Here is a 55099-nt window from a genome sequence, read left to right on the forward strand (position 1 = left end):
CTGACCTTCGAGCAACCCACCCCGGTGCTCGAACAGGTCCTGCGGCTGCTGCGGGCCGGAGCCCGCACGCGGCCCCGGCTGTTCGTGCAGCCCACCCCGCCGCTGGAGGCGCCGCAGTACCTGTACGAGTTCTTCGACCGCATCGACTATCTGATCGGCACGCCCGGTGAGCTGGCCCAGCTCGTCGGCGCCGACCCCGCCGCGGCCGGATCGGAGACCGAGGAACAGGTGGTGCACCGGTTGCGCGCGCTCGGCGTCGACTGCGTGTGCGTGGTCGAAGGGTTGCACTGCCGGGTGCGTTCGGCCGCGCTCACCCTCGACGTGCCGCGCCCGGCCGCCGCGCACCTGGACGAATCCCCCGGCGCGCCTGCGGCTTTCGTCGCCGCGCTGGCGCGCCGGCTGGCCGGGCACGGCTGGAGCGCGGCCGAGCCCGCCGATTTCGCGTGGGCGACCGCGGCGATGGCGGCCACCCAGTCCTTCGGTGAGATCCCGCACGCCATGCCCGCGGCCGCGCAGATCGATCGGATCGCGGGCTTCACCACCCATGCCGCGGCCGGCGCCGAATACCTCACCGGCGGCACCGGCTGACCCCGCACGTCGCCCATTCCCTTTCGCGCATGCTTCGGAGGAGCATTGACCACAGTCGACCCCGGCACGGACACCGCGCATCGCCTGACCCGCAAGGGCGCCGAGCTGACCGTCCGGGTCCGGGAGTTACCCGCCGACCGCGACGGCGGCGCGGTGCTGGTGTTCGGCGAGATCGGCCAGGACTGCCTGGTGCGCATCCACTCGCGCTGCCTCTACGGTGACGCACTGCAGTCCGACGACTGCGATTGCGGCCCCGAACTCGAACGGTCCATGGACCTGATCCAGGCCGAGGGGCGCGGCGTGCTGGTGTATCTGGACCAGGAGGGCCGTGGCGCCGGGCTCGTCGCCAAGGCGCGTGGCCTGCGCGAGGCCGAGCGCACCGGCGCGGACACCTTCACCGCCTATACCCGCCTGGGCTATCCCGAGGACGCGCGGTCGTTCCGGCTCGCCGCCGCCGCGATCGCCGAGCTCGGCCTGCGCCGGGTGCGGCTGCTGACCAACAACCCCGACAAGGCCGCCGCGCTCACCGATCTGGGTGTCGCGGTGACCGTGGTGCCGTTGACCACCCGTCCGCGCAGTGTCCGGGCGCGGAAGTACCTGCAGGACAAGCGGGCACGGCGCAGGCATTGGCTGCCCGAGCCGTCGGCGCCGTGGGCGGCCGGGCTGGCCGGGCCCGAGAGCACGATGGTGCTGCCGGTGCTGCCCGACGACGCCGGCTGGGACGAGGACGGCGCGGGGGCGGTCGGCGGGACACGCCGCTCCCGGTGGGGGTGGCTGCGCGGCGAGGGGGCCGGCACCGCCGCGCGCCGGTCCTGACGGCGTCGATCCGGACGTAACGGGCAGCACCGCGGTCCGGATGTGGCTACCATGAGTGAGCTACGCCACTCGCCCGCACCTCGGGTGTGAGATAATGAGATATCGGCACCACCATTGTTTCAGGGTTTGCGCGGCCGCGGCCGGGTGACCCCGAGGCGCACGAGTCGGGTTCACGACGACATCGGGAACAGGGAATATGAGCACTTCAGAAATCGGTTTCGCGCACGAGTCAGGCAAGACGGTGTACACCGTTCCCGAGGCGTTCCAGGAGACCCTCACGCTGCGCCCCGACCAGGTCGCGCTGCGGACCGTCGGCGGCACCACCGAGATCACCTGGCGCGAATACGGTGAACGGGTGCGCGCCCTGGCCGCCGGACTGGCCGCCCTCGGCCTGACGCACGGCGACACGATGGGCATCATGCTCACCAACCGGCCGGAGTTCAACCTGATCGACACCGCCGCCCTGCACGTGGGCGCCACCCCGTTCTCGGTGTACAATACCAGCTCCGCCGAGCAGATCACGCACCTGTTCGGCAACGCGGGCAACAAGATCGTCGTCACCGAGCAGGCCTTTCTCGACGTCATCCGCGCCACCGGCGTCGCGCTCGACCACATCATCGTCGTCGACGGCCCCGCCACCGGCACCCTCACCCTGGCCGAGGTGGAAGCCAACCCGCTGGCCGACTTCGACTTCGACGCCGCCTGGCGCGCGGTGCGCAACGACGACCTGGCCACCCTGATCTACACCTCCGGCACCACCGGCCCGTCCAAGGGCGTGGAGATCACCCACGCCAACGTGCTCGCTCAGATCACCGCGCTGGTCAGCGGCCCGCTGCGGGTCGGCCTGGACGACCGCGCGGTGTCCTACCTACCCGCCGCACACGTCGCCGACCGCATCTCCGGGCACGCCATCAACCTGGTCACCGGCATCCAGATCACCACCGTGCCCGACCCGCGCGAGATCGCCGCCGCCCTGCCCGACGCCCGCCCCACCACCTTCTTCGGCGTGCCGCGGGTGTGGCAGAAGATCAAGGCCGGGGTGGAGGCCAAGCTCGCGAGCGAGCCGAGCCCGGTGAAGAAGAAGCTCGCCACCTGGGCGATCGAGACCGGTGTGGCGGCCGCGCGCGCCGACCTGGCCGGCAAGGGCCGCTCCCCCGTGCTGGCCGTGCAGCACCGGCTCGCCGAGAAACTGGTGCTGTCCAAGCTGCGCGCCGCGCTCGGCTTCGACGAGCTCGAGGTCGCCGCCTCGGGCGCCGCGCCCATCCCCGCCGAGATCCTCGAGTTCTACCTCGGTCTCGGCTTCACCGTCAGCGAGGTGTGGGGCATGTCGGAGACCACCGGCGTGGGCACCTACACCGAACTGGACAAACCCCGCCCCGGCTCGGTCGGGCGCCCCGTCGACGGGGTGGAGGTGCGCCTGGACGCCGACGGCGAGGTGCTCATCCGCGGCCCCATCGTCACCCGCGGCTACCGCAACATGCCCGACAAGACCGCCGAGGCGATCGACGCCGAGGGCTGGCTGCACACCGGCGATGTCGGCACCCTCGACGAGGACGGCTACCTGCGCATCATCGACCGCAAGAAGGAACTGATCATCAACGAGGCGGGCAAGAACATCGCCCCCAGCAACATCGAGAACGCCGTCAAGGCCGCGTCCTCGCTGGTCGGTCAGGTCGTCGCGATCGGTGACGCCAAGCCCTACATCACCGCCCTGATCGTGCTCGACCCCGACATCGTGGCCCTGCGTGCCAAAGACCTCGGCGCCACCGACGCCGACCTGCCCACCCTGGTGCGCCGCCGCGAGATCGTCGACGAGGTGCACGCCGCGGTGAAGGCGGGCAACACCAAGCTCTCGCGGGTGGAGCAGATCAAACGCTTCACCATCGTCGGCGCGGTGTGGGAGCCCGGCGGCGACGAGCTGACCCCGAAGATGTCGCTCAAGCGCAAGCCGATCGCCGAGAAGTACGCCACCACCCTCGCCGAGCTCTACGCCGACCCGGCGCCCGAGCACATCGTCAACGTCTGAGGACCGTGTCACCAGCCGCAAGTCGGGGTGAATGCCGAGCATACGAGCAGTATCGATCCGTCGTCTGCCGTAATTGTCCGGTGCTGGTGGTGATTTCGGTGTCGCTTGCGCGGCTGTGGCGCGTGAGGTGGACCAGGACGAACTGATCGATGCGTGGACGATCGAGGTGATGAGCCGAACCTGATCGGCGGCAAGCGGGGCGCTACACGGCTGGGGTTCGCGATTCTGCTCCGCTTTTACACCGAGCGGGGCCGGTTTCCACGCGGCCGCTCCGAGATCTCAGACGAGGCGATCGCCTACGTGGCCCGCCAGATCGGTGTGGATCGCACCGAAATCGCGTTCTACGACTGGTCTGGTCAGAAGGATCGAGTACCACCGTGCCCAGGTCAGTCAGGCGCTCGGGTTCCGCGAATGCAGTGTGGCCCGATGCCGATGCGTTGACGTGGTGGCTGGTCGAGGAGGTCACCCAGGTCGAGCGCAGCGGTGAGCGGGTGCGCGAACATTTGCTGGCCGAGCTGCGCCGCCGCAAGCTGGAGCCACCGACGACTGGCCGGATCGACCGGATCGTCGCGGCGGGGTTGAGCCGCGGGGAGGAGGTGCTATTCGACCGGGTGATGTCGCGGTTGTCGACCGAGGTGGTGGCCAGGCTGGTCGCGCTGGTCGCCCCGGCCGCTGACGAGGCGGGCGAGCTGGAAGGCGGGAGCGCGGTGCTGGCGTCGATCCGGTCAGATCCGGGTAACGTCAGTTCGAACACGATGCTCACCGAGATCGCCAAGCTCGAAGCGGTCCGCGAGATCGGCGTCCCGGTCGAGGTGTTCGCCGACATCGCGCCGAAGACCGCGAAGAACTGGCGGGCTCGCGCCGCGGTGGAGTCACCGAGCCATCTGCGTGGGCATCCGCTGCGAGTGAAGCTGACGTTGCTGGCGGCGCTGTTGCATTTCCGGCGCCGGGAGATCACCGACACCCTGGTCGAGTTGTTGAACTCGACGGTGCACCGGATCAACGCCCGCGCCGAGGTGCGGGTGACCAACGAGCTGATCAAGGAGTTCAAGAAGGTCACCGGCAAGGAGCACCTAACACCACGCACCGGCCGGTGCTCGACGCGCTGAAGCTGATCGGCCGCTATGCGGGCGCGAACCTGCGCTACTACCCGCGTGACCGGGACCGACCGAGGCTCGTACCCCGGTGCCGACGCTGAATACGGCTCGTGCGGGCCGGCCACCTCGAAGTGGCGGACGTGGACCCGGGCGGGCCCCGGCGGGGTCAGATCGATCGCGAGCTCACCTTGACATTCCTCGTAGTAGCTGGAGCCGAGATACGGGCGCCCCAGCTCGGTGAGGTAGCTGGCCTCCTCGACGAACTCGGCGTCGACGGGTTCCGGAGGGAACCCGCCCTCGCCGACGACCACGCTGACCCGGCCGAGGTTGCCGTGGCTGCGGTCGCGGCCGGTGGAGATCGCCAGCGCGCCGACGCCGGGCCGTAACCGGTGCGCGCCTTCCCATGAAATGGTCTTGGGTTGCGAATCGAGCGCACGATCGAGCAGGTAGATCAGTCCACCGTTGTCGTAGTCGACGATGTCGGTCAAGATCACCATCGGGTCCTCCAACTTCACAACGACGGGTCGGCGCGGACATAGAATCGGTCACCGTCCATGACCCGGTTCTCGTAGTAGAAGGTCGCGATCACATCCGCGTGCTTCTGGTTGGCGTCCACGGGTGTCTTCGGCACCATGAATACGCTGTACCCGTTGGCTCCGGTGTGCGACGGCTCCACCAATGATGGAAACTTGCAACTGGTGGAGCTTCTCGAGTCTTACCCACTCAGGAGCGATACCTACCGCCGGATCTCGCAGGATTGGCCCCACGGGCCGACAGGTAGCTGGTGGGTAATTTCCCAGGTGACGAAATGGTGCCATTCACACTCGATCTCGCCGGTAAGCCCGCCGACGCGGTCGAGGATGTCCTCCAGTTCGGCGGCAAAGGGATTGGCGTCGTCCACCTCGCCTTTCTTCCTGGCTGCGGATCATCCGCGTCGGGCGCTGTGTCAGCCGGGCTCGGTGACCGGGCTCCCGAGTAGCCCCGTGGCGAACAGCTCTTTGAACTGCTCGACGAGCTCGTCGGCCCACTGCTCGGGTGTGCGTATCGGCAGGGCGCCCAGTCGCGGAACGGCGCGGCGGAAGAATTCGTATCCTTCGGCGAAGTCGGCCTCGGTCGGCACGGAGAGCGCGATCTCGTGCTCGATGCCCGTGTCGCGGCATTGGTAGCGGATGTGCGCGGTCGACTCCGACAACCGGAACGCGATGAGCCGGAACTGGTGATGCACTGCGCCCTTGGCGCGCAGCACACTCAGCAGCGCGCGCGCTGCCGGTAGGATCGGTTCGGGTGCGGCGCCGGTAAGTTCCACCGGCCACAACAGGCTCGGGCAACGTTGCGTGGGAGCGACCACCTCCACCGGTGGCCGGCCCTCGCTGTCGGCGGCAAGCGCCCGGACCGTCACCGTCCCCGACCCGAACGAGACACCGGCGAAGTAAAAGTCGTCGGGAGCTGCGACGGGCTGGGCGTCGGCGTCGAGGAGCACGAGGTAGCGATGTAGCCGCTCCCACCGTCCCCCCGAGTTCCGCAGGACATAGCCGTGGTCGAACCATTCCCGGCCCAGCACGGCCGCCGCCCACGCCCCAGCCTCGCCCTCGGGTAGCACGACATCAGCCTCGCCGTCCGTCCCGCGCTCACGCGGATGTCCTGAGATCAGTACCTGGACGCCGAGCACCGAGGCGCCGTCTGGGAAGGACCCGAGGTCGGTCATCTCCCAGTAGTTCATCGTGGCGACGACATCGACATCGGCAACAGTGACGGCCGGGCCCTCGATCGGACGCTCGTCGCCGGGCAGCGAGTCCGCTGCGCCGAGCGCCCCGCTCGCCCTGCAGGCCAGCGCCGTGGTCCCGGCACGGACGTGGTCGATCTGGGCCGCATGGCGTTGCGTGATCTGGTACTCGGCGTCGTTGACGGACCCGGCCATCCTGTTACCTCCTCAACGCCCGAATTCGTTCGGGCTCATCCGCGACCGTTCTTGAGTGCCTTGTTGACCCAGTCCTCGCATTTGAGCCGGACGGGATCGCCGTAGTCGCAGTATACGGTGAGCAATCCGACCGGGTTTCCGGCTGGCATATCGTAGTATTCCTCGGAGTTCTTTTCCGAGGATGCTCCCACCACTCGCTGTTCCTTGGTGACCCGGCAGTCGCGACCTCCAGTGTTGCAGACCTTTTCGCGGCCGAAGGCGATGAAGTTCCAGCCCTCGGGGGTCTTGAACGAACTCGATGATTTGAGGACGAATTCCTGCGCGTTCAGCGAGGGGATATTGTGGCGGTTCCGGGCTTTGTCGTAGCCGAATCCAAATCCCCATTTCGCCTCTTCGGCAGGGTCTCCGGCCGCGGCGTCGGGAACGCAATAGAATCCGCGACGGATGGGGACGGTTCCGGCTCGGTTGGTGATGACGTTTCTGAGAATTTCCGAGCTGTCGTAGTCGGGGAATGGGGGATTTCGTTTCGAACAGTCGGTGGTCTGTGCCTGCGCGACCGCGGAGTCCATGACAAGGAAGCTCACTGCGACCATCACCGCCGACAGGACGATGCGAAGGAGGTTCATCGGGAATTCCTTTGTGGGAGCGGGAATGCTACTCAGCGGACGGGCTCGTAGGCGCCGACGTAGGCGACATTGTCGGCGGTGTATCCGATGGCTCCGTACTGGAACAGCTGGGCGATGACCAATCCATCGGACAGCCCGGTGGTTCGTGCGTTCTCCACGGGATAGCCCAGTGGCCCGCTCTCGAACCCTTCGCCTGCCCAGAGACTGATCATGTTGGCGGGAACGCGCCAAGCTCCGATGATCGGCAACCAGTAGATGGCGGTGCCGTTTTCGAAGTAGACGTAGTGGCCGATGCCGTCGGGTGCCACGAGCTCATCGGAGGTGGGATAGCCTAGTTCGCCGTCCTCACGCCCGACTTCTGCCCAGCGGTCACGCACCGCTCCGAACCCTGGCCGCCGCCGACGACGACCACGTAGGGCTGGCGGGTAACGGCAAACTGCGCAAACCCCTCGATCCGACCGAGTTCATCGACGCGATGTGCGAGGAGATGCGCACCGAGCTCGAAGCCCTGCACGCGGCGCTGCCGAAGGCGAGCTGGCTGGAGATCAAAGAGCGCAAACAGGGCGCGATCAAGCTGGCGCCGTTAGCGCCACTGGGCGAGCCGCGCAACCTGCGGAAGCTGTAATCGCACGTCCAGACCCGGTGGGGTGTGGTGCCGCTGATCGACATGGTCAAAGAAGCGGTACTACGCACCGGATGCCTGCGCGGGATCACGTCCGTCGCTGACCGTGGTTCGAACTGGCACTCGGCGGATGACTCGTCCGTTCCCCGGCAGGCGCCTGAGGCGTTGCCGCTTCGGCCCCTGAGGGACCAAGGTTCGGGCTACGCTGCGCAGAGCCCAAACCTTGGCCCGACAGTGGCTGATTCGGGCGATGGCCTGACGGCATATGCTCGCTGGTCAAGGAGGAACCAGCTACAGTAGCCGCAAGCGCACCGTCTCCACTTCCTCGGTCCTACTGAGGAAGTTCGACACCCGCAGGAAGGTCGTACTCTTTGAGTACGATCGCATCGCTATAGTCGAAATCGAAATCTTCGTCATCGCGAGAAACCCTGAATTGGATCTTCAAGTACAGCTCAGGGTTGTGAGACTTGAAAGGCTCGAGCGAGACCCGATGAGAGATGTCGAACGGGTCGGTCAGCGTACCTTCCCAGGAGCCACCGAATTCTTCGATATAGCTCCGTATGGTTCGGCCTGGACGGCCGATCCGCTCAACCGGATTCAGCGCGGTCGCTTCAGCGGTGATTCTGACGCGATTCGTCATTGATGGCAGCTCCCAAATACCTTGATGAAGGATTGCACTCTAAGCTTAAACCCTCGTATACACCAGCTCGCCGTTGCACCTCTCGACCAGGAACTTCCCATCCTGGGTGAGGCCCACCACCGCACAGCCGTCATCCGCGACGGCATTCGCAACGGCCGGGCTGATCACCGCCATACCAGCGATGGAACCGAATGTGAGTGCCGAGCCGGCGGCGACGGCAGCGACGATCTTCTTCAGCTTCATGATGCCCCTAACGGTTTTCGATTTCTTGGGTCCCTTCAGCGGCGCTGAAGGTGTAGGGGGTGCGAGCCGGATTTCGAGAGGCGGCGGGGTTCAGCGCCCCTCCTTGCCGAACTCGATGACAGGGTCGCAAAGTGAGCGTCAGCGTGACTGTCCTCATTTCGCCCCCCCCAAATCGCCCTAGCGATCCCTGTTAATAGGTTTGACGGCTCCCGAGCTCGACGAGCTGATCGCCTTCGTGCGCGAGGGCGACACCGTGTTCGTGCATTCGATGGACCGGCTCGCACACAACCTCGACGATCTACGCCGTCTGGTGCGGGTGTTGACAGGCAAGGGGGTGCGGGTCGAATTCGTCAAGGAATCATTGACGTTCACCGGTGAAGATTCACCGATGGCGACGTTGTTGCTCTCGGTCATGGGTGCCTTCGCCGAGTTCGAACGGTCATTGATCCTCGAACGTCAACGCGAGGGCATCGCGGCCGCCAAGGCTCAAGGCGTCTATACCGGTCTCGGGATCAATCGTGACACCGTGTACAGCTACCTTCGGGCTGGCACCGCTGCGGAGTGAATCAGGAAGGCACTACCAGAGGGCGATCGCGAATCGACCCGGCATTCCTGGAACTTGCCCAGGTCGGCGATCTCATCGTCTACGTCGACGGGCACGTAATGGTCGGGAGCAACCCGCCATTTGCGGCTGGTGCCACGATCCTTACCGGCACCCCTCAACGTCCTGACCCGGAAACACCGTCGGGGCCCCGAACCGCGAAGTCCGGGGCCCCGACGCGTGCGGGACTACTTCTGCTCGTAGGTGGCCACGATCGTGCCGCGGGCCAGGGTGTGGGAGAACAGGTTGAACCCGAGCACCGCGGGGGTGGTGTTCTTGTCCAGGCCCAGCCGCTCGGTGTCCACCGCGTGCACCACGATGAAGTAGCGGTGCGGGCCGTGCCCGGGCGGCGGGGCCGCGCCGACGTAACCGAAGGAGCCCGCGTCGTTGCGCAGGGTCAGCGAGCCGGTCGGCAGCCCGGCGTCGTTGTCGGCGGCGCCGCTGGGGATCGAGGTGACATCGGCGGGGATGTCACACACCGCCCAGTGCCAGAAGCCCGACGCCGTCGGGGCGTCCGGGTCGAACACCGTCACCGCGAAACTCTTGGTCTCCGGCGGGAAACCCGACCAGGACAGCTGCGGGGAGATGTCCTTGCCGCCCGCGCCCATCACACCGCTGACCTGCTCGCTGGCGAAGGGCTGACCATCGGTGACGTCCTGCGAGGTGACCGTGAAGGTGGGCACCTGCGGGAGTGCGTCGTAGGGGTTGTAAGCCATGGCTTCCTCTCTTGCGGTTCAGCTGTGCAACAAGAAGTGTTCCAGCACCCGGGTGCCGAATTCGAGCGCGTCCACCGGCACCCGCTCGTCCACCCCGTGGAACAGGGCGCTGAAATCCAGGTCCGGCGGCAGCCGCAGCGGCGCGAAACCGAAGCAGCGAATGCCCAGGCGCGCGAACGCCTTGGCATCGGTGCCGCCGGAGAGCATGTAGGGCACCGTGCGCCCCTCCGGATCGTGGGCCAGGATCGCCTCGTTCATCGCATCGACGAGGTGCCCGTCGAAGGTCGTCTCGTAGGAGTCGAGCTTGGTGATCCACTCCCGTTCGACATCCGGTCCGATCAGCTCGTCGACCTCCCGCTCGAAGGCCGCCTGCCGGCCCGGCACCACCCGGCAGTCGACCACCGCCTCGGCGGTCTGCGGGATCACGTTGGCCTTGTAACCGGCCTGCAGCATGGTCGGGTTGGCGGTGTCGCGCAGCGTGGCGCCGATGATGCGCGAGATCGTGCCGAGTTTGGCCAGCTGGCCTTCGATGTCGGGACCGGTCGGATCGAACGGCAACCCGGTCTCCTCGGCCACCACCGCCAGGAACTGCGCCACCGAATCCGACAGCACCAGCGGGAAGGTGTGTGTGCCCAGCCGCGCCACCGCCTGGGCCAGGATGGTCACCGCGTTGTCCTCGTGCAGGAACGAGCCGTGCCCGGCGCGCGCCTTGGCGCGCAACCGCATCCAGCCCAGCCCCTTCTCCGCGGTCTCCACCAGATACAGGCGCCGCTCACCGCCGTCGCGGCGCGGCACCGTCAGCGAGAACCCGCCGACCTCGCCGACGGCCTCGGTGACCCCGGCGAACAGGTCCGGCCGGTTGTCGACCAGCCACTGCGAACCCCAGCGCCCGCCGTTCTCCTCGTCGGCCAGGAACGCGAACACGATGTCGCGCGGCGGCACCGTGCCCTCGGCCTTGAACTGGCGCGCCACCGCCAGCATCATCCCGACCATGTCTTTCATGTCGATCGCGCCGCGACCCCACACATAACCGTCGCGCACCGCCCCCGAGAACGGGTGCACACTCCAGTCCGAGGCCTGGGCGGGCACCACGTCGAGGTGACCGTGCATCATCAGCGCGCCGCGGCCGGGATCGGCGCCGGGCAGCCGGGCGAAGATGTTGCCGCGGCCCGGCGCGCCCGACTCGACGTATTCGGTGGTGTAGCCGACCTCGCGCAGCTTCTCCCCCACCCACTCGGCACACTCCTGCTCGCCCTTGGTGGTGGCCAGATCGCCGGTGTTGGAGGTGTCGAAACGGATCAGCCTGCTGACCAGCTCCACCACCTCGGCGACGGCGCGCGAGTTGTTCGGACCGGTTACTTCGCCAGTTGCGGACACGCTCCTTTCCTACCACTTCCCTCCTGCCCGGGGCGGCGGTGGCGATCGGCGCGAGGCGAATGCCAAGCCGCCCAACCCAACCGGTGCATCCGGTTCAGCGGCGCTCGGGCAACCGCACCGCGTCCCAGGGCACCCAGTGCCGCAACGTGGTCTCGGTGAGCTTGTTGCGGGTGCGGTAGTCGACGGCCACCTCGGCATACCAGGCCACGTAATGGCCCAGATGCAGGCGCACCCACCCGAACTGGGTGGCGGGCACCCACGGTTCCTGGAACCGCGGGTCCAGGCTGTTCGACGAGACCCCCAAGCTCGGCCGCTGCCTGCCGGGCCGCTCCGGCAGCAACCACACCCGCTTGGGATCCACCAGCACCGGCCGTGGCCGCGCCAGTCGCCGGATCGCCGAGACACCGTCCTCGCTCATCGTCGATCACCCGGTCCCGGCGCGTGCCCGCCCACCGGCCGCACGACCCGCAACACACCCGCAATCGAACACATGTTCCCATCATGGCACGCCGACGGACCGGTCGGAATCCCCGCCCCGCATCGACGGGGTTGCGGATCCGGCCGGCCCCGTTACGCTGCGGGCGATGAGCATCGAGTTCGTGCTGACCACGCTCGTCGTCGTCGCGACCCCCGGCACCGGGGCGCTGTTCACCCTCGCCACCGCACTGTCCCGGGGTGCTCGCGCGGGCCTCGTCGCGGCACTGGGCTGCACCCTGGGCATCGTGCCGCACCTGCTCGCCGCCATCACCGGCCTGGCCGCTCTGCTGCACACCAGCGCGCTGGCCTTCCAGACCGTGAAGTACCTCGGGGTCGCCTACCTGCTGTACATGGCGTGGAGCGTCGTCCGCGACACCGGCTCGCCGGCGCTGCCCACCGGCGAGCCCGCGACCGGCACCCCCCGCTCCGCGGCGCGCGTGGTCGGCGCGGCGGTACTGCTGAACCTGCTCAACCCCAAGCTCACCGTCTTCTTCGTCGCGTTCCTCCCGCAGTTCGTGCCCACGGGCACACCGCGGGCCTCGCTGCGCATGCTCGAACTCGGCGCGGTCTTCATGCTCGCCACGTTCGTGGTGTTCGCCGCCTACGGCATCTGCGCGGCCACCCTGCGCGGGCGTGTCCTGCACCGCCCGGCCGTCCTCGCCTGGACCCGCCGCACCTTCGCCGTGTCCTTCCTCGCCATGGCCGGCCGCCTCGCCGTCCAGGACCGCTGACCGCGGCGCCCCCGCGGTCAGCGGCTCGAATCAGACGAGTTTCGCCTCGATCAGCTGCGCCCAGATGGTGGCCTGGTCGACGATCTCGACGCCGAGCTTCTCGGCCTTGGCCAGTTTCGATTCGCCGACGCCCGCGCCGGTGATCAGCAGATCGGTGTTGGCCGAGACCGACGACGCCGCCGTGGCCCCGGCCTTCTCGCAGAGCCGCTGGAACGTGGGGCGGGCGACCTTCTCGCCGGAGCGGGGGTCGCTGATGGCGCCGGTGACGACGACGGTCTTGCCCGCCAGCGGCGCGCCCGCGGCGACCACCGGCGGCAGGTCCTCCTCGCGGACGTCGAGGGAGACTCCACGCTCGCGCAGGCGCTCGAGTTCGGGACGCAGCCGGGTCAGGTGCTCGACGAGGGAGGCGGCGACCTTGGGGCCGATGTCCTCGACCGCGACCAGCCGCTCCTCGCCCGCGTCGGCGACCTCCTCCAGCGACGCGAAACCGGCCCGGGCCAGGCGCGCGGCGGTGCCCTCGGAGGCCATCGGGATGGCGAGCCCGATGAGCGCGCGACGCAACCCGACATCGCGGCTGCGGTCGATGGATTCGATCATCCGGGTCGCCGAGACCTCCCCGATCCGGTCGAACTCGAGCAGCCGTTCCTTGGTCAGGGTGTAGAAGTCGGAGGGGTTCTCCAGAATGCCCGCCTCGGCGAGGCGTTCGATCCACACCCCGCCGATGGCGTCGATGTCGGCGGCCGCGCGGGAGGCCCAGTGGATCAGCCTGCGCACCGTCTGCGCCGGGCAGGAAGCGTTGGTGCAGAACAGTTCCCGGCTGTTGCCCTGCTCGGTGACCGGCTGCCCGCACGACGGGCACTCGGTGGGCGGCACGATCTCGACCTCCGCGCCGGTGCGTTTCGAGGCGTCGAGCACCCCGGCCACGAACGGGATGACGTCACCGGCGCGGCGCACCAGCACCGTGTCGCCGACCTTGATGTCGCGGGCGCGGATGACCTGCTGGTTGGCCAGCGTCGCCTTGGTGACCGTGGTGCCGCCGACGAACACCGGCTCGAGCCGGGCGACCGGGACGATCTTGCCGGTCTTGCCGACATCCCAGGTGACCGCCTCGAGGACGGTGGTCTTCTCCTCGGCGGCGAACTTGAACGCCAGCGCGCCACGCGGGGAGTTGGATCGGGTGCCCGCGGCGGCGTAGGCGTCCCGGTCGGCCAGCCGCAGCACCGCGCCGTCGATGTCGTAGTCCAGGTCGTTGCGGCCCCGTTCGATGTCGGTGATCGCCGCTTGCGCCTGCTCGGCGTCGGCGCACATCCGCATCGCCGCGCCCGCGATGCCCAGGGCCCGCAGCCCCTCGCCCAGGTCGGCGGCGGCACCGCCCTCGGCGGTGTCCAGGTCGAAGCCGAAGAACCGGAGCCGGCGCTCGGCGACGGTGGCCGGGTCCTTCGCGCGCAGCGTGCCCGCCGCGGCATTGCGCGGGTTGATCAGCGGCTTGTCCGGGTGCGCGGCGTTGTAGGCCAGGAAGGTGGAGCGCAACATGACCGCCTCGCCGCGCACCTCGACCCGGCCCGGCACGTCGATCCGCTCCGGCACGCCGTCGACCAACGCCCGCACCAACATCGTCACGTCGTCGCCGGTGGTGCCATCGCCGCGGGTGACCGCGCGCACCAGCCTGCCGTCCTCGTAGACCAGCGCCAGCGACAGCCCGTCCAGCTTGGGCATGACCACGACCGGCTGACCGGGGAAGCGCTCGAAGAACGCCGCGACCTGTTCGGGGGTGGTCGCCTTCTCCAGCGACAACATCGGCCGCGAGTGCCGCACCGGGGCGTGCAGCACGGCGGGCGCGCCGACCTGGTCGAGCGGATTCGGGTCCGGGGCGAGCTCGGGGTGCGCGGCGATCAGCGCGCGCAGCTCGTCCTCGATCGCGTCGTACTCGGCGTCGGCGACCAGCGGCGCGCCCTCGTAGTAGGCCGTCCGCAACTCCACGATGCGATCGGCGAGCTCCCGGATCTGTTCCCCAGCGTCCACGAACCCAGACGGTACCCACCGCCACCGACAGCCGAGGGAGGTCGCCCCGGACACGCGGGCCCGCCGTGCCTCCGGCCGGGAGCGCGGCCCGGCGATCAGGCGGCCGGCTTGCGCCAGCGCAGGGAGTATCGCCAGTACAGGTGCCGCCGGTACCGCACGCCCGGCAGCAGGGCCCGGGCGGTGTCGCGGATCTCGGCGTAGGTGTGCGGCGGCGGCCAGACGATCGGCGAGGGATGTTCCCAATGGTGGTGCCCGGCCAGCCGGTGGTAGGTGAACGCGAGCACGGCCAGCGCCTCCACCGGCAGGTCGTGCGGCCACCGGGGACGGGCGAGGCCGACGATCGCCAGGGTGCCGCCGGGTTTCAGCAGCCGCGCCATCGTGGTGAGCGCGGCGTCCGGGTCCAGGTGGTGCAGGGTGGCGACGGAGACGATCGCGTCGAAGGAGGCGGGCTCGAACGGGTGGGTGAGGACGTCGGCGCACACGTAGTGCGGGCCGTCCGCGCCGGACTGCGCCCGCGCCAACGCGATGCTCTCGGCGTGGGTGTCGATGCCGACGATCGCGCGATCGTCACGGCGCAGCCTGCGGCACAGCATGCCCTCCCCGCAGCCGACATCGAGAATGCGCCCGGCGTGCGGAGCCACCGCCTCGACGAGCACGTCGTGATAGTGGATGTTGGTGTTCCAGCGGTCGGTATCCGGCGGCAGCTGCGTCACTCGCGCGATGCTACGTGCGCCGCGCGCGGCGATACCACTCGCGCGCGGGGCGCGAATCGGCGACCATGAGGCGTGATCTGCCCGCACTGCGCCAGGAACCTGCTGTACAAGGAACGCTCGGGTCGACGCTGCTCGAAATGCGCGCGCGAGTTCGCGCTGGAGCCGAAGTCCAGCCCGTTCCGCCTGCACGACCTGCGGATTCGTCGGCTGGCCGACAAGCTCGGCGACGGCCGCGGGCTGCGCTACACCCCCACCCAGCTGTGGTACGCGCTGGCCCGCAAGGACCTGCCCGGCATCCGGCGCGTCTACCACGCGTGGGTGGCCGTGACCGCGGTCGTGATCGTGGTGGCCGCGTTCGTCTCGATGGTCAGCGGGCTGGTGCCGGTCCTGGTCGCCCTGCCCGCGGCGGTGGGGCTGCTGGTCGCGGTGAATCTGGTGCTGCTGCTGGTGCGCCCGCTGCTCGTGCGGATGACCACCGTGCAGGTTCCGGTGCGGTACAGCACCTTCCGGTCCGAGGTGCTCGAGCCCTGGCGGAGGATCTACCGTGACCTGCCGCCCGGCATGGTGGACGAGGATCTCGCGCTGCCCGCGGTGGAGTGGCCGCGGCTGGCGCTGCTGTGCCCGGACCGCGGCGTGCTCGCCTGCCTGGCCGCCAACGACGCGCACCGGGCGTGGGGCATGGCGTTGTGCGAGCGCGTCGAGCAGCTGCCGCCCGCGGTCCCGGTGCTGCTGCTGCACGACGCGGGCGCGCCGGGTGTGGAGTTCGCCGCCCGCGTGCGGGCTGTGCTCGGCCCCCGCGTCGTGCCGATCGGGTTGTCCACCAGGGCGGCACGGACGGCACGTTCGGCGGTGCGGCTGCGGGAACGCCCGCTGCGCAGCGCGGCGTTGCCGCCCGAGCTGCCCACCGACGACCGGGAGTGGCTGCTCGACGGATGGTGGTCGCCGGTGGCCGCGCTGCCGCCCGCCCGGCTGCTCGGCCTGGTCCAGCGCGGCGTGGAACGGGTCGAGGAGGCGGCCGACCCGGACCGGCGCAGCGCCCGCGCGGTAGGTTTCCTCACGTGGCCGACCAGTTGACCCCGCGGGTGCTCGACCGGCTGCTGCCGCTCGCGGCCCGCCGCGCGAGCGCACCCGGCGGTCTCCGCGTCACCGAGGGGCAGCTTCAGCACGAGCTGTGCCGCCTGCTCGTCCCCGCGCACCGGCTGCCGCGCCGTGCCGCGTTCACCCTGCCGATCCCGGTGCCCGAGGACGCATTCCGCGCCGCGCTCGCCCGCCACCGCGAGCTGCCCGGTCTGCTGGCCCCCGCCGCGCCCCGCACGACCCCGCCCGGACAGCACACCGGCGAACCCGACCTGTTCGACTACGGCCTGCCCCGGCTGCTGGTCTGCGAATCCCAGGGGATCGCGGCGATGCTGCGCGCCAACGGGTTACCGATGGAATCGGCCTGCCCGGTGGTGAGCGCCGCCGAACTGCCCCTGCACCCGGGTGTGGTCGCCATGCTCGCCCGCGTCCGCGGAACCGTGTACGTGCTACACGGGGCGAGCGCGGCCGGACTCCCATTCCCGGCGCGGGTCCGCGAACTCGCCGGACTGGCCGCCGAGGTGCGGGTCGTGCCGCTGGGGTTGCGGCCACGGCAGGCGATGGGGCTGCACCTGTTCCACCGGCACGACCGTGACGACCTCGCACTGGACCGGGCCGCTCGCCCGGATCTTCGTGCCGCGCCCGGACTCCCCCACCTCGACCCGCGCGAACGCGACTGGCTGCGCCGCGGTCGCGCCGTCGACCTCGACGCCGTCCGCCCCGCGGCCCTGCTGCGCACCGTGCACCGGCTGGTGCGCGAGGTCCGTCCGCCCCGCACGCCGCTGGTCGATCTGCGCCGTGCCCGCGACGCCGGCTTCCTCACCTGGCCTGCCGCATGACCGGCGCCCCGCCCGCCTCGAAAGGAGCCCGCCGTGCCCGAGTACCGGCAGCTCGCCTACACCGATGAACTGCTCGCCGACGGCACCGTGCACCGCCGCTACGCCGACGGCAGGCAGGAATGGCGCAGCCGCGGCCCCGACGGCACGGTCGGCTGGCGCGACGACCGCGGCCACTCCGGCACCGACGAACCGTTGGGCAGCAAGCTCGTCAAGCGGGTGCACCGCGGCGGGACCGTCGTCTACGGCCGCGAATCCGGCTACGGGCGCACGCTGTGGAGCGACGGCGTGCTCACGGTGAACCGTTCCTCCTTCGGTGGGCGGCTCGGCGGCATCCTGGCCGCGGTCGCGGGCGGTGCGCTGCTCGGCGCGTTGATCATGCCGCCGACCTCGCTGACGCCCGAGGAAGAAGAGGAGCTGCGCGCCCAGGCCGCCCAGACCGGCACCGGCGGTGGTGACGCTGACGGTGGTGACGGCGGCTACGACGACTGGGACGACGGCTACGGCGACGACGACGATTTCGGGTGAGTGCGAATGTCTCGATGGTGTGCCTTCCTGACCGAGGACGACCCGGCCGCGCACGTGCGCGCCGTCGGCGCGGAACCGATCACCGCCGGGCCGATCACCGCTGGATCGATCACCGCCGGATCGATCACCGCGGCGGGCCCGCATGGGTTCGGGCTGCTCGACGGGCCCGGCGTCGCGGCGGGACCGTTCACCGCCGGTGCGCTGACCGCCGTCGGTGAGGTGACCCTGTTCAACGCCGACCGGCTGCGCGCCCGCCTCGGCGCCGACGCACCGCCACCGGGCCGCCCCGACGGCGAGGTGCTGCTGCACAGCTACGCCCGCTTCGGCCTGGACGGCATCGCCGCCGCCGAGGGCATGTTCGCCCTCGCCGTCGCCGACGGCCCCGACCTGGTGCTGCTGCGCGATCAGCTCGGCGCCCGCACCCTCTTCCACGCCCGCGCCCGCGCGGGCTGGGCCGCGTCCACCTCGCTGCGCGCACTGCGCCACTGGCCTGCCCTGCGCACCGGCCTGCACCTGCCCGCCGTGCGGTCCTTCCTCACCTTCGCCTACCTGCCCGGCCGCGAAAGCCTGCTGCGCGACGTGCACGAGGTGCTGCCCGGCCGCTGCCTTCGCCTGCACCCCGACGGCACCAGCACCGAACACACCTACTGGGAGCCGCGCGAGCACATCGACGAGCGTCCCGCGAGCGAACACGCGCTGCGGTTGCGTGCCCTGCTCGAGGACGCCGTCACCCGGCGGCTGCCCGCAGGCGAACCGGTCGGCGTGCTGCTCTCCGGCGGCATCGACAGCGGCCTGGTCACCGCCCTTGCCGCGAAACTGCACGACCAGGCGGTGCACACGTACTCGATCAGTTTCGGCGCCGACGCCCCCGACGAGCTCGGCTACTCCGGCCTGGTCGCCACGCACTGCCACACCCGCCACCGGGTGCTCACCGTCCCCGGGCAGACCGTCGCCGCCCGCCTGGCCGACACGGTCGGCCTGCTCGACAGCCCCGTCGGCGACCCGCTCACCGTCCCGAACCTGATGCTGGCCGAAGCCGTGGCCGCCGACGGTATCCGGGTGGCGCTCAACGGCGAAGGCGGCGACCCGGTGTTCGGCGGGCCCAAGAACCTGCCGATGCTGATCTTCGAGCTCACCCGCGACGACCCCGCCGAGGACGCCCGCGCCCACGCCTACCTCGACAGCTACCGCAAGTGCTACGCCGACCTGCCCACCCTGCTCACCCGCGACGCGCTCGCCGCACTGGCCGACGCGCCCGGACCGGTCGAGCACGTCGCCCCCTACCTGCGGCCCGGCGCGATGACCAGCCTGCTCAACCAGCTGCTGCACACCAACCTGCGCACCAAGGGCGCCCACCACATCCTCACCAAGGTCGAACGCCTCACCGCCGCCAGCGGTATCGAGGGCCGCGCGCCCCTGTTCGACCGTGCCGTGGTGGACCACGCCTTCGCCGTCCCTCCGACGATGAAACTCGCGGGCACCAGCGAGAAATGGATCCTCAAACAGGCGGTGCGCGACCTGCTGCCCGCCACCATCGTCGACCGGCCCAAGAGCGGCATGCGGGTGCCGGTGCAGCAGTGGCTGGACGGCCCGCTGCGCGAGCTGGCCCACGACCTGCTGCTGGGCCGCACCGCCCGCGAGCGCGGCCTGTTCCGCGCCGACACCATCCGCGCCTGGCTGCGGGGCGACGGCGCCCTGCTGCCCCGGCAGGGCGGCAAACTGTGGCTGGTGCTCTCGCTGCAACTCTGGCTGCGTTCGTTCGACCTCGAGGAGTCCGTCCGGTGACCGAGCCACGCATCAAACACCACGCCGACGACGAGAACGAGATCCACGACCTGGCGAGCTTCCAGGACGCGGGCCGCAACGTCGTCACCCCGGTCGCGCAACTGGCACCCGAGGTCGCCGACGCCGTCGTCGGCGCCTTCGCCCAGATCGTGCGCGCCGCCAAGGCCAGCCCCGCCGCCACCACCCCCGACCGCGACGGCATCGTGCGCTCGCAGGTGTTCGAGGAGGGCGATGTCTACATGGTCGAGACGCCGTTCGACGGCTTCTTCGCCGACCGCTACCTGATGGACTTCTACGACGCGGCCGAACGCGGCATCTGTTCGCGCATGCACCTGCACACCGGGCTGCGTTTCGTGCGGATGATGACCGGCACTCACACCCACATCCGGGTCGGCAGCCTGTCATCGTTCGTCGTCACCGACATCGCCGGGGTCACCCCGTTCCGGCCCGAGCAGTTCACCGACGCGCTGCCCGACACCCCGCCCGGGGTGGAGCGCACCCGCTACAACCTGATCGTGCCGCCCTGCTCGTTCGTCGACATGCAGATCCCGCGCGGGGTCAGCCACCAGTTCAACGCCGTCGGCCCGCACGCGGTGATCGATTCGGTGCATCCGGAGGAATCCATCGAGATCTTCCGGGAACGTATGTCCGGCTACCGGATGATGGCGCAGACGGTGTTCCTGGCACCCGAGCTGCCCGACGCGGCCACCTGCACCGACCTGGAGCGCCCGGTCAGCCGGTGACCACGATCTGCGGCGCGCTCTCCTTCAGTTTCGCGTTGGCCCACCGCATCTGGCGTAACGTCTGCGGATGACAGCGCTGGGTCAGCGCCAGCAGGTCGCTGTCACGCATCGCCTGCGCCGCCTGTGCCAGCAGCTCCCAGTCCACCGACACCCCCGCGGCCAGCACGTGGATGCGGCGCAGGTCCCGCAACAACAGCAGCGCGGGCGTGTGGTGGCGGCCGAGCAGTTCGCTGCCCTTCTGGCGCACCGCCGCTCGCAGCGCGGAGTCGTGCTCGGGTTCGGGGTCCAGGTCCAGCCCGAACCGTCGTCCCGTGACCGCCAGCGCCCGCACGTGCTGATGCGACCACCGGGCCAGGTCACCCGCCAGGTGGTGCACCTCGTGGTCGGTCTGCTGTCGGTCGGCGACCCGCAGCAGTTCCGTGCCGAGCTCGTTCTCCGCGCGATGCACCTCGGTGATCACCACTCCGACGTTGTTCACGCCTGCGCCTCCGTCGTCTCGTGCGCGGTGCCCGCCGGGCCGCCGACGGTGTCGGGGACCGCCGGGCTCGACGGTGCCGAGGCGGTGTTGGTCGGTGCCGCCGCCGGGACGCCGTCGGCGAGCGCGATCCGTTCCAGCCGGGCCGCGCCGGATTTGAACAGCGGCTGCTTGGACGCGGGATCCCAGTCGGTGACGGTCAATTCGTTGGCCGCGCGGCCGAGCCCGTCGGCCGGGGCGTGACCCTCGGTGTCCCAGTAGCCGTAATGGAACGGCAGGAACACCACCCCGGGCCGGATTCCGCCGACCCGCAGCCGCGCCCGCACCCGTCCGCGCGGTGTGCACACCGCCAGCACGTCACCCTCGTGCCAGCCGTGCCGCTCGGCGTCGGCGCCCGACATCTCCACCCACACCTCCGGCGCGGCCTGCTGCAACTGCGGCACCCGCCCGGTCTTGGTGCGGGTGTGGAAGTGGAACAGGGTGCGGCCGGTGATCAGCTGATACGGGTAGTCCGCCGACACCGTCTCGTGCGGGGGCAGATACTCGGCGGCCTTGACGATCGCCTTGCCGTCGGGGTTGAGCGCGCGGTACTCGGTCGGCTCCACCGGCGCGCCGGTCACCAGGTCACGGCCGTAGCTCTCGCACACCGCGGGCGCGGCCCAGAAGGCGCCGTCGGCATACAGGCGCTCGGTGCCCTCGGGATGGTCGTCGTTGCACGGCCACTGGATGCCGCTGCCGCCGCGTAACTTCGCATACGACAGCCCGGTGTAGTCGCAGGGCCGCCCGCGCGTGCACTCCCGCCACGCCTCGAACGCCTCCTCCGGGGTGGTCCAGGTGATCAGCGGGCCGCCGTCCTTGTCGGTCAGCTCCAGGCGGCGAGCATAGTCGAGGAAGATGTCCAGATCCGGGCGTGCCTGCCCCGGCGGGTCGATCGCACGCTCGGACAGGTGCACGGTGCGGTCGGCGTTGGTGAAGGTGCCGGTCTTCTCCGCCCACGCCGCCGCGGGCAACACCACGTCGGCCAGTTGCGCGGTCTCGGTCAGGAAGATGTCCTGCACCACCAGGAACAGCCGCTCCTGGGCCAGCACCGCGCGGATGCGCGACAACTCCGGCAGCGACACCGCCGGATTGGTGCCGCTGACATACAGCAGCCGGATCGAGCCGTCCTCGGCGTAGCGCAGCATCTGCATCAGATGCGTGGGCGGCGCGTAGTGCGGGATCTGCTCGGGTGCCACGTTCCACACCCGCGCCAGGTCGGCCACATGCTCGTCGTTGGCCCAGTTCCGGAAACCGGGCAGGTCGCCGTCGGCGCCGCACTCGCGGGTGTTCTGCGCGGTCGGCTGCCCGTTCATCTGCAACACCCCGCAGCCGGGTCTGCCGAGCATGCCGCGCACCAGGTGGACGTTGTTGACCTGCACCGCGGCGGCGGTCGCCTGGTGGGATTGGTAGAAGCCCTGCAGCACCGTGGAGAACAGCCGCCGCGCGCCGCCGATGATCCGCGCCGCCTCCCGCAGATCCGCCACCGGCACATCACACACCTCGGCCGCCAGCTCCGGGGTGTAACCGTCGAGCATGCGGTCGAGTTCGTCGAAGCCGACGGTGTGCGCGGCCAGATAGTCGCGGTCGATCCAGCCGTTGCGCACGATCTCGTGCAGCAGCCCGTTCATCAGCATGACGTTGGTGCCGGGTCGCGGTGCCAGATGCACGGTCGCCGCCTGCGCCACGGGTGTGCGCCGCGGGTCCACGCACACCAGTGCGGGCGGGTTCGGCCCGGCGAGCCGGTCGAGCATCCGCGACCACAGCACGGTCTGGGTCTCGGCCACGTTGTGGCCGTAGAGGCAGAGCACGTCGGCGTGGTCGATGTCGGTGTAGGAGCCGGGCTGGCCGTCGCAGCCGAAGGACTCCTTCAACGCCGCGGCCGCCGTGGCCGTGCACAGGCGGGTGTTGCCGTCGATGTGGTTGGTGCCGATGCCGCCGCGGCCGAGCACCGCCAGGGTGTAGTACTCCTCGAGGAACAACTGCCCGGTGGTGTAGAAGCCGATCGAGCCGGGCCCGTGCTCGGCCAGCAGGTGCTTCGTACGGGTCGCGACCGCGTGCATCGCGGTGTCCCAGTCGGTTTCGACCAGTTCGCCGTCCCGGCGGATCAGCGGGGTGGTCAACCGGTCCGCGGAATGGTTGGCCTGCCAGCCGAACAGGTCCTTCGGGCCGAGCCTGCCGCGGTTCACTCGGTCCACCGCCCGCCCCCGCACGCCGACCAACCGGCCGTCCTTGACCGCCAGGTCCAGGCCGTCACCGTTGGAATGCAGCACCGACGCCGACTGCACCCAGGCGTCGACGGCCGCCTCGTCCACCTCCGGCGCCAGGTACATGTCGACCCGGCTCGGCCACGGCTGGCCCGCCCCGTACGGTGTCCGCCCGCCCCACGGTTCCCGGATTCGGTCTCGCAGCGTCACGAGGTCGGCGATACCCCGGCGATGGTCCACCAAACCCGGCCGCCGCCCGATACGGCCGGTCGCCGCGTGTCGGCGCGGCGGCGGTCGCGATGCGGGTCAGGATGCGAGAGCCTGGCCGACGAGCGCCGTGCGGCGACGACGAAGGAGACACATCATGAGCGATGGCAAGGACTGGAACACCAGCATCATCGAGGAGTTCCGCGCCAACGAGGGCCGCGTCGGCGGCCAGTTCGCGGGTGCGCCGATGCTGCTGCTGCACCATCGCGGCCGCAAGAGCGGCCGGGAGATGGTGGCCCCGTTGATGTATCAGGCCGACGAGAACGACCCCGACACCGTCTACGTCTTCGCCAGCAAGGCGGGCGCCCCCGTCGATCCCGAGTGGTACCACAACCTCCGCGCCGCCGGACGCGCCGAAATCGAACGCGGCACCGATCGTTACGCCGTCACCGTCGAGGTGGTCACCGGCGCCGAGCGGGACCGCATCTACACCGAACAGGCGCGCCGCTACCCGGGTTTCGCCGACTACGAGCGCCAGACCGCCGACATCCGCACCATCCCGGTGGTCGCCCTGCGCCGCGCCTGATCCGCCGCGATCCCCGGCAACGTGGGCCTTTCGGCCCCTCCGCCGGGGACCTCGGACCAGCGTGCCCGACGATGCGCCGTTCCTAGCCTGAGAGCACCCGCACGCACACCGGTAAGGACACGCTCTGATGGCCGCACATCCCCTCGTCGTCGGCGTCGACGACTCCGCCGCCAGCGATCTCGCCGTCCGCTGGGCCGCCGAGACCGCCGCGGCCCGGGGCAGGCCGCTGCGGCTCGTGCACGCCCTCGACCTGGCCGCCACCCGCGCGGTGTTCGGGCCCTACGCCCTGCTCGTCCCGTCGGTCACCGCCGAGTTCCGTCAGCAGGGCGTCGAATACCTGGCCGCCGCAGCGCAATTGGCCACCGAGACCGCGCCCGGCTGCACCGTCGACACCGAACTGGTGGAGGGCTCGGCCGCCGAGGTCCTCATCGACCGCTCCGACTTCGCGGCCATGACCGTGCTGGGCACCGGCAACGCGGGCGCCCTCGGCTACCTGGGCTCCACCCTGTCGGCGGTGGTCGCCCACGGGCACGGCCCGATCACCGTCGTACGCGCGAGCGGCAACGACACCAGCATCCGCCGCTGCGGGCCGGTCGTCGTCGGCGTCGACGGCAGCGCGCACAACCGCGCCGCCGTCGAACTCGCCTTCGCCGAGGCCGCCGAGCGGCGGGCCACCCTCGTCGCCGTGCACTGCTGGAGCGACCTGCGGTTCGAACAGTTGACCGGTCTGCCCGACACCATCGCCGACCGCGAGATCGAGACCACCTCCCACGAACTGCTCGCCGACGCACTCGACGGCTGGGCCGACAAATACCCGCAGGTGCGCGTCACCCGCAAGGTCTACCTGTCCGGCCCGCGCCACCACCTGCGCGAATGGTCCAAGCCGGCGCAGCTGCTCGTGGTCGGCAGCCGCGGACGCGGCGGCTTCGGCCGCCTGCTGCTCGGCTCCGTCGGCAACGCCCTGGTCCAGCAGGCGCACTGCCCGGTGATGGTCGTGCACACCCCCTGACTGCCTGCCTGTTCTGCTGATTGTTAAACTTTGCAACCAGCCAGGCCATGCCCTGGCCGACACGAGCGCGAGGGCGGTGAGGCGATGCCGGGATTCCAGCGGCCGCTGTACCAGATGAAGGCCGACTTCTTCAAAACACTCGGTCATCCCGTGCGCATCCGGGTCCTGGAACTGCTCAGCGAGCGGGAGCACGCGGTCTCGGAGATGTTGGAGGAAGTCGGCGTCGAACCGGCCAACCTCTCCCAGCAACTGTCGGTGCTGCGCCGCGCCGGCCTGGTCACCGCCCGGCGCGAGGGACTCTCGGTGACCTACCAGCTCACCTCGCCGGAGGTTGCCCACCTACTGGCCACCGCGCGCGTGATCCTCACCGGCGTGCTCAGCGGCCAGGTCGAAGCCCTGGAGGAATCGGTGTAACGCACCTCGAACCGTTCGCTGCCGCCCGTCACGCTCATTGTTTTCCGATTTTCGAAACTAGACATCCAGGATTCCTCATGCTTCGCCTACCCCGGGACCGCACCCGATGAGCCCCCGAACCCTGTTGCCCACCCGCGCGGACTGGCTACCCGGTCTGCGCGCGCCGGCCGCCGACCTCACCGCCGGCGTGATCGTCGCACTGGTCGCCCTGCCGCTGGCGCTCGGCTTCGGCATCAGCTCGGGACTCGGAGCCGGCGCGGGCCTGGCCACCGCCGTGGTTGCCGGCGCCGTCGCGGCGATCTTCGGGGGATCGCGATTCCAGGTGTCCGGCCCGACCGGGGCCATGACCGTGGTGCTGGTACCGATCGCGCACGAGCACGGCGCGAGCGGTGTACTCACCGTCGGCCTCCTCGCGGGCCTGATGCTGGTCGTGCTCGCCTTCGCCGGTGTCGGCCGGGCTGTCCGCTACATGCCCGCTCCGGTGCTCGAAGGGTTCACCGCGGGAATCGCCGTCGTCATCGCGCTACAGCAGGTGCCTGCGGCCCTCGGGATCGAGGACGCCACCGGTGACAAGGTGTGGATGGTGGCCGCCGACGCCGTGCTGCACTACCTGGGCAATCCCGGCGTGATCGCGCCCGCGACCGCGGCGCTGGTCGCCGGTGTCGTGCTGCTCGGTGGACGACGGATGCCGAAACTGCCGGTGGCGCTGGCCGCGGTCGTCGCGGCGACCGTACTCGCCGGTTTGTTCGACCTCGACCTGACCCGCATCGGCGCCATCCCCTCCGGTCTGCCCGCGCCCGGACTCGACTTCGTGCACCCCGGCCGGCTCGGCGCGCTGATCGTGCCCGCGCTCGCGGTCGCCGCGCTGGCCGCCCTCGAATCGTTGCTCTCGGCCACCGCGGCCGACTCGATGGCCGTCGGCACCCGTCACGACCCGGACCGCGAGCTGTTCGGGCAGGGCCTGGCCAACATCGCCGCACCGCTGTTCGGCGGCGTGCCCGCCACCGGCGCCATCGCCCGCACCGCCGTCAACGTGCGCGCCGGTGCCCGCACTCGGCTGGCGGCGCTCACCCACGCGGCCGTCCTCGCGGGCATCGTCTTCTGCGCGGCGCCGCTGGTGTCCCACATCCCGTTGGCCGCACTCGCCGGGGTGCTGCTGGCCACCACCATCCGGATGGTGGAAACCGCGGCCATCGTTGCCATCGCCCGCGCCGCCAAGGGCGATGCGTTGATCATGGCCGTCACCTTCGCCGTCACTGTCGCCCTGGACCTGGTGACCGCCGTCGCCGTCGGAATCGGTATCGCGATGCTCCTCGCCGTACGCGCGGTCGCGAAAGAGGCGCGGCTGGAACAAGTCCCGCTGGACGAGGACAGCAGGGCGATCCTCGCCGAGGAACACGCCCTGCTGCGCGACCACATCGTCGCCTACCGGATAGACGGCCCGCTCTTCTTCGCCGCCGCCCACCGATTCCTGCTCGAACTCGTCGAGGTCGCCGACGTGCGGGTTGTCGTCCTGCGGATGTCGCGGGTCACCGCGCTCGACACCACCGGCGCGCTGGTACTGGCCGACGCGATCGGCAAACTCGAGCACCACGGCATCCTCGTGCTGGTCTCAGGGGTGCGCGCCGACCATCGCCCCCTGCTGGACACGCTCGGCGCGCTGCCCGCGGACGACCGCGTCTTCGACCACACCCCCGACGCCATTGCCTACGCCCGCACTCGCCTCACGGCCACGTCCTGAACGCCGCAGCCGCGCGTCAACCCTCACCGGGGACGAGCATCTCGGACACCGCACGGCGCGGGGTACGCGGCAACGCCTCGGCCCCCTCCGGTGCCCAGCCGATTCGTAGCACGACCTGCGGATGCGCGGTGCCGTTGAGCACACCGCGGCGGATCATGGCACGGTGGTCGCGAATCCCGAGCGGCTCGGTGAGCGGGCAGGTCGCCAGGCCGATATTGGTGGCTGTGAGCAGCACCGCGCTCAGCGCCTCACCGACTCGCAGCCGCGCCAGGCGATCGTCGGCCGGGGTGGCGATCACCAGCAGCTCGGCGTGATCGCCGTCGCGGGCCGGATCCACCAGCGTGGGCGCGGAGAACACCCGCGCGGGCAACACGTCGCTCTCGCGCGGTGGCGGGGCGTTGCGGGCGGGCACACCGTCGTCACTGCCATGTCTGCCCGACCACAGCGCCAACTCGAAGCGGTAGTCGTCGTCCTCGGCATGCACCCGCGCGGCGGCACGCGCGGCCTCGACCAATCGGGCCCGCGCGCCGTCGTCGACGACGCGCACCATCGCGCCCAGCGCGGCCGCGCGTTCGGCGAGCAGTCCGAAACAGCCGGGCGGCAACGGCAACGGCGCATAGTGTCGCCGGTCGGTGCGCCGCTTCGGAATCATCGCGCTCATCGCGATGTCCTGACCCGTTGCCCGGTGCGCCACCAACCGAATCGCGGCCAGATGATCAGGATCCGCCGGATCGGGCAGCCGCGTCACCACACTCGCCCACCCCATCGCCGTGAACGCCACCGTCAGGTGGTGCAGCGCGGCACCGCAACTGATCACCACATCGCGGCGGTCCGGGTCGGTGCGGGGCAGCGTACGGGCCGGGTCCAGATACAGGTGCACGCTGTGCCGGTCGATCCGCCACCGCCACGGCTGCACGTTGTGCACCGAGGGTGCGCGACCGGCCAGCGCGAGTGCCGTCGCGACCGTGCTGTCGTCGGGCAGTCCGCGGTGCATGTGTCCGTCCTTCGTCGTGGTCTGCCTCACGGTCGCACCCGCGCGCGGGCAACGGTCAGGGTCGGAGGACCCTCACCGCGGGGACTTCGGTTGCCGATCCGGGCGCCGCCCGCCCGAGAAGCAGCGCCGCGGGCACGCCGCTGCGTAGTCTGAGGTCAGCGACAGAAAGGGGAAGGGCCGATGGTCAGGGTGTTTCTGGTCGACGATCACGCCATCGTGCGGCGCGGCGTCGCCGATCTCATCGACGCCGAAGCCGACATGGAGGTCGTCGGCGAGGCCGCCGACGCCGCGCAGGCCCTGGCCCGCATCCCCGCCCTCGATCCCGACGTGGCCGTGCTCGACGTGCGCCTGCCCGACGGCAACGGCATCGAACTGTGCCGTGAACTGCTCTCCCGGGACGGGAAGCTGCGCTGCCTGATCCTCACCTCGTTCACCGACGAGCAGGCGATGCTGGACGCCATCCTCGCCGGCGCCAGCGGCTACGTGGTCAAGGACATCGGCACCACCGATCTCGTCGACGCCGTCCGTGCGATCGGGGCGGGCAAATCGCTGCTCGACAACCGCGCCGCGGCCGCGTTGATGGCCAAGCTGCGCGCCGAGGCCGAGGCCGACAGCGGTCCGCTGGCCGCCCTCACCGAGCAGGAACGCACCCTGCTCGCCCTGCTCGGAGAAGGCCTGACCAACCGGCAGATCGCCGCGCGGATGTTCCTGGCGGAGAAGACCGTCAAGAACTACGTGTCCCGGCTGCTCACCAAACTCGGGGTGGAGCGGCGCACCCAGGCCGCGGTCCTGGCCGCCAAACTCGAACAACCCAGGCGCACGGACTGATTCGACCGGCGATCCGGCTGGGAGTGCACCGCGTGCCGCGGACACCGGGTCGGCGGCGCGAGGGTGAAGTGAGAGGATGCTGGGCATGGAAGGCCGATCTTCGCGACCGGGCTCGAACGACCGTCCACCGGTGATCGAGACCCTGGCCCAGTCCCGCCTGCGCGAGTTGCTGGCGGAGGTGCAGGACCGGATCGCCGAGATCGTCAACGTGCGCGATCAGATGGACCGGCTCATCGAGGCCATGCTCGTGGTCACCGCGGGCCTGGACCTGGACAACACGCTGCGCTCGATCGTGCACACCGCCATCGAACTCGTCGACGCGAAATACGGCGCGCTCGGTGTGCGGGAAAGCGACCGCGATTCCAAGGAGCTCGCCGAATTCGTCTACGAGGGCATCGACGACCGCACCCGGGTGCTCATCGGCGACCTGCCGCGCGGGCACGGCGTGCTCGGCCTGCTCATCGACGACCCGCGCCCGATCCGGCTGGCCGACATGTCCGCCCACCCCGCCTCGGTCGGCTTCCCCGACCATCACCCGCCCATGCGCACCTTCCTCGGGGTGCCCGTCCAGGTCGGCGGCGAGGTCTTCGGCAACCTGTATCTCACCGAGAAGGCCGGCGGGCACGAGTTCACCGAGGACGACGAGGTGGTGGTGCAGGCGCTGGCCGCGGCCGCGGGCATCGCCATCGCCAACGCCCGCCTCTACGAGGAATCCCGGATCCGCCAGCAGTGGCTGGAAGCCACCCAGCAGGTCGCCACCCGGCTGTTGGCCGGCGGGGAGACCAGCGAGGTGTTCACCGTCATCACCGAGCGAGCGCTGGCGCTGACCGGCTCGGCGTGCGCGTTCCTCGCCCTGCCCGAGGACCCCGACGTGCCCCCGGAAGACCTCACCGAACTGGTCGTGGTCGCCGCCGCGGGCGCCGACGCCGACACTCTCACCGGCACGCGGCTGCCGATGGACGAAACCCACACCGGCGTCGCCTTCCGCGACGGACGTCCCCTGGCCGTCGACACCGCCGACGCGCCGTCCTTCGCGACCTCGCTCGAGTACGGGCCCGTGCTGACCCTGCCGCTGCGCGCGGGCAACGCCGTGGTCGGCCTGCTCACCACCATGCGCGCGCTCGGCATGCCGCCCGTGGACGCGGCCGGACAGGCGATGATGAGCGCCTTCGCCGATCAGGCCGCGCTGGCGTTGCAGATGGCGGCCACCCAGCGCCGTATGCGCGAACTCGACGTCGTCTCCGAACGCGACCGCATCGCCCGCGACCTGCACGACCACGTCATCCAACGGCTGTTCGCGGTCGGGCTGTCGCTGCAGAGCACCGTCTCGCGCGCCCGCGCCCCGGAGATCAAGACCCGGCTGATGGACACCGTCAACGACGTCCAGTCCATCGTCCAGGAGATCCGCCACTCCATCTTCGACCTGCACTCGAGCAGCGCCGCCGAGGCGCCCGCGCTGCGCAAACGCCTGCACGCCGTCCTCGCGGAGATGACCGAGGAGACCGACCTGCGCACCAGCATCCGGCTGTCGGGCCCGGTGTCGGTGCTGGCCCCGGCGATGTTCGACGATGTGGAGGCGGTGCTGCGCGAAGCCGTCAGCAACGTCGTCCGCCACGCGAAAGCGTCCTCCCTGTCGGTGCGGTTGACCATCCGCGACGACGTCGAACTCGAGATCGTCGACAACGGCATCGGCCTGCCCGAGGACCTGCCGCGCCGCAGCGGCCTGGCCAATATGGCCGCCCGCACCGAGAAGGCGGGCGGCACTTTCCGCGCCGAACGCGGCCGCGACGGCGGCACCGTCATCCACTGGTCGGTCCCCCTGCCCTGACCGCGCGGGACCTTCGTCCTCGGCAGAAGGGGCAGCACTGCTCTGACCGCGGCGGCGCCGACGCGGCAACCTGGGCGTATGGCCAGATCACCCGACCTCGACACCGTCGACGACACGGTGGCGCCGCTGGGCGTGCCCGCCATGATCACCGCGCTCGGCATGCTCGCGGCGGCTCTGCTCACCGCCGACCGGCTCCCGGACTGGGCCGACGACTACGGCGGCGCGCTCGTCTACGTGGCCGGTGCGCTCTATGTGGCCGTGTCGGTTCGCCTGCTGTGGTGGGGCCGCACCGCGCGGGCCGTGCGCGTCAGGCGCCGCGCGCGATGACCGGCTGCGCGGCCAACCGGACGCCGTGCACCAATGTCGCCTCGATCGCCACCACCTCGTCGGGCGCCGGGTCCACCCACGACCGCAGCCGCGCCGAGTAGCCGGCCAGCAGGTCCGGGTCGGTCACCGGCCGCGCGCACCCGGTCACCACCACCGACCAGCCCAGCCCGCGCACCGGATCGATCTCGTCGGCCTCATAGGCCACCACCACCGACCCCCGCGCCCGCACCGAGGCCGCCAGGCCCGTCGTCGCCCCCGTCCGCACCACGATCGACTGCCCGTCCACCAGATGATTCACCGGCCGGATCGCGGGCAAGGCGTCCCGGGTGAACACGATCCGCCCGAACGGCATCCGCGCCAGCAGCGCCATCGCCTCCCCCCGCCCGATCTCGAGCATCGTGCGAGCACAACACTCCCGTTCCGCCGACCGCTGCGCCGCATCCACCTACTCGACCCGCTTCCCGCCCGTCCTGCTCCCGGGCCGCCCCCATGCCATCACGCCCCCACTCCCCCAGCACAGTGCCGAAGGTCCTCAGCCGGACCCGCTAGGGCACCAGCACGGCCGCGCCGTCGAAACGGCCCGCGGCCAGATCCGCCAAGGCTCGATCGGCGTGGTCGAGGGGGTAGCGGTGGGTGGTCACCCGCAACCGGTGCTGCCCGGCCACCGCCAGGAATTCCCTGGCCTGAGCGCGCGTGTTCGCGGTGACGCTGCGGATCTGCCGCTCCCGGAACAGATGCCGCTGATAGTTCAACGGCGGCACATCCGTCAGGTGGATGCCCGCCACCGCCAGTGTGCCGCCCGCGTCCAGCGCCTCCAGCGCCGGCGGCACCAGCTCCCCGGCCGGTGCGAACAGGATCGCCGCGTCCAGCGGCTCCGGCGGCGGGTCGGTCGCCCCGTGCACCGAGGCCGCCCCCAGCGCCGCCGCCAGCTCCCTGGCCGCCGCGCCTCGCGTCATCACGTGCACTCGCGCACCCTGGGCGAGCGCCACCTGTGCGGTCAGATGCGCACTGCCGCCGAACCCGTAGATCCCCAGCACCCCGCCCTCGGGCAGCTGCGCGCGCAGCAGCGCGTGATAGCCGATGATGCCCGCGCACAGCAGCGGCGCCAACTCCTCGTCGGCGTATCCCGTCGGCAACGTCAGGGCGTAATCGGCAGGCACGGTGGCGTATTCGGCGTACCCGCCGTCATCGTCCCACCCCGTGTACCGCGAGTGCGGGCACAGGTTCTCGGCCCCGCGCCGACAGTACCGGCACACCCCGCAGGTATGCCGCAACCACGGAATCCCCACCCGGGACCCGACCGGAAACCGCTGCTCCCCCGCCGGCGCGGCCACGACCTCCGCGACCACCTCGTGCCCCGGCGTCACCCCGGCCCGGTGCACCGGCAGGTCCCCCTCCACCACATGCAGGTCGGTCCGGCACACCCCACACGCCGCCACCCGCACCAGCAACTCCCCCTCCCCCGGCCGCGGCACCTCCTCCCGTTCGCACCGCAGCGCCCCGGGCCCCACCGGCCCCGGTTCGACCACCCGCCACACCCGCATCCGTTCGACCGCACCCACGGCAGCCTCCGTCCCGCTCGGTGTCCCGTCAGCTGTCGATCCTAGGACCGCGGCGACGCCACGCTCAGGGCACGACGCGCAGGCGCAGCCCCCGTGGTGGCGGACGTGACAGTCCCAGACGGAGCCACGCAGGTCCGCGGAGTCACCATGCCATCAGGTAGGTTTTCGACGAATATCGATGCGGCACAGAGCAACTCGCGGCGAGGCGTCGCCGACGAGATGGACGGATGCATCCGTCGCCGCCGACGCGAGCGACCCGTCCACCGCGGGCCGCTGCGGCGCTATCGGGTGAGATCGAGCTCCCAGCGCCACACCGGCCCCTCATCCGGGTCCATCGTCTCGCCCGTCTGCGCGAATCCGCAGCGTCGCAGCACCGCGGTGGACGGGTTCTCCTGGGCGAGGGTGTGCGCGATCACCGTCCGCACACCCCGCTCCCGAGCCGCCTCGATCCAGGCGCGAGCCGCCGCCGTGGCGTGCCCGCGACCCCGCTCGGAGGGCGCCACGCTGTAGCCGATCTCCACCACCCCGTCGCGCGGCGGCCCGGTGAAACCGCCCAACCCGACGACCCGGGCAGTCGCGGTGTCGACGATCAAATGGCTGTACCACTGCGGCGCCGTCCCCGCCCGCAGCGTCTCGAGGGTCTGCGCGACAGCTTCCGGAAAGGCCAGGTAACCCTCGACCAACGCCAGCCCGAAACGTTGCTCGAAGTCGGCGGGCGAGTCCAACAGACGCGCATGCTCGAGCGTCACCGGCACCACCACGGTGCCCTCCCGGATCTCGGCCATCCGCACTCCCATTCTCCGAAGACCACGTCATCGAACACCACCGGGCTCTGGCGCGCACCGGATTTTCGTTCGCGAGCAACCCCGGGCCACCAAACAGCAGGTGCTAGATTGAACAGCAGCCGCTCGCACCCACATTCAGGATGGGTCGCAGGTCTCAGCGGCCCGTCTCGCTTCCCTCACGAAGCACACGCACACTTCGGCGGCGGTTCTTCCCCCGCCCTCCGTGTCGAAACCCCACCCACAGTTCGGTCGATCCGGCGTGCGCCGGGCCGACCGAGGAAGGACAGCCCTGCGATGACCACTCGACTGCATGCTCCCGGCACCGAGCGAGAACTCCTCGAGACCATGCTCGACCGGGCGCGCCGCGACCTCGTCGACACCGTGCGCGGCCTGTCCGAAGCCGACGCCAGGCGCAGGCTCGTGCCGTCACTGACGACCCCGATAGCACTGATCAAACACGCCACCTTCGCCGAGCGAATGTGGTTCCAGCGCACGCTCGGACAACTCGCCGACGCCGACTGTGACGGCCCGCTGTGGCCGCACGGCGGCTTCGAGGTGGGCGATGACGAGACCGTGCCGCAGGTGATCGCCGAATTCGAACGCGCGAGCGCCCGAGCCCGCGCCATCGCCGGCCCGATCGCCTTGGACGAGACCCGCGAGCACCCCCGCATGGGTGTGGTCAACCTGCGCTGGATCTACGTGTTCATGACCGCCGAATTCGCCAGACACGCCGGACACGGGGACATCCTGCGCGAACAGATCACGGCCCGCTGACCGAATCCCGCCGGGCGTCCCGGACCCGGCCCGACGGTCGGGCGTATCGGCCGAATCTCGTCCGGCCCCGACACCGGCGGCGTGGCCGTCGTCGGCTGGGAGGCGGCCGGTACGCCTCACCCCGACAGAGAGCGGCCGCCCGGTGCGGCACCCGAAGGCAGGTGCCGCGAACCGGACGGCCGCGGATCGAACAGCCGCCAACCCGACAGGCGATCGATCCCGGAAACGCGCTGATCGGCGATCGGTGGATCCACCGATCGCCGATCAGCGCTCAGGAAGGTGTCATCGCGAGAACGCGGTGCGCAGGGCGGTGAGGCCGGCGCGGCGCTCGTAGGCGATCCAGGCGAAGATCCCGGCGAGGACCAGGGGGAAGATCGCCATCGCGGGCTTGTCGGCGATGAAGGCCTGCGTCCCGGCGGCCAGCACGGTGAGCACACTCAGCCCCACGGCGGCCAGGGCGGTCAGCCGGGGCACCATCAGGCCGATCCCGCCGGCGACCTCCGCCAGCCCGATGAAGATGAGCAGCCCGAACGGCAGGGTCAGATTCTCGGGAGCGTTCTCGACCAACGCGTTCGGCATGACCAGCTTCGGTCCGCCGGAGGCGATGATGAAGAACAGACCGAGCACGACCTGCAAGGTCCACAGGACCCGATTGCGGATCGTGCCGGGGCGGCGGGCGGCGTCGGTGGCGAAGCTGGTGGCGGTGGTGGTGGTCATGTTCCTGTCCTTCTAGTCGGTCGCGCCGGGTTGGTGGCGCGTTCACCAGGTAGGACGGAGCACCCTCGGAGAAGTCATCGCTGCCCGGGAGAAATTTTCTCCGAACCGGTTGTGCTGGGTCGGCCGGCCTACCGGAGCGACCGCGCGGCCATTCCATCGCTCCCTGGTCACCGACCGCCAGGACAACTCGCCGTCCCTCCCGAAGAGCCCGGGCTCGTCGGCGCTGACCGGCATCCGGGAGCAGGCCCGCCCGGCCGACCCCCTCGCATCGTCCACGAGCGCAAGACCACACCACTGACCAGGCAAAATGTCATCACCGGCACCTACGCCGACCCGCGATTTGGTCCCCGCCCCGGACATCCGATAACCTTGCTGGGCACACCGGTCCGGGTGGCGGAATGGCAGACGCGCTAGCTTGAGGTGCTAGTGCCCGTTATAGGGCGTGGGGGTTCAAGTCCCCCTCCGGACACTGTCACGCATCCTCTGCCAATTTGCAGAGGATGCGTTCTTTTTGGGACCCTGAGATGGTCCGGAGCCCGAGCGTCCCCTCAACCGGAAGCGCTTCGTCGCCGGGTGCAGGGCGCCACGCGAGCGGCACGCCGGTCGGCGCCTTTCGCCGGCCCGCCACCTCACCCCGACTGTGTGAAGTGCCGCCACCGGGGAACCGGCAGCATGGCACTCGTGACCAGCGGCGCGGGGTCCGGCGGGAGGCGGATCGGACGCGACGTTCCGGAACGGCACGATTCCCGACCGACTGCGAGGTGACCGCGGTGAGCATCCTGTCCGATGATCTGCGAACCCTGAGCTACGAGGGAACGCTGTATTTCTATCCCCTGGTGACGATGGATATCAGCCGTCGCCAGCAGACCGGTGCGGTGGCGGGTTCGCGGCCGGGGTTCGGGCCGCCGAATCAGTTCCATCACATGCGCGAGTTCCCACCGGCGGATTTCCGCGCGGTGGTGCGGCCCAACTTCGACACGCTGTATTCGATCGCCTGGCTGGATCTGACCGCGGGGCCGGTGTTGGTGCACACCCCGGATACCGGCGACCGCTACTACATGCTGCCGATGCTGGACATGTGGACCGATGTGTTCGCCAGTCCGGGCAAACGCACCACCGGGACCGGCGCGGCGGATTTCGTGGTCACCGCGCCCGGGTACCGGGGGCCGGTGCCCGACGGCGCCACGGTGATTCCGGCGCCGACCCCGTTCGCGTGGATCATCGGCCGGACCCAGACCAACGGGCCCGGCGACTACGCCACCGTGCACGCCATCCAGGACGGATTCCGGATCACCCCGGTCGGTGCGGCGGCCGATCGCCCCACCGACCCGGTCGACGCGACTACCGAGCCGCTCACCCTGGTCCACGAGATGAGCGCCCTGGACTACTTCGTCCACGCCGCCGAGGTGCTGGCGACCGTCCCGCCGCATCTGACCGATCAGCCGATTCTCGCGCGCCTGGCGCGGCTCGGCATCGTCGCGGGTGAGTCCTTCGACGCCGACCGCTTCTCCCCCGCCGAACGCGCCGAGATCGAGGCGGGCCGCGCCGACGCCTTCGAGGCGATGCACGCCGCGGTCACCGCGCTGGGCAGCAAGGTCAACGGCTGGGCCAACCATGTCGAGACGATGGGCGTGTACGGGAACTTCTATCTCAAGCGGGCGGTGATCACCATGGTGGGGCTGGGCGCCAACCCGCCCGAGGACGCGGTGTATCCGCTGCTGCTCACCGACGCCGACGGCGATCCGGTCACCGGCGAGCACGACTATGTGCTGCACTTCGACAAGAGCGAGTTGCCGCCGGTGGCGGCGTTCTGGTCGGTGACCATGTACGACGAGCAGGGTTTCCAGGTGGCCAACGAGCTGAACCGGTTCGCTCTCGGCGACCGCGATCCGCTGTCCTACAACGCCGACGGGTCGCTGGATCTGTACCTTCAGCACACCCATCCAGGCGCGGACCGGGAATCGAACTGGCTGCCTGCCCCGCGCGGGCCGCTCGGGGTGACGATGCGCCTGTACGCCCCGCACCGCGAGGTGCTGGACGGCCGGTGGCAGCCGCCGCCGCTGCGCAAGATGTGAACTCCCGACGGCAGGAGTTCAGTTCACCGCGGCGGACGCGCCGAGCAGTGCGCGCCGTTCGGCCCGCACCCGTGCCCGCAGCGCATCGACGAGCACCGCCACTTCCGGGCGGCGCAGCGTTTCCGGCCGGGCGACCAGCCAATAGGTGAGCCGGATGGCGACCGCGTCCGGCAGCACGCGCACCAGGTCCGGGTGGCGGTCGGCCATGAAGCACGGCAGCAGGCCGAGTCCGGCGCCGGCGCGGGTGGCTTCGACGTGGACGAAAACATTGGTGGAGGAGACGGATTCGCGCATGGCGGGCACGACGTTGGGGGCCAGGTCCAGGTCGTCGACCTGCAGCATGGATTCGATGAAGTACACCAGCGGGTGCCCGGCCAGGTCGGCCACCGACTCGGGGGTGCCGTGCTCGGCGAAGTAGGCCGGGGTGCCGTAGAGGCCGATGACGTAGTCGCCGAGGGGTGTGGCGCGGGCGCGGCGCACGCGTGGTTCGCCGACGACCACCTCGAGGTCGAGCCCGGAGCGTTGTTCGGAGGCCCGCCGGGTGGTCGCGATGATCTCCACTTCGATGCGCGGGTGCCGGTGGCGGACCTCGGCGACCGCGGGGGCGGCGAGGTAGGCGCTGAATCCGTCGGTGGCCGACATCCGCACCACCCCTTCCAGCGTCCGCTCGCCGCGGGAGTTGGGGGCGATCGAGCGCACCGCCGCCTCGATCGCCTCGGCCGCGCCGAGCGCCTCCCGCCCCAGGTCGGTCAACTCCCAGCCGCCCGCGCCGCGGCTGAGCACGCGCCCGCCGAGCGCGTGCTCGAGGGCGGTGATGCGGCGGGAGACGGTGGTGTGGTTGAGGCCGAGTTCGTCACCGGCGTAGGTGAAACGGCCGGTGCGGGCGACCGCCAGCAGCACGAGGAGGTCGTCGGGGCTGGGGTACGCGGCGGGCACATCTGCATTCTTGCAGAGCTGGGGTGCGGAATTCGCCATTGATCGGGCAGTAGGTGTGCACGAATACTCGACTTCCAGCCAGAGTGTGTGCGCCGCATCACAACCAACGGGGATGCGGTCGGTGTGAAGGAGAGATGTGATGAGCGTCGGCACAGCGGGGCCGGGCACCGAGCCCGCCGCCCCCACCGGACTGCGGCGGGTGGTGGCCGCCTCCATGGCGGGCACGGTGGTCGAGTGGTACGAGTTCTTCCTCTACGGCACCGCGGCCACCCTGGTGTTCAACAAGGTGTTCTTCGCCCAGGGCACCAGTGATCTCGACGCGATCCTGGCCGCCTTCGTCACCTACGCCGTCGGTTTCGCGGCCCGCCCGCTGGGCGGTGTGGTGTTCGGCCACTTCGGCGACAAGTACGGGCGCAAGAAGCTGCTGCAACTGAGCCTGCTGCTCGTCGGCGCGGCGACCTTCCTGATGGGCTGCCTGCCGACGTTCGGTCAGGTGGGCTACCTGGCGCCCACGCTGCTGGTGACGTTGCGGTTCATCCAGGGTTTCGCGGTGGGCGGCGAATGGGGCGGCGCGGTACTGCTGGTGGCCGAGCACAGCCCGGACCGCAGCCGCGCGTTCTGGGCGTCGTGGCCGCAGGCGGCGGTGCCGGTGGGCAACATGCTCGCCACGGTGGTGCTGCTGTTCCTGACCTCGACCCTCTCGGATGCGGCGTTCCTGTCGTGGGGCTGGCGGGTGGCCTTCTGGCTGTCGGCGGTGGTGGTGTTCATCGGCTACTACGTGCGCACCAAGATCACCGACGCGCCGATCTTCCTGGCCGCCCAGCAGCAGGCCGAACAGGAGAAGGCCACCGGGTTCAGCGCCGTCGAGGTGTTCAAGCGCTACCCGCGCGGCGTGCTCACCGCGATGGGGCTGCGCTTCGGCGAGAACATCATGTACTACCTGGTCGTCACCTTCTCCATCACGTACCTGAAGGTGCACGTGGGGGCGGATACCACGGTGATCCTGTGGTGGCTGCTGGCCGCGCACGCGGTGCATTTCGCGATCATCCCGCTGGTCGGCCGGCTCAGCGACCGCTACGGGCGCAGGCCCGTCTACCTGGTCGGCGCGGTCACCGCGGGCACCTGGGGCTTCTTCGCCTTCCCGATGATGGACAGCGGCCACAACGCGGTGATCCTGTCCGCCGTGATCCTGGGGTTGGTGTTCCACGCGTTCATGTACTCGGCGCAACCGGCGATCATGGCCGAGATGTTCCCGACCCGGATGCGGTACTCGGGGGTGTCCCTGGGCTATCAGGTGACCTCGATCGTGGCCGGTTCGCTGGCGCCGATCATCGCGGTGCGCTTGCTCGACACCTACCAGTCCGCGGTGCCGATCGCGATCTACCTGGCGTTGGCCTGCGCGATCACGGCGGTGGCCGTGCTGTTCGCCCGGGAGACCAAGGGCGCGAACCTGGCCGAACTCGACAGCGCGGACGCCCGTGAGCTCGCCGGTGCGGCCAAGGCGGTGCGCGCATGAGTGGCATCGACCTGACCGGGCGCACCGCGCTGGTCACCGGCGCCGCGGGCGGGATCGGCGCGGCCTGCGCCCGCGAACTCGCCCGGCGCGGGGCCGCGGTCACCGTCGCCGATGTGGACGGACCGGGCGCCAAGGCCGTCGCTGACGAGATCGGCGGCACCGCATGGGAAGTCGACCTGCTCGACGTGGCGGCACTCGAGGACCTGCGCCTCGAGGTCGACATCCTGGTCAACAACGCCGGGGTCCAGACCGTCAGCCCGATCACCGAGTTCCCGCCGCAACGGTTCCGCACCATGCTCGCGCTCATGGTGGAGGCGCCGTTCCTGCTGATCCGCGCGGCACTGCCGCACATGTACGCGCAACGGTACGGGCGGATCGTCAACATCTCCTCGGTACACGGGATCCGGGCCTCGGCCTACAAATCCGCCTATGTGACCGCCAAACACGCACTGGAGGGATTGTCGAAGGTGACCGCGCTCGAGGGCGGCCCACACGGGGTGACCAGCAACTGCGTCAACCCCGGATACGTGCGAACGCCGTTGGTGGACAAGCAGATCGCCGAGCAGGCCGCCGCGCACGGCATTCCCGAACAGGACGTGGTGGAGCAGGTCCTGCTCACCGAGAGCGCGGTGAAACGCCTCGTCGAGCCCGCGGAGGTGGCCTCGCTGGTGGCCTGGCTCACCGGCGACGCGGCGGGCATGGTGACCGGAGCCAGTTACACGATGGACGGCGGGTGGAGCGCGCGATGACCGACATGCTCACCGAAACCGGTGTGCCGCAATGGACGCCCACCCCCGAGACCATCGAGAACGCGCGGATCACGCAATTCGCGCGGTTCGTCCACGACCGCTACGGGGTCGCGACCGAGGGTTACCACGACCTGTGGCGGTGGTCGGTCGAGGACATCCCGGCCTTCTGGCGAGCCGTCTGGGAGTACTTCGACCTCGGGGCGGCGCCCGAGCGCATCGTCGACGGGCAGATGCCGGCCGCGCGATGGTTCCCCGGCGCCCGCATCAACTACGTCGAGCAGGTGGTGCGGCAGGCCCGCCCGGACCGGCCCGCGATCGTCGCGCTGTCCGAAGACGAGGCGCCGCGCGAATACTCCTGGCACGAACTGCTCTCCGACACCGCAGCGTTCGCGACGACTTTGCGGCGGTTGGGCGTGCGGCAGGGCGATCGGGTGGCCGGCTACCTGCCGAACATCGCCGAGGCGGTGGTGGCGTTCCTGGCCACGGCCAGCCTGGGCGCCATCTGGAGTGTCTGCGGGCAGGACAACACCGGTCGCGCCGCGGCCGACCGGCTCGGGCAACTCGAACCGGTCGTGCTCGTGACCGCCGACGGCTACCGCTACGGCGGCCGGAGCCACGACCGCCGCGCCGACATCGAGGCGCTGCGCGCGGCCCTGCCCACCGTGACCGCCACCGTGGTGGTGTCCCGGTTGGGCCACCCGGTGCCGGACGCCGTCGGCTGGGCCGAGGCGATCTCGACGGCGCGGGAGCCGCTCGCGGTGGAACCGGTGGCCTTCGACCACCCGCTGTGGGTGCTGTTCTCCTCCGGCACCACCGGCAAGCCGAAAGGCATCGTGCACGGGCACGGCGGTGTGCTGCTCGAACACCTCAAGGCCGTCGGGCTGCACTCCGACATCGGCCCCGACGACACCTTCTGGTGGTACACCACGCCCAGCTGGATGATGTGGAACTACCAGGTCGGCGGCCTGCTCGTCGGCGCGACGGTGGTCTGCTACGACGGTAGTCCCGCCCACGGCGCGGCCGACGGCCTCTTCGCGCTCGCCGCGCGGCTGGGCTGCACGGTGCTGGGCACCAGTCCCGGGTATCTGCTGGCCTGCATCAAGGCCGGGGCGGTGCCCGCCCGCGATCACGACCTGTCCCGGGTGCGGATGATCGGGGTGACGGGCGCGCCGCTGCCCTCCTCGACCGGACTGTGGCTGCGCGACAACGTGGGCGCCGACATCCCGGTCTCCTCCATCAGCGGCGGCACCGACATCGTCTCGGCGTTCGCCGGTGGCACCCCGACCGTGCCGGTGTGGCCGGGCGAGCTGTCGGCGCCGTTCCTGGGCGTCGCGCTCGACGCCTACGATCCGGACGGCCGGCCGGTGCGCGGGGAGGTGGGCGAGCTCGTGGTGACCGCGCCGATGCCGTCGATGCCCGTCGAGTTCTGGCGGGACTCGGACCGATCCCGGTATCGCGCAGCGTATTTCGACACCTACCCCGGCATCTGGCGGCACGGTGACTGGATCACCCTGACCCCGCACGGCAGCGTGATCGTGCACGGCCGATCCGATGCCACGTTGAACCGCAACGGGATCCGGATGGGCAGTGGCGACATCTACCAGGCGGTCGAAGCCCTGCCCGAGATCGCCGAGGCGCTCGTCGTCGGCGTCGAACAACCCGACGGCGGCTACTGGATGCCGCTGTTCGTGGTCACCGCGTCCGGAATCACGCTCACCGACGAGCTGCGGACGCGGATCACCGAGGCCGTTCGGACCGCGCTCTCCCCTCGGCACGTGCCCGACGTGATCCTGCAGGCCCCGGCGATTCCGCACACCCGCAACGGCAAGAAGCTGGAGATCCCCGTCAAGCGGCTGTTGCAGGGGGCCGATCCGGCGCAGGTCGTCGATCCCACGGCGGTGGACGACGCGGAACTGCTCGCCTGGTTCGCCGCCCAGCGACCGGAGGCGGGACGGCACGAATCCCGGCGCGCGTGACCCGGCCCCGGGGGTCGCAATAGTCAGCGAGCGATGCGCCATTGACAAATGGCGCATTGCTCGCTGATGCTGTGATGGTGAGAATGTCCCCGCTGGCCGCCCTGCTCGGCCACGACCGACGCAGCCACGACGCCCGGGCAGTGGTGACCGGCGCGGGCAGCGGAATCGGCCGCGCCTTCGCCCTCGAGGTGGCCGCCCGCGGCGGGCGGGTGGTGTGTGCCGACATCGACAAGGAACGCGCCGAGCAGACCGTGCGCCTGATCGAACAGCGCCACGGCCGCCGCGCGCACGCGCTGTTCTGCGACGTCGCCCGCCGCGAGGACGTGCAGGCGCTGGTCGACTACGCCGAAGAGGTCTTCGCCGGGCCACCCACGCTGGTGGTCAACAACGCCGGAGTCGGCATCGGCGGAAAGACCGTGGGCGACATCGGCTTAGACGACTGGGACTGGGCGCTGGGCATCAACCTGTGGGGGGTGATGCACGGGTGCGAGATCTTCACCCCGCGGCTGCGGGCCGCCGGGCGCGGCGGCATCGTCAACGTCGCCTCCGCCGCCGGATTCGCCGCCGCCCCGCGGATGGGCGTCTACAACACCGCCAAAGCCGCGGTGGTCTCGCTGTCGGAAACCATGGCCGCCGAACTGGCGGGCAGCGGCGTGGCGGTGACCGTGCTGTGCCCGACCTTCGTCACGACCAACGTCGTCGCCGACGGGCGCATCACCGGCGGCTCCTCCCGGCTGGCCGAGACGGCGATGCGGCTGACCGGGGTGTCCCCCGAACGGGTGGCCGCCGAGACCCTCGACGCGCTGGATCGCGGTCGCCTCTACGTCCTGCCGCAACTGGACGCCCGGCTGATCTGGTTGCTCAAACGCACCCTGCCCACCCCGTATGCCACCGTCCTCGGCCTGCTCAACCGCCTTCTCCCGCAGGAGAACCCGCGCCGGCCGGTGACGTCCACCGAGACGACAGGAGCCTGAGATGGCTTTCGACTTCGACGCCATGCTGGCCAAGATCAAAGCCCGCCAGTGGGCGCTGGCCGACATCGACTGGGACGCGCCGGGGGCCGAGACGATCGACCCCGACCTGCACGCCAGACTCGCGCCGTTCATGGCGGATCTGATGTGGATCGAGAACGTCGGTGCGCGCGGATTCGCCGCCATGGCCAAGAAGGCGCCCACCGACACCCTGAAAGAGATCTACCGTTACTTCCACGCCGAGGAACAGCGCCACGCCAACGCCGAACTCGCGCTGATGCGCCGGTGGGGCATGCTCGACGGCGACGAGATCCCCGAACCGAACATCAACGTCAAACTCGTCATCGACTTCCTGGACAAACACTCCGACGGATTGTCGCTGTCGATCCTGGGCACGGTCATCCCCATGCTCGAGGTCGCTCTCGACGGCGCGCTGATCAAGTTCGTCACCGACGAGATCGCCGACCCGGTGGCGCAGGAGGTGTTCAAACGCATCAACGCCGACGAATCCCGGCACCTGGCCACCGATTACGCGGTCATGGAGCTGCTCGGCCACGCCACCGCGCGCAAGCTCGCCATCGATTTCGTGGGCAGCTGGGCCAATCCCGCGCTGATCGTCGGGGCGTTGAGCTACTTCCCGCTGCTGAACAAGATGCGCGACAACATCGTGGAGATGGGCGTCTCCGAAGACCGCCTCTACGCCGCGATGGCCCGGTTCAAGGCCGTCGGCCAGCGCGCGCCGATCGTGAACCGGCTGCCGATGTACCAGGTCGTCAAACTGCACAGTGATTGGGTGATCGACCGCAGCCACCCCTACCACCTGCTCGCCGACGGCCTGGTGAAGGTCACCGGCCGCATCCCCGGCCGGTTCTTCAGCCGCCCGACCTGGTCGAAGAGCCTGACCTACGAGCCGGTCGCATGAGCGGGGCACAGCGGCCGCTGGACGTGGCCGTCATCGGCGCGGGCTTCGCCGGACTCGGCGCCGCCATCCGGCTGCGCCGCCGCGGAATCACCGACATCGCGATTCTCGAACGCGACACCCGCGTCGGCGGCACCTGGCGCGACAACACCTACCCCGGCGCCGCCTGCGACATCCCCTCCCGGCTGTACTCCTACAGTTTCGCGCCCAATCCGGACTGGTCGCGCACCTATTCCGGCAGCGCGGAGATCCTCGGCTACATCGAGGCGATGGTCGAGCGCTTCGGATTGCGCCGGCACCTGCGGTTCGGGCACAACGTCACCGGACTGGTGTACGACGAGTCCGCCGGGGAGTGGTCGATCACCGTCGACGGGCACGAGCGGCCGCTGCGGGCGCGTGCGGTGGTGCTGGCCTCGGGTCCGCTGTCGAACGCGGGGCTGCCCGACATCGACGGCATCGACACCTTCGAGGGGCACATGATGCACAGTGCCCGCTGGGACCACGACTACGACGTCACCGGCAAGCGGGTCGCGGTGGTCGGCACCGGGGCCAGCGCCGTGCAGATCATCCCCGAACTGGTCGACCGCGCCGCCGCCGTCACCGTCTACCAGCGGACACCGGGCTGGGTGCTGCCGCGGGTCGACCGCGGCACCGGTGAGCTCACCCGCGCGCTCTACCGACGAATCCCGTTCACCCAGAAGCTCGCTCGCGAGGCCTGGTTCTGGGGTCACGAATCGGTCGCGCTGGGCGTGGTCTGGAACAGTCCGCTGACCAAGGTCGTGGAACAGGTCTCCCGGCTGCACCTGCGCGCCCAGGTGCGCGACCCGTGGTTGCGCAGGCAACTCACCCCCGAGTTCCGTGCCGGATGCAAACGCCTGCTGATGAGCAACGACTACTATCCCGCACTCCAGGCGCCGAACTGCGAGCTGATCACCTGGCCGATCGTGCGGATCGTCCCCGGCGGCATCCGCACCGCCGAGGGCATCGAGCACCGCGCCGACTGCATCGTCTTCGCCACCGGATTCGAGGTGTCCAAGTCCGGTGCGCCCATCCCCGTCACCGGGCGCGACGGACGCAGCCTCGACGAGGAATGGCGGCGCGGACCGTACGCCTACAAGAGCGTCGCCGTCGCCGGATACCCCAACCTCTTCCTCACCTTCGGACCCAATTCCGGCCCCGGGCACAACTCGGCACTGGTGTACATGGAGGCACAGATCGACTACATCGCGCGCGCCGTCGACCTGCTGCTCACCCGCGACCTGCACAGCCTCGAGGTCGACCGGCACCGCCAGGACCGCTACAACGCCGCACTGCAACGCCGCCTCGCCGCCACGACCTGGAACTCCGGCTGCCGCAGCTGGTATCTCACCGAGGACGGCTTCAACGCCACCATGTACCCCGGCTTCGGCACCCAGTACGTGCGGCAGCTGGCCCGGCTCGACCTCGACGACTGGATCGTGACACCGCGGGCGAACACACCCGCGGTCACCGGGGCCGCCCTGTCGTCGCTTGGCTAGGGTTGAGACCGGCAGCCGCTACCCGGGCGCCCGCCACGGCCGTCGTGGGCGCCCGGGCGCGAGGGCGCGACCGAAAGGACCGGGGCGAGGACGGTGACCGAATACCGCATCGATGATCTGGCCCGCGCGGCAGGCACCACCTCGCGCAACGTCCGGCTGTATCAGGAACGGGGTCTGCTCCCCCAGCCGGTCCGGCGAGAGGGCCGCGCCAACATCTACGACGACTCGCACCTGGCGCGCCTGCAGATCGTCAACGGGCTGCTCGAGCGCGGCTTCACCCTCGCCCACATCACCGATTTCATCACCAGCTGGGAGACCGGCAAGGACCTCACCGAGATCCTCGGCCTGCAGAAGGCCGTCACCGACGCCTGGGGCGCCCGCCACGACCCGGTGCAACTGCCCAGGGACGCCGTCGTGGCACTGCTGGCCGATCTCGATGCCGAGCAGGCCGAGGAGAAGCACCTCGACCGTCTCGCGGACCTGCAGCTGGTGCGCACCGACGACGACACCGTCACCCTGCTGCGCCCCGACCTGGTGGAAGTGCTGCTCGAACTGCACGGCGACGGCATCGACCTCGCCACCATGATCGACCTGTACGCCGACCTGCGCGCGAAACTCGAAGACGTCGCGCGCACGCTGGTGGTGGCCGCCAAGAACCGCATCGTCGACGACCACGGACCGGGCTGGCTGCCCGACACCGACGCCGAAACCGCCGCCACCACCCAGATGCTCACCCGCTGGCGCGAACTGGGCACCCGGATCGTGCACAGCGGACTCGAACAAGCCCTCGACGCCGTCCTCCAGCGCGAACTCGGTGATTATCTGGGCGCCGCCGCGCGCCAGCGCCACTCCCGTTCCGACACCTGACGGCACTCGCCGACGCACCGGTCCGCGCCGATTCGAGTAGTCCCCTACGCATTCACCGACGCCGCCATCGGCGAACGCTGGAAACCGGGACCAGCGACGCGAGAAGGACCGGTGCGGAGATGACCATCAACACGTCCGCGCGCGACGGCCACGCGGGCACGCCGCCGGCGGCACCCACCGAACCCACCAATGCCGACCTGCGGCGAGACGTTCGTGCGGCGACCCGCAGCGGGCGCTACGCCCTGGTCGCCGCCCTGTGTGCCGCCGTGGTGTCCAGCGGCATCGCGGCCGGGTCGGCGGTGTATGTGAGCAGCACCGAGCTCCAGCGCAAGGAACGCGCCGAAGTGGCACAGGTGGTGCGGGACAACAGGCAGCGGGCCTATTCGGACTACGCGGCCGCGATGATGCGCTTCATGGAAGGGCTCAGCGGCCTCGAGGGTGAGTTGCTCCAGGAGCCGATCGAGCGCGAGGAAGTCCGTGCGCAGGTCGTCGAGGTCGGCGACAGCGTGGCGGCGATGTCACGGGCGCAGATCACCGTATCGCTGGTCGGCAATCTCGACGTCGCGCCGGTGATCGTGGGATTCAACGAGGAACACGCGGCGCCCTTCCTCCACGATCGGTTGACGTCGTTCGCCAGGCGCCACCTGGGCGGCGCCCCGGAGCCCGTCGAGGCCATGCGCGAGGACGCCCCGGTGATGGTCGCCGACATCGAACGGACGGTGACCGCGGCCACCGAATGCCTGAGCCGGTTCGTCGACCTGGCGCGCCTCGACCTCGGCCTCACCGACGGCTGACGAATCCGATGGTCACCGCGGCACGCTGCCCCAGCAGCCGGGTTGCGAACCCGTGAGCACACACAGGGCGTTGAGCGCCGCCTCCAGCAGATACCCGGAGCCGGACGAGAACCCCGACTCGGCCGGGGTGGCCACGGGCGCGGCAGCGAGCGGGCCTGCGGGCAGCGCGGATGCGGCGGGAGCGGTGGACACGACGAGCGCGGCGCCGACGACGGCCGCGGCCAGCGTGCACCGGACACGAGCGGTTGCGGAATTCGGTCGCATGCCGCTCGACTCTGCGCGAGGGAGCCGCAAGCCACAAGACGGCGGTTCTGGGGGCCGTCGATACAGTGACCCCATGCCGGAGCACCTGCCGCCCAACGCCCTCCGCGTCGCCGCCGCTCTGCGGGCGCACGGCGTCGCGGGCGAGATCGTCGTCCTGCCCGAGCCCGCGCCGACCGCCGCCGCGGCAGCGGCTCAACTCGGCTGTCCGGTCGGTGCGATCGCCAACAGCTTGATCTTCGACGCCGACGGCGCGCCGGTCCTCGTGCTGACCAGCGGCGCACACCGGGTGGATGTCGAACTCGTCGCCCGCCACGCCGGGGTCGCGACGCTGCGCCGCGCCGCGCCCGAGGTCGTGCGCGCGGCGACCGGGCAGCCGATCGGCGGGGTCGCGCCGCTCGGGCACCCGGCACCGGTGCGCACGTTCGTCGACAAGTGGCTGGCCGAACACGAGGTGGTGTGGGCGGCGGGCGGGCATCCCCACACCGTGTTCCCCACCAGCTTCGACGAACTGGTGCGGGTCACCGGCGGCACGCCGATCGACGTCGAGTAGCCGTCAGTCGTCGAGCAGGAGGCGGCGGGCCTGGACGCGGGCCTCGCCCGGATCGGTGGTGCGCAGCACCGCCCATGCGGCCGATTCGCACTGCGCGCGGGTCACCGTCGCCAGTTGGGCGCCGACCCCGGCGACAGCGGGTGCGGCCGCCGAGAGCGAGGTGACGCCGAGCCCGGCCAGCACGCAGGCCAGCAGCGGGTCGGCGGCTGCTTCACCGCAGACCCCGACCGGCTTGCCGCACCGGACGCCCGCCGCGGCGGTGCGGGCGACCAGGCTGAGCACGGCGGGCTGCCACGGGTCGGTGAGCGCGGCCAGATCGGGCGACATCCGGTCGGCCGCCATCGTGTACTGCGCGAGATCGTTGGTGCCGATCGAGACGAAGTCGACCTCGTCGAGAATCGCCTCGGCCAGCAGCGCGGCGGCGGGCACCTCGATCATCACCCCGGCGACCAGGCCCCTGGCCCGCGCGGCGGCGGCGAAGGACCGCGCTTCGGCGACGGTGGCGACCATCGGCGCCATCACCCACGGCGGGGTGGCGCGGCCGTCGGCGGCGGCCGCGATGGCGTCGAGCTGGCGTTCGAGAATGCCGCGGTCGCGGGCGGCGATACGGATACCGCGGACACCGAGCGCCGGGTTGGCCTCGTCGGGATGTTCGGCGAAGCGCAGCGGTTTGTCCGAGCCGGCGTCGAGGGTCCGGATCACCACCTTCGCGGTCGGGTAGGCGTCGAGAACCTCGCGGTAGATGCGGGTCTGCTCGGCCACGCTCGGTTCGGCATCACGATCGAGGAAGCACAGTTCGGTGCGGAACAGCCCGATCCCCTCGGCGGGGGTGGCGGTGGCGGCGCGCGCGCCCGCGCCGTCCTGGACGTTGGCGAGGATGTCGACGCGGTGGCCGTCGCGGGTGGCGCCCGGGCCCGTCCAGCTCGCGATGCGCGCCGCGGTGGCGCGATGCGCGGCGACCGCGGCCGCCGCGACGGCGGGAGCGGGCTCGACGGTCACGGTGCCTGCGGCGCCGTCGATCAGGATCTGCGCGCCCGCCGGCACGTCGTCGAGACCGTCGACCGCGACCACGCACGGGATGCCGAGCTGGCGGGCGATGATCGCGGTGTGGCTGGTGGCGCCGCCCAGAGCGGTGGCCAGCCCGATGATGCGGGCCGGGTCCAGGCCCGCGGTGTCGGCGGGTGCGAGGTCGCGGGCGAGCAGGATCGAGGGCCGTTCGGGCGTGGGCACACCGGGTTCGGGCAGGCCGTGCAGTTCGGCGACGATGCGATCGCATACGTCGCGCAGGTCGGTCACCCGCTCGGCCATCAGACCGCCGAGCCGGCTGAACATCTGCGCGAACTGTTCGGTCGCCCCGATCGCGGCCGCGCTCGCCGTCGAGCCGGTGCCGATCAGTTTCTCCGCGGCGGCCGACCACCCACGGTCGGCGGCCATGGCGGCGTTGGCGGCGAGCACTTCCGCGGCGGCACCGGAGGCCGCCTCGGCCCGGGTGCGCAGGCGGTCGGCCACCGTGGCGGCCGCGGCGCGCAACGCGGTGAGTTCCGCTGCCCGTTCGGACTCCGGAACGATGTCCGTTCGGGCATCGACGGGGAGCCGCGGGTTGGGCCGGACCGCGGGGGCGGCCGCCACTCCGGGCACGGCAGGGGTTCCGCGCAGGACGGTACCGGCGGTCGTTACCTGCTGTGATCGGGTCATTCTGCGGTCTCCTTCGTACCCGGAGGGGAAGTTCTGAACGATGCTCGTCGGCAACTCGTTGTGATCCAGACTACTCCGAACCATTGACAAAGCAACACGCTCGGACGTAAAACAACATAAACCAACATCGGAGGAACGGATGTACGCAGAGGAGCGGCAGCAGGCCATCGCCACGCTCGTCGGGCAACGCGGTCGCGTATCGGTCGCCGACCTGGCCGAGCGTTACGGCGTCACCAGCGAGACCGTCCGCCGGGACCTGGCCGTGCTGGACCGCATGGGGCTGGTGCGCCGGGTGCACGGTGGCGCGGTCCCCGCCGCCGCTCTCACCGCCATCGAACTCGGCACCACCGAGCGCGAGGCCACGCACACCGCGGAGAAGGAGCGCATCGCCAAGGCGGCCCTGGACTACCTGCCCCCGACCGGCGGCAGCGTCCTGTTCGACGCCGGCACCACCACGGCGCGCATCGCCGCGCTGCTGCCCGCCGACCGTGAGCTGGTCGGCGTCACCAATTCGCTGCCGGTGGCCACACGGCTGAGCGGCCACGCCGGCGTGCACCTGCACCTGCTCGGCGGCCGGGTCCGCGGTATCACGCAGGCCGCCGTCGGGCCCGATACGCTGCGGGTGCTGGCCGGGCTGCGCGTCGACACCGCGTTCATCGGCACCAACGCCCTCACCGGCGCCCACGGGCTCTCGACCCCCGACGTCGACGAGGCGGCGGTGAAGCGGGCGATGGTCGCGAGCGCGCACCGCGTGGTGGTGGTCGCCGACTCCTCGAAGATCGGCCGCGAGGACTTCGTCCGCTTCGCCGGCATCGACGACATCGACGTCCTGGTCACCGATTCCGGCATCCCCGATTCGGTACGCAACGAGCTGACCGACAGCGGCATCGAGGTGGTGGCGGCATGATCGTCACCTTGACGGCGAATCCGAGTATCGACCGCACCGTCACCCTCGCCGAGCCGCTGCACCGTGGCGCCGTCCACCGGGCGCGCGGCGTCGCCGTCCACCCGGGCGGCAAGGGCGTCAACGTGTCTCGCGTGGTGGCCGCGGCGGGCGTGCCCACGGTCGCGGTGCTGCCCGGCAACGCCGACGACCCGCTGCTGCGCGCCCTCACCGAGGCCGGGATCGCCCACCGCAGCGTGCCGACGAGCGGGTCGGCCCGGATCAACCTGACCGTCACCGAGGCAGACGGGACCACCACCAAGATCAACGAGCCCGGCCAGCCGCTCACCGGGGACGTGTTGCGCGACTTGGCGGGGCTGCTGGCCGAACTCGCCGCGCAGGCCGCCTGGGTGGTGCTGTCGGGGTCGCTGCCGCCCGCCGTGCCCACCGACTGGTATGTCGACCTGATCCGCGCTCTGCCGCACGCCAGGATCGCCGTCGACACCTCCGACGCGCCGCTGCGCGCGGTGGCCGACGGAATCGGCGCGGCCGCACCGGATCTCGTCAAACCCAACAGCGAGGAGCTCGCCCAGCTCACCGGCCTCGACCCCGCGGCGCTGGCCGATCCGCTCGCCGCCGCCCGGGCCGCCGCCGGACTCGTCGACCGCGGTATCGGCGCGGTGCTGGCCACCCTCGGCGCCGCGGGCGCGGTGCTGGCCACCGCCGAGGGCGCCTGGCATGCCACCGCGCCCGCGATCCGGCCGCGCAGCACCGTCGGCGCCGGTGACTCCGCGCTCGCCGGGTACCTGCTGGCCGACCTCGCGGGCGCGGCTCCGGCCGACCGGCTGCGCCGCGCTGTCGCCTACGGCAGCGCCGCGGCGGCACTGCCCGGCACCGGATTGCCCGGACCCCACCACACCGACCCCGACGCCGTGGCCGTCACGGCGCTCGACCTGCTCCCCCATTCCTGAAGGGCCCCACCGATGGCCGACTCGATCATCACCCCCGCAACGATCAGCCTCGACGCCGATCTCGGCACGTCGAAGGACGCGGTGATCGCCGCGCTCGCCCAGCGTCTCGCCGACGCCGGACGCGCCACCGACGCGACCGCGCTCACCGAAGCCGCCCTGGCCAGGGAGGCACAGTCGGCCACCGGCCTGCCCGGCGGCATCGCCATCCCGCACTGCCGGGTCGCGGCCGTGACCGCGGCCTCGCTCGCCTTCGCCCGTCCCGCCCCCGCGGTCGATTTCGGCGCCCCGGACGGCCCCGCCGATCTGGTGTTCCTGATCGCCGCGCCGGAAGGAGCGGGCGCCGAGCACATGAAGCTGCTGTCTAGTCTGGCGCGGGCCCTGGTCAAGCCGGAATTCGTGGGGAGCCTGCGCGCGGCGACGACCGCGGACGAGGTTGTCGCACTGGTCGATTCGGTGATCGCCCCCGCACCGGCCGCGAGCGCGGCGCCGGCTTCCGGCACCGCCGCCGAGCGAGCGGGCGCGGCGAACCGGACCGCGTCGACAGCGCCCGCCCCGGCCACCGAGCCGCCCGCGACCACCCGGCCGCGATCCCTCGTCGCCGTCACCGCCTGCCCCACCGGCATCGCGCACACCTACATGGCCGCCGACGCCCTCGTCGCCGCCGGTGAGCGGGCGGGCGTCACCGTGCGGGTGGAGACCCAGGGCTCGAGCGGCACCACCCCGCTCTCAGCGGCCGACATCGCCGCGGCCGACGCGGTCATCCTCGCCACCGATGTCGGGGTGAAGGACCGCGCGCGGTTCGCGGGTAAGCCCGTGGTCGAATCCGGGGTCAAGCGCGCGATCAACGATCCGGACGCGATGATCGCCGACGCCCTGCGCGTGGCGCGCGACCCCGCCGACGGGCCCGTGCTCACCGAGGCCACCCCCGAGGTGGCCCCCGACGCACTCGGTTGGGGCACCCGGCTGCGCCAGATCCTGCTCACGGGCGTGAGTTACATGATTCCGTTCGTCGCCGCGGGCGGCTTGCTGATCGCCCTCGGCTTCCTGGTGGGCGGCTACGAGATCGCCGACAACGCGAGCTCCGTCGTGCTGGACAACTCGCTGACCGACCTGCCGCCGGGTGGCCTGGGAACCTATCTCGGCGCGGTGCTCTTCCAGCTGGGATCGTTGGCGTTCAGCTTCCTGGTGCCCGCCCTGGCCGGCTATATCGCCTTCGCGATCGCCGACCGCCCCGGCCTGGCACCGGGTTTCACCGCGGGCGCGGTGGCGGTCTTCGTCGGCGCGGGCTTCCTCGGCGGTCTGGTCGGCGGCTTGATCGCCGGCTTCGCGGCGCTGTGGGTGAGCCGGATCCCGGTGCCGCAGTGGGCCCGTGGTCTGATGCCGGTCGTGGTGATCCCGTTGTTCGCCTCGCTCATCGTCGGTGTGCTGATGCTGGCGGTGCTCGGCAAGCCGCTCGCGGTGGTGACCGAGGCCCTCACCGACTGGCTCAACGGCCTGTCGGGCACCTCCGCGGTGGTGCTCGGGGTGATCCTGGGCCTGATGATGTGCTTCGATCTCGGCGGCCCGGTCAACAAGGCGGCGTACTCGTTCGCCGCGGCGGGTCTGTCGGTCGCCGATCCCGCGACGCTGAAGATCATGGCCGCGGTGATGGCGGCGGGCATGGTGCCGCCGCTGGCGATGGCGCTGGCCTCGACCGTCCTGCGCCCCACGTTGTTCACCACCGCCGAACGCGAGAACGGCAAGGCCGCCTGGCTGCTGGGCGCCTCGTTCATCTCCGAGGGCGCCATCCCGTTCGCCGCCGCCGACCCGCTGCGCGTGATCCCGTCGATGATGGCCGGTGGCGCGGTCACCGGTGCGCTGGTGATGGCCACCGGCGCCACCCTGAGCGCACCGCACGGCGGCATCTTCGTCTTCTTCGCCGTCGGCCACCTCGTCTGGTTCGTGCTCGCGATCGCCGCGGGCACGATCACCGCCGCGGTGTGCGTGACCCTCGCGAAGCTGCTCACTCGCCCCCGCGCCGAGGCCGTTCCGGCCGCGGCCTGACCCCCTCCCCGATCGACCCCGCTGTCCACTCAACCACCAGGAGTCATGATGCCGAGCACCACCGTCACCGTCGGTTCGTCCATCGGTCTGCACGCGCGGCCCGCCGCACTCATCGCCGAGGCGGTCGCCGCCGCGGGCGTACCGGTCACCCTCGCCCTGCCGGGCGGTGAACCCGTCGACGCGGGCTCGTCGCTGATGATCATGGCGCTCGGCGCCACCCACGGCACCGAAGTGGTCGTGAGCAGCGAGGATCAGCCCACCCTCGACAAGATCGCCGAGATGGTCGCCGCCGACCTCGACGCCTGACCCCGGTCGCCGCACCGGCTCGCCCGGGCCGGGCACCACCGCTGATCTCCGGGTCCGACGATCCGGAGATCAGGCAGGTGGCAGCCGTGCTCACAGGATGATGGAGATCAGCGCCCACGCCAGATTGACAGCTGCCATCGCCGCCGCGGAACCGAGTCCGATGATCGCACTCATGATCTTTTCCCTCTTTCTCGAAAGAGATTTTCGGATTGTTCTCCGGTAAAGAAGCCGCATCGACACGACGGTGCTGCGCGATGCGCTGCGGACCGTTGTCCGGCAATTCGCAATGTTGCCGAACCGACACCGTCGTCCACCACGGCAAGCCCTTCTAGGGGGATTGCCGACCTCAAGATTAGCACTTCGGAACCGTAAGCGGCAGTAGCTGATTCGCGCACTCCTGCCGGATCCGCGTACTCGCCGCGAAAATGGCCGGAAATAGTGGTTAAAGCGCCGCGCGGCGGGTGTGAAAACAATTAGACAACCGGCACGTCGCATGCGGCGAAAGCGAATGATCGATTTCGCCGACAATTGTCATCCGGACGCCCGGCAATTCTGTTGCCGACCCGATCTCGCCTATCGGACGACCTCGACACTGATGCCCGGTGACGCGGCGATCGGCTGGTCGACCCGGATGATCACGCGCGAGCCCGGCGTCTGCGCGGCGGTGGCCGCGCCGCGTCCGATCGCTTCCCCCAACCGCTGTCGGCCCAGTGGGGAGAAGGACGGCGGAAGGGTGCCGAGCACGGGGCCGAGGTTCAGGCTCGTGATCACCTGGGCCTCGGCATGCGCGAATTCGATGACGACGGCATCGGCCGCCGGGCTGACCGACAGCGCCGAGGCGGTGCCGGTCCCGAGGAGCATCACGCCGACCGGTGCGGCGAGGGCGAGCAAAGGTCTGAGCAGGGGCACGGTTTTCCTTTCGCGGTGCGGGGAGAGCCTCGCAGGACAGTTCGGTGGAAATGGTGTTCCGGATGGGACGAATCGAACTGAGCGACCGTGCGGTATGGATTTCGCGGTGCGGTTGCGAGACAGGCATTTCCGGCATCACCGGAATTTGCGCCCCATTCCGTGCGCGGTGTGCTTGGATGTGCTCGACCGGCGGCTCGTGGTCCCGTGCCGGTCGGCAATCCAGGCACGACGCGTCGGCGAGTTCGCCGAGGGCTGAGTTCGCCGAGGGCTGATGTGCCCGGAGTTTCCGATCAGATCTTCTCGACTGGAGGGTGATGAAGCGCACGCATGTCTCGATCATGGCCGCGATCGGCGCGGTGACGGTCACCGCGATCGGATCCGCGGCCGCCGCCGCGGGCACGGCGCCGGGGGAAGTCGCCGCCGGGGCGGCCCGCATGGTGGCGGCTGTCGATTTCGCTCAGGTGGTTCCCGCGGGCGACACCGCTT

59 protein-coding genes, 1 tRNA gene and 1 pseudogene (2 of these 61 only partly in view) are annotated in these 55099 nt (G+C 70.7%); 37 read left to right on the plus strand and 24 right to left on the minus strand.

Translation table 11 applies throughout. The annotated features are described in order from the left end of the window. From AMO33_RS05750 to AMO33_RS05765, 5 genes are all read left to right on the plus strand, one after another. Positions 1 to 588, plus strand: the end of a protein-coding gene (locus AMO33_RS05750; RefSeq protein WP_060591034.1) for a PfkB family carbohydrate kinase. The gene continues 993 nt to the left of window position 1, outside the view; the window shows 588 of its 1581 coding nt (coding positions 994-1581); the start codon falls outside the window, past its left edge; its stop codon occupies positions 586 to 588. A 45-nt stretch (positions 589 to 633) separates the two neighbouring features. Further along, entirely contained in the window at positions 634 to 1404 is a 771-nt protein-coding gene (locus tag AMO33_RS05755) for a GTP cyclohydrolase II (protein ID WP_060591036.1), read from the plus strand. Positions 1405 to 1600: 196 nt separating this feature from the next. Then, positions 1601 to 3430, plus strand: coding sequence for an AMP-dependent synthetase/ligase (locus tag AMO33_RS05760; protein WP_060591039.1), 1830 nt, complete (start codon positions 1601 to 1603; stop codon positions 3428 to 3430). A gap of 153 nt (positions 3431 to 3583) precedes the next feature. Continuing rightward, positions 3584 to 3871, plus strand: coding sequence for a DUF4158 domain-containing protein (locus AMO33_RS32935; RefSeq protein ID WP_076573435.1), 288 nt, complete (start codon positions 3584 to 3586; stop codon positions 3869 to 3871). Continuing rightward, the gene (locus AMO33_RS05765) at positions 3808 to 4539 is read left to right on the plus strand and encodes a hypothetical protein (RefSeq protein ID WP_162828838.1); all 732 of its coding nucleotides are present in this window, start codon (positions 3808 to 3810) and stop codon (positions 4537 to 4539) included. Before AMO33_RS32935 ends, AMO33_RS05765 begins: the two co-directional genes overlap by 64 nt. Before the next feature lie 499 nt (positions 4540 to 5038). On the opposite strand, the gene AMO33_RS32510 is transcribed toward AMO33_RS05765, so the two are convergent. The 5 genes from AMO33_RS32510 to AMO33_RS05785 form a co-directional block, all read right to left on the minus strand. After that, a complete protein-coding gene (locus AMO33_RS32510) occupies positions 5039 to 5161 on the minus strand; it encodes a hypothetical protein (RefSeq protein ID WP_261307340.1) in 123 nt (40 codons plus the stop codon). A gap of 102 nt (positions 5162 to 5263) precedes the next feature. Next, positions 5264 to 5428 carry a hypothetical protein gene (locus AMO33_RS31310; protein WP_159005366.1) on the minus strand — a complete coding sequence of 55 codons (165 nt, stop codon included), beginning with the start codon at positions 5426 to 5428 and terminating at the stop codon, positions 5264 to 5266. A 45-nt stretch (positions 5429 to 5473) separates the two neighbouring features. After that, complete coding sequence (locus AMO33_RS05775; RefSeq protein WP_060591045.1) at positions 5474 to 6445, minus strand: hypothetical protein; 972 nt, start codon at positions 6443 to 6445, stop codon at positions 5474 to 5476. Between the two features lie 35 nt (positions 6446 to 6480). Further along, positions 6481 to 7071 (minus strand): hypothetical protein, encoded by a 591-nt coding sequence (locus AMO33_RS05780; protein ID WP_098755681.1) that lies wholly within the window; start codon positions 7069 to 7071, stop codon positions 6481 to 6483. 32 nt (positions 7072 to 7103) lie between these two features. Continuing rightward, positions 7104 to 7448 (minus strand): LGFP repeat-containing protein, encoded by a 345-nt coding sequence (locus tag AMO33_RS05785; RefSeq protein ID WP_082668593.1) that lies wholly within the window; start codon positions 7446 to 7448, stop codon positions 7104 to 7106. Positions 7449 to 7558: 110 nt separating this feature from the next. Between AMO33_RS05785 and AMO33_RS31315 the strand changes: the two genes are divergently transcribed. Continuing rightward, complete coding sequence (locus AMO33_RS31315) at positions 7559 to 7696, plus strand: hypothetical protein (RefSeq protein ID WP_159005368.1); 138 nt, start codon at positions 7559 to 7561, stop codon at positions 7694 to 7696. Between the two features lie 328 nt (positions 7697 to 8024). Here the strand turns inward: AMO33_RS31315 and AMO33_RS31320 are convergent, their stop codons facing one another. Further along, positions 8025 to 8333 (minus strand): hypothetical protein, encoded by a 309-nt coding sequence (locus AMO33_RS31320; protein ID WP_086840281.1) that lies wholly within the window; start codon positions 8331 to 8333, stop codon positions 8025 to 8027. A gap of 45 nt (positions 8334 to 8378) precedes the next feature. After that, positions 8379 to 8576: a hypothetical protein gene (locus tag AMO33_RS05790; protein ID WP_060591051.1), complete on the minus strand. Its 198-nt coding sequence runs from the start codon at positions 8574 to 8576 to the stop codon at positions 8379 to 8381. Positions 8577 to 8808: 232 nt separating this feature from the next. Between AMO33_RS05790 and AMO33_RS05795 the strand changes: the two are divergent. After that, positions 8809 to 9141, plus strand: a pseudogene (locus AMO33_RS05795) (recombinase family protein); the annotation flags it as partial. Positions 9142 to 9365: 224 nt separating this feature from the next. Here the strand turns inward: AMO33_RS05795 and AMO33_RS05800 are convergent. From AMO33_RS05800 to AMO33_RS05810, 3 genes are all read right to left on the minus strand, one after another. Next, the gene (locus tag AMO33_RS05800) at positions 9366 to 9893 is read right to left on the minus strand and encodes a YbhB/YbcL family Raf kinase inhibitor-like protein (protein WP_060591053.1); all 528 of its coding nucleotides are present in this window, start codon (positions 9891 to 9893) and stop codon (positions 9366 to 9368) included. An 18-nt stretch (positions 9894 to 9911) separates the two neighbouring features. Beyond that, positions 9912 to 11270: a M20/M25/M40 family metallo-hydrolase gene (locus AMO33_RS05805; protein WP_076573437.1), complete on the minus strand. Its 1359-nt coding sequence runs from the start codon at positions 11268 to 11270 to the stop codon at positions 9912 to 9914. A 94-nt stretch (positions 11271 to 11364) separates the two neighbouring features. Next, a complete protein-coding gene (locus AMO33_RS05810; protein ID WP_011209441.1) occupies positions 11365 to 11688 on the minus strand; it encodes a hypothetical protein in 324 nt (107 codons plus the stop codon). A gap of 166 nt (positions 11689 to 11854) precedes the next feature. On the opposite strand from AMO33_RS05810, the gene AMO33_RS05815 reads away from it, so the two are divergent. Then, the gene (locus AMO33_RS05815; RefSeq protein ID WP_060591055.1) at positions 11855 to 12478 is read left to right on the plus strand and encodes a LysE family translocator; all 624 of its coding nucleotides are present in this window, start codon (positions 11855 to 11857) and stop codon (positions 12476 to 12478) included. Positions 12479 to 12508: 30 nt separating this feature from the next. Here the strand turns inward: AMO33_RS05815 and ligA are convergent, their stop codons facing one another. Both ligA and AMO33_RS05825 read right to left on the minus strand, forming a co-directional pair. Continuing rightward, entirely contained in the window at positions 12509 to 14500 is a 1992-nt protein-coding gene (ligA, locus tag AMO33_RS05820; protein WP_060591057.1) for an NAD-dependent DNA ligase LigA, read from the minus strand. A 95-nt stretch (positions 14501 to 14595) separates the two neighbouring features. Then, positions 14596 to 15213: a class I SAM-dependent methyltransferase gene (locus tag AMO33_RS05825; RefSeq protein ID WP_060591058.1), complete on the minus strand. Its 618-nt coding sequence runs from the start codon at positions 15211 to 15213 to the stop codon at positions 14596 to 14598. Positions 15214 to 15285: 72 nt separating this feature from the next. On the opposite strand from AMO33_RS05825, the gene AMO33_RS05830 reads away from it, so the two are divergent. Genes AMO33_RS05830 through AMO33_RS05850 form a run of 5 tightly spaced genes read left to right on the plus strand, consistent with a single transcriptional unit; the run spans position 15286 to position 20182 of the window. Further along, on the plus strand, positions 15286 to 16287 hold the full coding sequence (locus AMO33_RS05830) for a hypothetical protein (protein WP_060591060.1): 1002 nt from the start codon (positions 15286 to 15288) through the stop codon (positions 16285 to 16287). After that, a complete protein-coding gene (locus AMO33_RS05835; RefSeq protein ID WP_240327439.1) occupies positions 16272 to 17129 on the plus strand; it encodes a hypothetical protein in 858 nt (285 codons plus the stop codon). Before AMO33_RS05830 ends, AMO33_RS05835 begins: the two co-directional genes overlap by 16 nt. Positions 17130 to 17162: 33 nt before the next feature. Next, positions 17163 to 17654, plus strand: a complete 492-nt coding sequence (locus AMO33_RS05840; protein WP_011209435.1) for a hypothetical protein — start codon at positions 17163 to 17165, stop codon at positions 17652 to 17654. A gap of 6 nt (positions 17655 to 17660) precedes the next feature. Next, on the plus strand, positions 17661 to 19439 hold the full coding sequence (locus tag AMO33_RS05845) for an asparagine synthetase B family protein (protein ID WP_060591062.1): 1779 nt from the start codon (positions 17661 to 17663) through the stop codon (positions 19437 to 19439). Beyond that, entirely contained in the window at positions 19436 to 20182 is a 747-nt protein-coding gene (locus AMO33_RS05850) for a hypothetical protein (protein WP_082668594.1), read from the plus strand. The genes AMO33_RS05845 and AMO33_RS05850 overlap by 4 nt, the downstream gene beginning before the upstream one ends. On the opposite strand, the gene AMO33_RS05855 is transcribed toward AMO33_RS05850, so the two are convergent. Both AMO33_RS05855 and AMO33_RS05860 read right to left on the minus strand, forming a co-directional pair. Further along, complete coding sequence (locus tag AMO33_RS05855; RefSeq protein ID WP_060591064.1) at positions 20172 to 20660, minus strand: hypothetical protein; 489 nt, start codon at positions 20658 to 20660, stop codon at positions 20172 to 20174. The two genes, AMO33_RS05850 and AMO33_RS05855, sit on opposite strands and share 11 nt — an antisense overlap. Continuing rightward, a complete protein-coding gene (locus AMO33_RS05860; protein ID WP_060593317.1) occupies positions 20657 to 23110 on the minus strand; it encodes a molybdopterin oxidoreductase family protein in 2454 nt (817 codons plus the stop codon). Before AMO33_RS05860 ends, AMO33_RS05855 begins: the two co-directional genes overlap by 4 nt. Before the next feature lie 154 nt (positions 23111 to 23264). Between AMO33_RS05860 and AMO33_RS05865 the strand changes: the two genes are divergently transcribed. The 4 genes from AMO33_RS05865 to AMO33_RS05880 all read left to right on the plus strand — a co-directional run bounded on the left by AMO33_RS05865 (position 23265) and on the right by AMO33_RS05880 (position 26857). Continuing rightward, on the plus strand, positions 23265 to 23693 hold the full coding sequence (locus tag AMO33_RS05865; RefSeq protein WP_060591065.1) for a nitroreductase family deazaflavin-dependent oxidoreductase: 429 nt from the start codon (positions 23265 to 23267) through the stop codon (positions 23691 to 23693). A 127-nt stretch (positions 23694 to 23820) separates the two neighbouring features. Further along, positions 23821 to 24702 carry a universal stress protein gene (locus tag AMO33_RS05870; protein WP_060591067.1) on the plus strand — a complete coding sequence of 294 codons (882 nt, stop codon included), beginning with the start codon at positions 23821 to 23823 and terminating at the stop codon, positions 24700 to 24702. Positions 24703 to 24786: 84 nt separating this feature from the next. Further along, positions 24787 to 25116: an ArsR/SmtB family transcription factor gene (locus AMO33_RS05875; RefSeq protein WP_060591069.1), complete on the plus strand. Its 330-nt coding sequence runs from the start codon at positions 24787 to 24789 to the stop codon at positions 25114 to 25116. A gap of 106 nt (positions 25117 to 25222) precedes the next feature. Then, complete coding sequence (locus AMO33_RS05880; protein WP_082668595.1) at positions 25223 to 26857, plus strand: SulP family inorganic anion transporter; 1635 nt, start codon at positions 25223 to 25225, stop codon at positions 26855 to 26857. Between the two features lie 16 nt (positions 26858 to 26873). Here the strand turns inward: AMO33_RS05880 and AMO33_RS05885 are convergent, their stop codons facing one another. Next, on the minus strand, positions 26874 to 27851 hold the full coding sequence (locus tag AMO33_RS05885; RefSeq protein WP_060591073.1) for an Acg family FMN-binding oxidoreductase: 978 nt from the start codon (positions 27849 to 27851) through the stop codon (positions 26874 to 26876). Positions 27852 to 28031: 180 nt separating this feature from the next. Here AMO33_RS05885 and AMO33_RS05890 point away from each other — a divergent pair, with 180 nt between their 5' ends. From AMO33_RS05890 to AMO33_RS05900, 3 genes are all read left to right on the plus strand, one after another. Continuing rightward, positions 28032 to 28679, plus strand: coding sequence for a response regulator (locus AMO33_RS05890; protein WP_060591075.1), 648 nt, complete (start codon positions 28032 to 28034; stop codon positions 28677 to 28679). An 85-nt stretch (positions 28680 to 28764) separates the two neighbouring features. Beyond that, entirely contained in the window at positions 28765 to 30507 is a 1743-nt protein-coding gene (locus tag AMO33_RS05895; protein WP_041561018.1) for a GAF domain-containing sensor histidine kinase, read from the plus strand. A gap of 78 nt (positions 30508 to 30585) precedes the next feature. Next, a complete protein-coding gene (locus AMO33_RS05900; RefSeq protein ID WP_060591077.1) occupies positions 30586 to 30834 on the plus strand; it encodes a hypothetical protein in 249 nt (82 codons plus the stop codon). Here the strand turns inward: AMO33_RS05900 and AMO33_RS05905 are convergent. The 3 genes from AMO33_RS05905 to AMO33_RS05915 form a co-directional block, all read right to left on the minus strand. Continuing rightward, positions 30815 to 31231, minus strand: a complete 417-nt coding sequence (locus AMO33_RS05905; RefSeq protein ID WP_050768041.1) for a pyridoxamine 5'-phosphate oxidase family protein — start codon at positions 31229 to 31231, stop codon at positions 30815 to 30817. The two genes, AMO33_RS05900 and AMO33_RS05905, sit on opposite strands and share 20 nt — an antisense overlap. Positions 31232 to 31379: 148 nt before the next feature. Beyond that, a complete protein-coding gene (locus AMO33_RS05910) occupies positions 31380 to 32378 on the minus strand; it encodes a zinc-binding alcohol dehydrogenase family protein (RefSeq protein ID WP_060593318.1) in 999 nt (332 codons plus the stop codon). Between the two features lie 299 nt (positions 32379 to 32677). Then, positions 32678 to 33181 (minus strand): GNAT family N-acetyltransferase, encoded by a 504-nt coding sequence (locus tag AMO33_RS05915; protein WP_050768039.1) that lies wholly within the window; start codon positions 33179 to 33181, stop codon positions 32678 to 32680. 294 nt (positions 33182 to 33475) lie between these two features. On the opposite strand from AMO33_RS05915, the gene AMO33_RS05920 reads away from it, so the two are divergent. Then, positions 33476 to 33955 carry a DinB family protein gene (locus AMO33_RS05920; protein ID WP_060591079.1) on the plus strand — a complete coding sequence of 160 codons (480 nt, stop codon included), beginning with the start codon at positions 33476 to 33478 and terminating at the stop codon, positions 33953 to 33955. A gap of 282 nt (positions 33956 to 34237) precedes the next feature. Here the strand turns inward: AMO33_RS05920 and AMO33_RS05925 are convergent, their stop codons facing one another. After that, on the minus strand, positions 34238 to 34672 hold the full coding sequence (locus AMO33_RS05925) for a DoxX family protein (RefSeq protein WP_060591081.1): 435 nt from the start codon (positions 34670 to 34672) through the stop codon (positions 34238 to 34240). Between the two features lie 384 nt (positions 34673 to 35056). On the opposite strand from AMO33_RS05925, the gene AMO33_RS05930 reads away from it, so the two are divergent. After that, a tRNA-Leu gene (locus AMO33_RS05930) sits at positions 35057 to 35141 on the plus strand. Positions 35142 to 35442: 301 nt separating this feature from the next. Next, positions 35443 to 36747, plus strand: coding sequence for a DUF1254 domain-containing protein (locus AMO33_RS05935; protein ID WP_060593319.1), 1305 nt, complete (start codon positions 35443 to 35445; stop codon positions 36745 to 36747). Between the two features lie 18 nt (positions 36748 to 36765). On the opposite strand, the gene AMO33_RS05940 is transcribed toward AMO33_RS05935, so the two are convergent. After that, positions 36766 to 37722 carry a LysR family transcriptional regulator gene (locus tag AMO33_RS05940; protein ID WP_060591084.1) on the minus strand — a complete coding sequence of 319 codons (957 nt, stop codon included), beginning with the start codon at positions 37720 to 37722 and terminating at the stop codon, positions 36766 to 36768. Between the two features lie 100 nt (positions 37723 to 37822). Between AMO33_RS05940 and AMO33_RS05945 the strand changes: the two genes are divergently transcribed. The 8 genes from AMO33_RS05945 (at position 37823) to AMO33_RS05980 (ending at position 46992) form a co-directional block, all read left to right on the plus strand. Beyond that, positions 37823 to 39199, plus strand: a complete 1377-nt coding sequence (locus tag AMO33_RS05945; protein WP_060591085.1) for an MFS transporter — start codon at positions 37823 to 37825, stop codon at positions 39197 to 39199. Continuing rightward, the gene (locus AMO33_RS05950; protein ID WP_060591087.1) at positions 39196 to 39948 is read left to right on the plus strand and encodes a 3-hydroxybutyrate dehydrogenase; all 753 of its coding nucleotides are present in this window, start codon (positions 39196 to 39198) and stop codon (positions 39946 to 39948) included. Before AMO33_RS05945 ends, AMO33_RS05950 begins: the two co-directional genes overlap by 4 nt. Continuing rightward, on the plus strand, positions 39945 to 41924 hold the full coding sequence (locus AMO33_RS05955; RefSeq protein WP_082668709.1) for an acetoacetate--CoA ligase: 1980 nt from the start codon (positions 39945 to 39947) through the stop codon (positions 41922 to 41924). Before AMO33_RS05950 ends, AMO33_RS05955 begins: the two co-directional genes overlap by 4 nt. 83 nt (positions 41925 to 42007) lie before the next feature. Continuing rightward, positions 42008 to 42898 carry an SDR family NAD(P)-dependent oxidoreductase gene (locus tag AMO33_RS05960; RefSeq protein WP_107103088.1) on the plus strand — a complete coding sequence of 297 codons (891 nt, stop codon included), beginning with the start codon at positions 42008 to 42010 and terminating at the stop codon, positions 42896 to 42898. A gap of 1 nt (position 42899) precedes the next feature. Further along, positions 42900 to 43817 (plus strand): ferritin family protein, encoded by a 918-nt coding sequence (locus AMO33_RS05965; RefSeq protein ID WP_011209395.1) that lies wholly within the window; start codon positions 42900 to 42902, stop codon positions 43815 to 43817. Then, a complete protein-coding gene (locus AMO33_RS05970) occupies positions 43814 to 45331 on the plus strand; it encodes a flavin-containing monooxygenase (protein WP_011209394.1) in 1518 nt (505 codons plus the stop codon). The genes AMO33_RS05965 and AMO33_RS05970 overlap by 4 nt, the downstream gene beginning before the upstream one ends. Before the next feature lie 93 nt (positions 45332 to 45424). Continuing rightward, the gene (locus tag AMO33_RS05975) at positions 45425 to 46198 is read left to right on the plus strand and encodes a MerR family transcriptional regulator (protein ID WP_011209393.1); all 774 of its coding nucleotides are present in this window, start codon (positions 45425 to 45427) and stop codon (positions 46196 to 46198) included. A 119-nt stretch (positions 46199 to 46317) separates the two neighbouring features. Next, positions 46318 to 46992, plus strand: a complete 675-nt coding sequence (locus tag AMO33_RS05980; protein ID WP_060591091.1) for a hypothetical protein — start codon at positions 46318 to 46320, stop codon at positions 46990 to 46992. A 12-nt stretch (positions 46993 to 47004) separates the two neighbouring features. Here AMO33_RS05980 and AMO33_RS05985 read toward each other — a convergent pair whose 3' ends face one another. Continuing rightward, the gene (locus tag AMO33_RS05985; RefSeq protein WP_060591092.1) at positions 47005 to 47256 is read right to left on the minus strand and encodes a hypothetical protein; all 252 of its coding nucleotides are present in this window, start codon (positions 47254 to 47256) and stop codon (positions 47005 to 47007) included. Between the two features lie 73 nt (positions 47257 to 47329). On the opposite strand from AMO33_RS05985, the gene AMO33_RS05990 reads away from it, so the two are divergent. Then, positions 47330 to 47806 (plus strand): YbaK/EbsC family protein, encoded by a 477-nt coding sequence (locus tag AMO33_RS05990; RefSeq protein ID WP_060591095.1) that lies wholly within the window; start codon positions 47330 to 47332, stop codon positions 47804 to 47806. Positions 47807 to 47809: 3 nt separating this feature from the next. Here the strand turns inward: AMO33_RS05990 and AMO33_RS05995 are convergent, their stop codons facing one another. Further along, positions 47810 to 49501 (minus strand): putative PEP-binding protein, encoded by a 1692-nt coding sequence (locus AMO33_RS05995; protein ID WP_060591097.1) that lies wholly within the window; start codon positions 49499 to 49501, stop codon positions 47810 to 47812. Positions 49502 to 49640: 139 nt separating this feature from the next. Between AMO33_RS05995 and AMO33_RS06000 the strand changes: the two genes are divergently transcribed. The 4 genes from AMO33_RS06000 to AMO33_RS06015 are packed head-to-tail and all read left to right on the plus strand — an operon-like array spanning position 49641 to position 53704. After that, positions 49641 to 50408, plus strand: coding sequence for a DeoR/GlpR family DNA-binding transcription regulator (locus tag AMO33_RS06000; RefSeq protein WP_060591098.1), 768 nt, complete (start codon positions 49641 to 49643; stop codon positions 50406 to 50408). Continuing rightward, positions 50405 to 51355, plus strand: a complete 951-nt coding sequence (locus AMO33_RS06005; protein WP_060591100.1) for a 1-phosphofructokinase family hexose kinase — start codon at positions 50405 to 50407, stop codon at positions 51353 to 51355. The genes AMO33_RS06000 and AMO33_RS06005 overlap by 4 nt, the downstream gene beginning before the upstream one ends. Positions 51356 to 51367: 12 nt before the next feature. Next, positions 51368 to 53398: a PTS fructose transporter subunit IIABC gene (locus tag AMO33_RS06010; RefSeq protein ID WP_060591102.1), complete on the plus strand. Its 2031-nt coding sequence runs from the start codon at positions 51368 to 51370 to the stop codon at positions 53396 to 53398. 48 nt (positions 53399 to 53446) lie between these two features. Further along, entirely contained in the window at positions 53447 to 53704 is a 258-nt protein-coding gene (locus tag AMO33_RS06015) for an HPr family phosphocarrier protein (RefSeq protein WP_041561009.1), read from the plus strand. A 90-nt stretch (positions 53705 to 53794) separates the two neighbouring features. On the opposite strand, the gene AMO33_RS31325 is transcribed toward AMO33_RS06015, so the two are convergent. Both AMO33_RS31325 and AMO33_RS06020 read right to left on the minus strand, forming a co-directional pair. Continuing rightward, entirely contained in the window at positions 53795 to 53938 is a 144-nt protein-coding gene (locus AMO33_RS31325) for a hypothetical protein (RefSeq protein WP_159005370.1), read from the minus strand. A gap of 339 nt (positions 53939 to 54277) precedes the next feature. Beyond that, a complete protein-coding gene (locus tag AMO33_RS06020; protein WP_060591104.1) occupies positions 54278 to 54595 on the minus strand; it encodes a hypothetical protein in 318 nt (105 codons plus the stop codon). 332 nt (positions 54596 to 54927) lie between these two features. On the opposite strand from AMO33_RS06020, the gene AMO33_RS06025 reads away from it, so the two are divergent. After that, positions 54928 to 55099 carry the beginning of an MspA family porin gene (locus tag AMO33_RS06025; RefSeq protein ID WP_060591106.1) on the plus strand. The gene runs 539 nt beyond the window's last position, so only the first 172 of its 711 coding nucleotides appear in the window; it begins with the start codon at positions 54928 to 54930; the stop codon falls past the right edge of the window.

This window comes from Nocardia farcinica, assembly GCF_001182745.1.
GTDB lineage: Bacteria > Actinomycetota > Actinomycetes > Mycobacteriales > Mycobacteriaceae > Nocardia > Nocardia farcinica.

What these genes read in the sequence shown, in the direction of transcription:
- AMO33_RS05760 (WP_060591039.1), top strand. Translation starts at nt 1,601, where the DNA reads ATGAGCACTTCAGAAATCGGTTTCGCGCACGAGTCAGGCAAGACGGTG.
- AMO33_RS32510 (WP_261307340.1), bottom strand. Translation starts at nt 5,161, where the DNA reads ATGGTGCCGAAGACACCCGTGGACGCCAACCAGAAGCACGCGGATGTG.
- AMO33_RS05775 (WP_060591045.1), bottom strand. Translation starts at nt 6,445, where the DNA reads ATGGCCGGGTCCGTCAACGACGCCGAGTACCAGATCACGCAACGCCAT.
- AMO33_RS05780 (WP_098755681.1), bottom strand. Translation starts at nt 7,071, where the DNA reads ATGAACCTCCTTCGCATCGTCCTGTCGGCGGTGATGGTCGCAGTGAGC.
- AMO33_RS31315 (WP_159005368.1), top strand. Translation starts at nt 7,559, where the DNA reads ATGCGCACCGAGCTCGAAGCCCTGCACGCGGCGCTGCCGAAGGCGAGC.
- AMO33_RS31320 (WP_086840281.1), bottom strand. Translation starts at nt 8,333, where the DNA reads ATGACGAATCGCGTCAGAATCACCGCTGAAGCGACCGCGCTGAATCCG.
- AMO33_RS05790 (WP_060591051.1), bottom strand. Translation starts at nt 8,576, where the DNA reads ATGAAGCTGAAGAAGATCGTCGCTGCCGTCGCCGCCGGCTCGGCACTC.
- AMO33_RS05800 (WP_060591053.1), bottom strand. Translation starts at nt 9,893, where the DNA reads ATGGCTTACAACCCCTACGACGCACTCCCGCAGGTGCCCACCTTCACG.
- AMO33_RS05810 (WP_011209441.1), bottom strand. Translation starts at nt 11,688, where the DNA reads ATGAGCGAGGACGGTGTCTCGGCGATCCGGCGACTGGCGCGGCCACGG.
- AMO33_RS05815 (WP_060591055.1), top strand. Translation starts at nt 11,855, where the DNA reads ATGAGCATCGAGTTCGTGCTGACCACGCTCGTCGTCGTCGCGACCCCC.
- AMO33_RS05845 (WP_060591062.1), top strand. Translation starts at nt 17,661, where the DNA reads ATGTCTCGATGGTGTGCCTTCCTGACCGAGGACGACCCGGCCGCGCAC.
- AMO33_RS05865 (WP_060591065.1), top strand. Translation starts at nt 23,265, where the DNA reads ATGAGCGATGGCAAGGACTGGAACACCAGCATCATCGAGGAGTTCCGC.
- AMO33_RS05870 (WP_060591067.1), top strand. Translation starts at nt 23,821, where the DNA reads ATGGCCGCACATCCCCTCGTCGTCGGCGTCGACGACTCCGCCGCCAGC.
- AMO33_RS05875 (WP_060591069.1), top strand. Translation starts at nt 24,787, where the DNA reads ATGCCGGGATTCCAGCGGCCGCTGTACCAGATGAAGGCCGACTTCTTC.
- AMO33_RS05880 (WP_082668595.1), top strand. Translation starts at nt 25,223, where the DNA reads ATGAGCCCCCGAACCCTGTTGCCCACCCGCGCGGACTGGCTACCCGGT.
- AMO33_RS05885 (WP_060591073.1), bottom strand. Translation starts at nt 27,851, where the DNA reads ATGCACCGCGGACTGCCCGACGACAGCACGGTCGCGACGGCACTCGCG.
- AMO33_RS05890 (WP_060591075.1), top strand. Translation starts at nt 28,032, where the DNA reads ATGGTCAGGGTGTTTCTGGTCGACGATCACGCCATCGTGCGGCGCGGC.
- AMO33_RS05895 (WP_041561018.1), top strand. Translation starts at nt 28,765, where the DNA reads ATGGAAGGCCGATCTTCGCGACCGGGCTCGAACGACCGTCCACCGGTG.
- AMO33_RS05900 (WP_060591077.1), top strand. Translation starts at nt 30,586, where the DNA reads ATGGCCAGATCACCCGACCTCGACACCGTCGACGACACGGTGGCGCCG.
- AMO33_RS05905 (WP_050768041.1), bottom strand. Translation starts at nt 31,231, where the DNA reads ATGCTCGAGATCGGGCGGGGGGAGGCGATGGCGCTGCTGGCGCGGATG.
- AMO33_RS05910 (WP_060593318.1), bottom strand. Translation starts at nt 32,378, where the DNA reads ATGCGGGTGTGGCGGGTGGTCGAACCGGGGCCGGTGGGGCCCGGGGCG.
- AMO33_RS05915 (WP_050768039.1), bottom strand. Translation starts at nt 33,181, where the DNA reads ATGGCCGAGATCCGGGAGGGCACCGTGGTGGTGCCGGTGACGCTCGAG.
- AMO33_RS05920 (WP_060591079.1), top strand. Translation starts at nt 33,476, where the DNA reads ATGACCACTCGACTGCATGCTCCCGGCACCGAGCGAGAACTCCTCGAG.
- AMO33_RS05925 (WP_060591081.1), bottom strand. Translation starts at nt 34,672, where the DNA reads ATGACCACCACCACCGCCACCAGCTTCGCCACCGACGCCGCCCGCCGC.
- AMO33_RS05940 (WP_060591084.1), bottom strand. Translation starts at nt 37,722, where the DNA reads ATGGCGAATTCCGCACCCCAGCTCTGCAAGAATGCAGATGTGCCCGCC.
- AMO33_RS05945 (WP_060591085.1), top strand. Translation starts at nt 37,823, where the DNA reads ATGAGCGTCGGCACAGCGGGGCCGGGCACCGAGCCCGCCGCCCCCACC.
- AMO33_RS05950 (WP_060591087.1), top strand. Translation starts at nt 39,196, where the DNA reads ATGAGTGGCATCGACCTGACCGGGCGCACCGCGCTGGTCACCGGCGCC.
- AMO33_RS05955 (WP_082668709.1), top strand. Translation starts at nt 39,945, where the DNA reads ATGACCGACATGCTCACCGAAACCGGTGTGCCGCAATGGACGCCCACC.
- AMO33_RS05960 (WP_107103088.1), top strand. Translation starts at nt 42,008, where the DNA reads ATGTCCCCGCTGGCCGCCCTGCTCGGCCACGACCGACGCAGCCACGAC.
- AMO33_RS05965 (WP_011209395.1), top strand. Translation starts at nt 42,900, where the DNA reads ATGGCTTTCGACTTCGACGCCATGCTGGCCAAGATCAAAGCCCGCCAG.
- AMO33_RS05970 (WP_011209394.1), top strand. Translation starts at nt 43,814, where the DNA reads ATGAGCGGGGCACAGCGGCCGCTGGACGTGGCCGTCATCGGCGCGGGC.
- AMO33_RS05980 (WP_060591091.1), top strand. Translation starts at nt 46,318, where the DNA reads ATGACCATCAACACGTCCGCGCGCGACGGCCACGCGGGCACGCCGCCG.
- AMO33_RS05985 (WP_060591092.1), bottom strand. Translation starts at nt 47,256, where the DNA reads ATGCGACCGAATTCCGCAACCGCTCGTGTCCGGTGCACGCTGGCCGCG.
- AMO33_RS05990 (WP_060591095.1), top strand. Translation starts at nt 47,330, where the DNA reads ATGCCGGAGCACCTGCCGCCCAACGCCCTCCGCGTCGCCGCCGCTCTG.
- AMO33_RS05995 (WP_060591097.1), bottom strand. Translation starts at nt 49,501, where the DNA reads ATGACCCGATCACAGCAGGTAACGACCGCCGGTACCGTCCTGCGCGGA.
- AMO33_RS06000 (WP_060591098.1), top strand. Translation starts at nt 49,641, where the DNA reads ATGTACGCAGAGGAGCGGCAGCAGGCCATCGCCACGCTCGTCGGGCAA.
- AMO33_RS06005 (WP_060591100.1), top strand. Translation starts at nt 50,405, where the DNA reads ATGATCGTCACCTTGACGGCGAATCCGAGTATCGACCGCACCGTCACC.
- AMO33_RS06010 (WP_060591102.1), top strand. Translation starts at nt 51,368, where the DNA reads ATGGCCGACTCGATCATCACCCCCGCAACGATCAGCCTCGACGCCGAT.
- AMO33_RS06015 (WP_041561009.1), top strand. Translation starts at nt 53,447, where the DNA reads ATGCCGAGCACCACCGTCACCGTCGGTTCGTCCATCGGTCTGCACGCG.
- AMO33_RS31325 (WP_159005370.1), bottom strand. Translation starts at nt 53,938, where the DNA reads ATGCGGCTTCTTTACCGGAGAACAATCCGAAAATCTCTTTCGAGAAAG.